This window comes from Pedococcus sp. P2_F6, assembly GCF_056403675.1.
In genome coordinates this window covers 1-56,293 of the sequence record NZ_JBFUEZ010000009.1, presented here as the reverse complement: position 1 = coordinate 56,293, position 56,293 = coordinate 1, and the positions used below count along the sequence as shown (strand labels likewise).

General features: G+C 69.5%; 53 protein-coding genes, 1 tRNA gene and 1 pseudogene (1 of these 55 cut by a window edge). 34 read left to right on the top strand and 21 right to left on the bottom strand.

Features of this window, described 5'->3' with window-relative positions; genetic code table 11:
• From AC1DWP_RS18970 to AC1DWP_RS18930, 9 genes are all read left to right on the top strand, one after another.
• On the top strand, positions 1-690 hold the 3' portion of the coding sequence (locus AC1DWP_RS18970; protein ID WP_477616050.1) for an NAD(P)/FAD-dependent oxidoreductase. 534 nt of this gene lie to the left of the window's left edge; only the last 690 of its 1,224 coding nucleotides appear in the window; its start codon lies beyond the left edge, outside the window; the stop codon is at positions 688-690.
• 35 nt (positions 691-725) lie between these two features.
• The gene (locus AC1DWP_RS18965; RefSeq protein ID WP_477616049.1) at positions 726-3,863 is read left to right on the top strand and encodes an ATP-binding protein; all 3,138 of its coding nucleotides are present in this window, start codon (positions 726-728) and stop codon (positions 3,861-3,863) included.
• Positions 3,864-4,122: 259 nt separating this feature from the next.
• Positions 4,123-4,881, top strand: a complete 759-nt coding sequence (locus AC1DWP_RS18960; RefSeq protein WP_477616048.1) for a matrixin family metalloprotease — start codon at positions 4,123-4,125, stop codon at positions 4,879-4,881.
• Positions 4,882-5,287: 406 nt separating this feature from the next.
• The gene (locus tag AC1DWP_RS18955; RefSeq protein WP_477616047.1) at positions 5,288-5,767 is read left to right on the top strand and encodes a hypothetical protein; all 480 of its coding nucleotides are present in this window, start codon (positions 5,288-5,290) and stop codon (positions 5,765-5,767) included.
• A gap of 123 nt (positions 5,768-5,890) precedes the next feature.
• Complete coding sequence (locus tag AC1DWP_RS18950; RefSeq protein ID WP_477616046.1) at positions 5,891-6,424, top strand: hypothetical protein; 534 nt, start codon at positions 5,891-5,893, stop codon at positions 6,422-6,424.
• The gene (locus tag AC1DWP_RS18945) at positions 6,421-6,885 is read left to right on the top strand and encodes a hypothetical protein (protein WP_477616045.1); all 465 of its coding nucleotides are present in this window, start codon (positions 6,421-6,423) and stop codon (positions 6,883-6,885) included. The genes AC1DWP_RS18950 and AC1DWP_RS18945 overlap by 4 nt, the downstream gene beginning before the upstream one ends.
• Before the next feature lie 26 nt (positions 6,886-6,911).
• The gene (locus AC1DWP_RS18940) at positions 6,912-7,967 is read left to right on the top strand and encodes a hypothetical protein (RefSeq protein ID WP_477616044.1); all 1,056 of its coding nucleotides are present in this window, start codon (positions 6,912-6,914) and stop codon (positions 7,965-7,967) included.
• Between the two features lie 90 nt (positions 7,968-8,057).
• Complete coding sequence (locus AC1DWP_RS18935; RefSeq protein WP_477616043.1) at positions 8,058-9,377, top strand: MFS transporter; 1,320 nt, start codon at positions 8,058-8,060, stop codon at positions 9,375-9,377.
• Between the two features lie 87 nt (positions 9,378-9,464).
• Positions 9,465-13,844 carry an AAA domain-containing protein gene (locus AC1DWP_RS18930; RefSeq protein ID WP_477616042.1) on the top strand — a complete coding sequence of 1,460 codons (4,380 nt, stop codon included), beginning with the start codon at positions 9,465-9,467 and terminating at the stop codon, positions 13,842-13,844.
• A 109-nt stretch (positions 13,845-13,953) separates the two neighbouring features.
• Here the strand turns inward: AC1DWP_RS18930 and mscL are convergent, their stop codons facing one another.
• The 3 genes from mscL to AC1DWP_RS18915 form a co-directional block, all read right to left on the bottom strand.
• Positions 13,954-14,316 carry a large conductance mechanosensitive channel protein MscL gene (gene mscL, locus AC1DWP_RS18925; RefSeq protein WP_477616041.1) on the bottom strand — a complete coding sequence of 121 codons (363 nt, stop codon included), beginning with the start codon at positions 14,314-14,316 and terminating at the stop codon, positions 13,954-13,956.
• An 88-nt stretch (positions 14,317-14,404) separates the two neighbouring features.
• Positions 14,405-15,037, bottom strand: a complete 633-nt coding sequence (locus AC1DWP_RS18920; protein WP_477616040.1) for an SAF domain-containing protein — start codon at positions 15,035-15,037, stop codon at positions 14,405-14,407.
• An 86-nt stretch (positions 15,038-15,123) separates the two neighbouring features.
• Positions 15,124-15,960 (bottom strand): S-methyl-5'-thioadenosine phosphorylase, encoded by an 837-nt coding sequence (locus AC1DWP_RS18915; protein WP_477616039.1) that lies wholly within the window; start codon positions 15,958-15,960, stop codon positions 15,124-15,126.
• Here AC1DWP_RS18915 and AC1DWP_RS18910 point away from each other — a divergent pair.
• The gene (locus tag AC1DWP_RS18910) at positions 15,959-16,303 is read left to right on the top strand and encodes a hypothetical protein (RefSeq protein WP_477616057.1); all 345 of its coding nucleotides are present in this window, start codon (positions 15,959-15,961) and stop codon (positions 16,301-16,303) included. The genes AC1DWP_RS18915 and AC1DWP_RS18910 overlap by 2 nt on opposite strands.
• 14 nt (positions 16,304-16,317) lie before the next feature.
• On the opposite strand, the pseudogene AC1DWP_RS18905 reads toward AC1DWP_RS18910, so the two are convergent.
• Both AC1DWP_RS18905 and AC1DWP_RS18900 read right to left on the bottom strand, forming a co-directional pair.
• Positions 16,318-16,518, bottom strand: a pseudogene (locus tag AC1DWP_RS18905) (FmdB family zinc ribbon protein); the annotation flags it as partial.
• An 88-nt stretch (positions 16,519-16,606) separates the two neighbouring features.
• Entirely contained in the window at positions 16,607-18,181 is a 1,575-nt protein-coding gene (locus tag AC1DWP_RS18900; protein ID WP_477616038.1) for a potassium/proton antiporter, read from the bottom strand.
• Between the two features lie 47 nt (positions 18,182-18,228).
• Between AC1DWP_RS18900 and AC1DWP_RS18895 the strand changes: the two genes are divergently transcribed.
• Complete coding sequence (locus tag AC1DWP_RS18895) at positions 18,229-20,853, top strand: penicillin acylase family protein (protein WP_477616037.1); 2,625 nt, start codon at positions 18,229-18,231, stop codon at positions 20,851-20,853.
• A 2-nt stretch (positions 20,854-20,855) separates the two neighbouring features.
• On the opposite strand, the gene AC1DWP_RS18890 is transcribed toward AC1DWP_RS18895, so the two are convergent.
• Positions 20,856-21,482, bottom strand: coding sequence for a 5-formyltetrahydrofolate cyclo-ligase (locus AC1DWP_RS18890; protein WP_477616036.1), 627 nt, complete (start codon positions 21,480-21,482; stop codon positions 20,856-20,858).
• A 29-nt stretch (positions 21,483-21,511) separates the two neighbouring features.
• Here AC1DWP_RS18890 and AC1DWP_RS18885 point away from each other — a divergent pair, with 29 nt between their 5' ends.
• Genes AC1DWP_RS18885 through AC1DWP_RS18860 form a run of 6 tightly spaced genes read left to right on the top strand, consistent with a single transcriptional unit; the run spans position 21,512 to position 26,728 of the window.
• Positions 21,512-22,939 carry a UTP--glucose-1-phosphate uridylyltransferase gene (locus tag AC1DWP_RS18885; protein ID WP_477616035.1) on the top strand — a complete coding sequence of 476 codons (1,428 nt, stop codon included), beginning with the start codon at positions 21,512-21,514 and terminating at the stop codon, positions 22,937-22,939.
• Positions 22,936-24,156: a molybdotransferase-like divisome protein Glp gene (glp, locus tag AC1DWP_RS18880; RefSeq protein ID WP_477616034.1), complete on the top strand. Its 1,221-nt coding sequence runs from the start codon at positions 22,936-22,938 to the stop codon at positions 24,154-24,156. The genes AC1DWP_RS18885 and glp overlap by 4 nt, the downstream gene beginning before the upstream one ends.
• Positions 24,153-24,656: a cyclic pyranopterin monophosphate synthase MoaC gene (gene moaC / locus AC1DWP_RS18875; RefSeq protein ID WP_477616033.1), complete on the top strand. Its 504-nt coding sequence runs from the start codon at positions 24,153-24,155 to the stop codon at positions 24,654-24,656. The genes glp and moaC overlap by 4 nt, the downstream gene beginning before the upstream one ends.
• Positions 24,653-25,126 carry a MogA/MoaB family molybdenum cofactor biosynthesis protein gene (locus AC1DWP_RS18870; RefSeq protein ID WP_477616032.1) on the top strand — a complete coding sequence of 158 codons (474 nt, stop codon included), beginning with the start codon at positions 24,653-24,655 and terminating at the stop codon, positions 25,124-25,126. Before moaC ends, AC1DWP_RS18870 begins: the two co-directional genes overlap by 4 nt.
• The gene (locus AC1DWP_RS18865; protein WP_477616031.1) at positions 25,126-25,788 is read left to right on the top strand and encodes a GNAT family N-acetyltransferase; all 663 of its coding nucleotides are present in this window, start codon (positions 25,126-25,128) and stop codon (positions 25,786-25,788) included. The genes AC1DWP_RS18870 and AC1DWP_RS18865 overlap by 1 nt, the downstream gene beginning before the upstream one ends.
• Before the next feature lie 10 nt (positions 25,789-25,798).
• Positions 25,799-26,728, top strand: coding sequence for a hypothetical protein (locus tag AC1DWP_RS18860; RefSeq protein ID WP_477616030.1), 930 nt, complete (start codon positions 25,799-25,801; stop codon positions 26,726-26,728).
• 73 nt (positions 26,729-26,801) lie between these two features.
• On the opposite strand, the gene AC1DWP_RS18855 is transcribed toward AC1DWP_RS18860, so the two are convergent.
• Positions 26,802-27,239: a DUF2231 domain-containing protein gene (locus AC1DWP_RS18855; protein ID WP_477616029.1), complete on the bottom strand. Its 438-nt coding sequence runs from the start codon at positions 27,237-27,239 to the stop codon at positions 26,802-26,804.
• A 130-nt stretch (positions 27,240-27,369) separates the two neighbouring features.
• Between AC1DWP_RS18855 and AC1DWP_RS18850 the strand changes: the two genes are divergently transcribed.
• The 3 genes from AC1DWP_RS18850 (at position 27,370) to AC1DWP_RS18840 (ending at position 28,884) form a co-directional block, all read left to right on the top strand.
• On the top strand, positions 27,370-27,882 hold the full coding sequence (locus tag AC1DWP_RS18850) for a sigma-70 family RNA polymerase sigma factor (RefSeq protein ID WP_477616028.1): 513 nt from the start codon (positions 27,370-27,372) through the stop codon (positions 27,880-27,882).
• Positions 27,879-28,748, top strand: a complete 870-nt coding sequence (locus tag AC1DWP_RS18845) for an anti-sigma factor family protein (RefSeq protein WP_477616027.1) — start codon at positions 27,879-27,881, stop codon at positions 28,746-28,748. The genes AC1DWP_RS18850 and AC1DWP_RS18845 overlap by 4 nt, the downstream gene beginning before the upstream one ends.
• A gap of 60 nt (positions 28,749-28,808) precedes the next feature.
• Positions 28,809-28,884: transfer RNA gene (locus AC1DWP_RS18840), tRNA-Ala, on the top strand.
• A 112-nt stretch (positions 28,885-28,996) separates the two neighbouring features.
• On the opposite strand, the gene AC1DWP_RS18835 is transcribed toward AC1DWP_RS18840, so the two are convergent.
• Entirely contained in the window at positions 28,997-29,167 is a 171-nt protein-coding gene (locus AC1DWP_RS18835) for a hypothetical protein (RefSeq protein ID WP_477616026.1), read from the bottom strand.
• Positions 29,168-29,306: 139 nt separating this feature from the next.
• Between AC1DWP_RS18835 and AC1DWP_RS18830 the strand changes: the two genes are divergently transcribed.
• Complete coding sequence (locus tag AC1DWP_RS18830) at positions 29,307-31,283, top strand: amino acid transporter (RefSeq protein WP_477616025.1); 1,977 nt, start codon at positions 29,307-29,309, stop codon at positions 31,281-31,283.
• Between the two features lie 150 nt (positions 31,284-31,433).
• Here AC1DWP_RS18830 and AC1DWP_RS18825 read toward each other — a convergent pair whose 3' ends face one another.
• Positions 31,434-32,030 carry a TetR/AcrR family transcriptional regulator gene (locus AC1DWP_RS18825; protein ID WP_477616024.1) on the bottom strand — a complete coding sequence of 199 codons (597 nt, stop codon included), beginning with the start codon at positions 32,028-32,030 and terminating at the stop codon, positions 31,434-31,436.
• A gap of 128 nt (positions 32,031-32,158) precedes the next feature.
• Here AC1DWP_RS18825 and AC1DWP_RS18820 point away from each other — a divergent pair, with 128 nt between their 5' ends.
• Positions 32,159-32,836 carry an NADPH-dependent F420 reductase gene (locus AC1DWP_RS18820; RefSeq protein ID WP_477616023.1) on the top strand — a complete coding sequence of 226 codons (678 nt, stop codon included), beginning with the start codon at positions 32,159-32,161 and terminating at the stop codon, positions 32,834-32,836.
• 230 nt (positions 32,837-33,066) lie between these two features.
• Here the strand turns inward: AC1DWP_RS18820 and AC1DWP_RS18815 are convergent, their stop codons facing one another.
• On the bottom strand, positions 33,067-34,158 hold the full coding sequence (locus AC1DWP_RS18815; protein ID WP_477616022.1) for a LacI family DNA-binding transcriptional regulator: 1,092 nt from the start codon (positions 34,156-34,158) through the stop codon (positions 33,067-33,069).
• 289 nt (positions 34,159-34,447) lie between these two features.
• Here AC1DWP_RS18815 and AC1DWP_RS18810 point away from each other — a divergent pair, with 289 nt between their 5' ends.
• The 7 genes from AC1DWP_RS18810 to AC1DWP_RS18780 all read left to right on the top strand — a co-directional run bounded on the left by AC1DWP_RS18810 (position 34,448) and on the right by AC1DWP_RS18780 (position 41,379).
• Positions 34,448-35,446, top strand: coding sequence for an SIS domain-containing protein (locus AC1DWP_RS18810; protein ID WP_477616021.1), 999 nt, complete (start codon positions 34,448-34,450; stop codon positions 35,444-35,446).
• Between the two features lie 2 nt (positions 35,447-35,448).
• Positions 35,449-36,474, top strand: coding sequence for an SIS domain-containing protein (locus AC1DWP_RS18805; RefSeq protein ID WP_477616020.1), 1,026 nt, complete (start codon positions 35,449-35,451; stop codon positions 36,472-36,474).
• Positions 36,475-36,485: 11 nt separating this feature from the next.
• Entirely contained in the window at positions 36,486-37,340 is an 855-nt protein-coding gene (locus AC1DWP_RS18800) for a PfkB family carbohydrate kinase (RefSeq protein ID WP_477616019.1), read from the top strand.
• Complete coding sequence (locus AC1DWP_RS18795) at positions 37,337-38,692, top strand: ABC transporter substrate-binding protein (RefSeq protein WP_477616018.1); 1,356 nt, start codon at positions 37,337-37,339, stop codon at positions 38,690-38,692. The genes AC1DWP_RS18800 and AC1DWP_RS18795 overlap by 4 nt, the downstream gene beginning before the upstream one ends.
• Positions 38,693-38,819: 127 nt before the next feature.
• Positions 38,820-39,707 carry a carbohydrate ABC transporter permease gene (locus tag AC1DWP_RS18790; RefSeq protein ID WP_477616017.1) on the top strand — a complete coding sequence of 296 codons (888 nt, stop codon included), beginning with the start codon at positions 38,820-38,822 and terminating at the stop codon, positions 39,705-39,707.
• Positions 39,707-40,663, top strand: a complete 957-nt coding sequence (locus AC1DWP_RS18785) for a carbohydrate ABC transporter permease (RefSeq protein ID WP_477616016.1) — start codon at positions 39,707-39,709, stop codon at positions 40,661-40,663. Before AC1DWP_RS18790 ends, AC1DWP_RS18785 begins: the two co-directional genes overlap by 1 nt.
• 35 nt (positions 40,664-40,698) lie before the next feature.
• A complete protein-coding gene (locus AC1DWP_RS18780) occupies positions 40,699-41,379 on the top strand; it encodes an HAD family hydrolase (protein WP_477616015.1) in 681 nt (226 codons plus the stop codon).
• A 337-nt stretch (positions 41,380-41,716) separates the two neighbouring features.
• On the opposite strand, the gene AC1DWP_RS18775 is transcribed toward AC1DWP_RS18780, so the two are convergent.
• Positions 41,717-42,001: a TraR/DksA family transcriptional regulator gene (locus tag AC1DWP_RS18775; RefSeq protein ID WP_477616014.1), complete on the bottom strand. Its 285-nt coding sequence runs from the start codon at positions 41,999-42,001 to the stop codon at positions 41,717-41,719.
• Between the two features lie 238 nt (positions 42,002-42,239).
• Complete coding sequence (locus tag AC1DWP_RS18770) at positions 42,240-43,994, bottom strand: hypothetical protein (protein WP_477616013.1); 1,755 nt, start codon at positions 43,992-43,994, stop codon at positions 42,240-42,242.
• Between the two features lie 624 nt (positions 43,995-44,618).
• Between AC1DWP_RS18770 and AC1DWP_RS18765 the strand changes: the two genes are divergently transcribed.
• Positions 44,619-45,176, top strand: coding sequence for an NYN domain-containing protein (locus AC1DWP_RS18765; protein ID WP_477616012.1), 558 nt, complete (start codon positions 44,619-44,621; stop codon positions 45,174-45,176).
• Here AC1DWP_RS18765 and AC1DWP_RS18760 read toward each other — a convergent pair.
• Positions 45,136-46,119: an acyl-ACP desaturase gene (locus AC1DWP_RS18760; RefSeq protein ID WP_477616011.1), complete on the bottom strand. Its 984-nt coding sequence runs from the start codon at positions 46,117-46,119 to the stop codon at positions 45,136-45,138. The two genes, AC1DWP_RS18765 and AC1DWP_RS18760, sit on opposite strands and share 41 nt — an antisense overlap.
• Positions 46,120-46,491: 372 nt before the next feature.
• On the opposite strand from AC1DWP_RS18760, the gene AC1DWP_RS18755 reads away from it, so the two are divergent.
• Positions 46,492-47,019 (top strand): cupin domain-containing protein, encoded by a 528-nt coding sequence (locus AC1DWP_RS18755; protein WP_477616010.1) that lies wholly within the window; start codon positions 46,492-46,494, stop codon positions 47,017-47,019.
• A gap of 176 nt (positions 47,020-47,195) precedes the next feature.
• On the opposite strand, the gene AC1DWP_RS18750 is transcribed toward AC1DWP_RS18755, so the two are convergent.
• Positions 47,196-47,762, bottom strand: a complete 567-nt coding sequence (locus AC1DWP_RS18750; RefSeq protein WP_477616009.1) for a GNAT family N-acetyltransferase — start codon at positions 47,760-47,762, stop codon at positions 47,196-47,198.
• A gap of 1,131 nt (positions 47,763-48,893) precedes the next feature.
• Between AC1DWP_RS18750 and AC1DWP_RS18745 the strand changes: the two genes are divergently transcribed.
• Positions 48,894-49,106: a hypothetical protein gene (locus tag AC1DWP_RS18745; protein WP_477616008.1), complete on the top strand. Its 213-nt coding sequence runs from the start codon at positions 48,894-48,896 to the stop codon at positions 49,104-49,106.
• A gap of 80 nt (positions 49,107-49,186) precedes the next feature.
• Here AC1DWP_RS18745 and AC1DWP_RS18740 read toward each other — a convergent pair whose 3' ends face one another.
• Positions 49,187-50,683 (bottom strand): glycosyltransferase family 39 protein, encoded by a 1,497-nt coding sequence (locus tag AC1DWP_RS18740; protein ID WP_477616007.1) that lies wholly within the window; start codon positions 50,681-50,683, stop codon positions 49,187-49,189.
• Positions 50,684-50,867: 184 nt separating this feature from the next.
• Positions 50,868-51,419 carry a carboxypeptidase-like regulatory domain-containing protein gene (locus tag AC1DWP_RS18735; protein WP_477616006.1) on the bottom strand — a complete coding sequence of 184 codons (552 nt, stop codon included), beginning with the start codon at positions 51,417-51,419 and terminating at the stop codon, positions 50,868-50,870.
• Positions 51,420-51,494: 75 nt separating this feature from the next.
• Here AC1DWP_RS18735 and AC1DWP_RS18730 point away from each other — a divergent pair, with 75 nt between their 5' ends.
• Positions 51,495-52,217 (top strand): DUF72 domain-containing protein, encoded by a 723-nt coding sequence (locus AC1DWP_RS18730; RefSeq protein WP_477616005.1) that lies wholly within the window; start codon positions 51,495-51,497, stop codon positions 52,215-52,217.
• A gap of 30 nt (positions 52,218-52,247) precedes the next feature.
• On the opposite strand, the gene AC1DWP_RS18725 is transcribed toward AC1DWP_RS18730, so the two are convergent.
• The 4 genes from AC1DWP_RS18725 to AC1DWP_RS18710 form a co-directional block, all read right to left on the bottom strand.
• The gene (locus AC1DWP_RS18725; RefSeq protein ID WP_477616004.1) at positions 52,248-53,246 is read right to left on the bottom strand and encodes a molybdopterin-dependent oxidoreductase; all 999 of its coding nucleotides are present in this window, start codon (positions 53,244-53,246) and stop codon (positions 52,248-52,250) included.
• Entirely contained in the window at positions 53,243-53,515 is a 273-nt protein-coding gene (locus AC1DWP_RS18720; RefSeq protein WP_477616003.1) for a Smr/MutS family protein, read from the bottom strand. Before AC1DWP_RS18720 ends, AC1DWP_RS18725 begins: the two co-directional genes overlap by 4 nt.
• A 113-nt stretch (positions 53,516-53,628) precedes the next feature.
• Positions 53,629-54,417 (bottom strand): hypothetical protein, encoded by a 789-nt coding sequence (locus tag AC1DWP_RS18715; protein WP_477616002.1) that lies wholly within the window; start codon positions 54,415-54,417, stop codon positions 53,629-53,631.
• Positions 54,414-54,941 carry a SigE family RNA polymerase sigma factor gene (locus AC1DWP_RS18710; protein WP_477616001.1) on the bottom strand — a complete coding sequence of 176 codons (528 nt, stop codon included), beginning with the start codon at positions 54,939-54,941 and terminating at the stop codon, positions 54,414-54,416. The genes AC1DWP_RS18715 and AC1DWP_RS18710 overlap by 4 nt, the downstream gene beginning before the upstream one ends.
• 389 nt (positions 54,942-55,330) lie before the next feature.
• On the opposite strand from AC1DWP_RS18710, the gene AC1DWP_RS18705 reads away from it, so the two are divergent.
• Entirely contained in the window at positions 55,331-55,870 is a 540-nt protein-coding gene (locus AC1DWP_RS18705) for a P-loop nucleotide/nucleoside kinase family protein (RefSeq protein WP_477616000.1), read from the top strand.
• 129 nt (positions 55,871-55,999) lie between these two features.
• Here the strand turns inward: AC1DWP_RS18705 and AC1DWP_RS18700 are convergent.
• Positions 56,000-56,293 (bottom strand): acyl-ACP desaturase (locus tag AC1DWP_RS18700; protein ID WP_477615999.1); only part of this gene is annotated, 294 nt, incomplete at its 5' end.

Here is a 56,293-nt window from a genome sequence, read left to right as displayed (position 1 = left end):
CGCTCGCGGGCGCGCGGAGCGGTGCTCTACGGCTACTTCGACTCAATGCCCACTGAGGGTTACGAATGGGCCTATGGCTCGGGGACCGCGGCGGGGCTCATCCCGACCAACGACGGGCAGACCAACGTTTTTGTCGGGACGTCCCCGGAGCGGCTGCGGCAGGTGCGCCGAAACGGTCCGGAGGCAGCCTTCACCGAGCTCTTCGGCACGGCGGCGCCACGACTGCGGCGCCGCCTGCGGGCCGCGACGCTGGACGGGCGGCTGCACGGCTGGAGCGGTCAGCACGGCCACATCCGCCGGTCGCACGGCGCGGGCTGGGCCCTGGTCGGTGACGCCGGCTACTTCCGGGACCCCATCACCACCCACGGGATGACCGACGCCCTGCGTGACGCGGAGCTGCTCGCCGACGCCCTGCTCTCGACGTGGGCGGGGGACCAGCCCGAGGCGATCGCCCTCGCGGGCTACCAGGCGAGGCGCGACGCGTTGTCCCTGCAGCTCTTCGAGGTGAGCGACCGCATCGCCGGTTACGACTGGGGTGCCAGCGAGATCCAACAGCTGCTGCGCGAGGTCAGCTCGGCCATGAGCGACGAGGTCAGCCTGCTCCAGAGCCTGCCCCCGCGTCCGGCTCGCCCGGTTGCCACCGGTTTGGGCGCACTTGTGTTGGCTGACATGCCCGGCACCGGTCGCTAGCGTTGAAGGCCATCTCGTTGAGATCGGCACCGGCCATGGACGCGCGCATCAGCCTCCTCGGGGGGTTCTCGGTATCCGTCGGCGGCTCCGCGGTCACGGACCAGCAGTGGAGCCGCCGCAATGCCAGCGCGCTCGTCAAGCTGCTTGCCCTGGCCAAGGGACGGCGGCTGCACCGCGAACAGGTGATGGACGCCCTGTGGCCCGACCTGTCGGCGGACCTTGCCGGGCCCCGTCTCCACCAAGCCGCGCACTACGCGCGGCGGGCGCTGGAGGCCGCGGGGAGGGGCATCGTCCTGAGCCATGACTTCGTCGAGCTCCTGCCGGACGACGAGGTCAGCATCGACGCCGTCGACTTCCGGGGCGCTGCCGAGGCCGCGCTCGCCGGACGTAGCACGAAGGCTGCCGCAGCCGCCCTCGACCTGCACACCGGGGTGCTGCTCCCCGACGACGTGTACGAGCCGTGGGCAGAGGAGCACCGCGAGTCACTCGAGCAGCTCCGCCGCGAGCTGCTGCGCCTGACCGGCAGGTGGGAGGAGCTGCTCGAGGTCGACCCCGCCGACGAGCAGGCCCACCTCGCGCTGGCGCGGTCCCATGCCGACCGGGGCGACGTCAGGGCCGCCATGCGTCAGCTCGAGCGACTGGAGCTGACTCTCCGTCGAGAGCTCGGCACCGCCCCGGGCGCGGAGGCCGAGTCGCTGCGCGCCGAGCTGGCCGCGCCGGCGACGCCACCCGGCGCTACGGCTGCGGGCAGCGAGCAGCGTCGACTGGTCGGACGGCGCGCGGTGGGTGACCTCCTGCGCGAACGGCTGGCGACTGCCCATGGCGGCCACGGCGGTGCGGTCCTGGTCACCGGACCACCCGGCGTGGGCAAGTCCAGCGTGCTCGACCTCTCCGAGGCGCTGGCCCGGAGGGCGGGCTGGCGGGTCGCCCGCGGCACGGCCTCGGCAGTCGAGGGGCCGTGGCCTTACGCCTCGGTGCTCGAGGCGTTAGGAGACCTGTGCCGCAGGCACCCCGCCCTGTTGGACGGGCTCGACGACCGGTACCGCGAGGAGCTCGACCGGGCGCTCTCGGAAAGTCAGGTGACGTGGTCCGGCGAGAGCGCTCACCAGCGACTCTTCGTGGCGGCGGCCGAGCTGCTGCGACTCGGAGCCGCGGGGCGCGGGCTGCTCCTCGTCGTCGACGACATCCACGAGGCCGACGAGGCGTCGCTGCGGCTCCTGCACTACCTCGCCCGGTGCGCCGTGACCGACCAGGTCTTGCTGGTGCTGGCGCACCGCACCGCCCACAACGCGGCCCTCGAGGAGGTCCACGCCAGCCTGGTCGCGCGGGGCATCGGCTCGCGGATCGAGGTCGCGCCCCTCCCCGAGGCGGCCACCCTGCGCCTGCTCCAGGAACGCTTCCCCGACCTCGAGGAGGCCACCCAGCAACAGATCTGGGCCGTCAGCGGCGGCCTTCCCTTCACCGCCCTCGAGCTCGGCGCGGCCGCGGCCACCGGTCGCGAACCGGCGGCCATCGCGAGCCTGCCGCCTGACGCCCTCCGGGCCCTGCAGCGGGCCGCGCTGCTCGGGTTGTCCTTCACCACCGACGAGTTCCTGGCGGTGGCCGGCGCCGACGAGGCGCAGGCCTACCAGCACCTCGAGACCGCCCAGTCCAGCCTCGTGATCGAGTGGTCGGAGACCGGCTACCAGTTCCGCCACGCCCTGGTGCGGGAGGCGGTGCTGGACGCCATGGCGCCAGCGGTCCAGAGCGCAGCCCGGGTCGAGGTGGCCCGGGAGCTGGCCCGGCTGGGCGCCCCGCCCGCCCGGATCGCGCACCAGTACCTCGCGGCCGGCCAGCCGCGACAGGCGATCTCCTACGTCCTCCCCGCCGTCGAAACCGCGGGGGCGCTGGGCGCCTACCGAGACGGGCTCAACCTCGTCGACGCCGTCCGCGAGTACGCGACCGGCGAGATGCTCGGGCACCTGATGGCTCGGCGCGGCGACCTGCTCACGGCCCTCGGGGACCCGGCCTCGGTCGCCAGCTATCGCGCCGCGGTGCCGCTGACCACCGGGGTCGAGCACCGGCTGGTGCGCGCGCGGCTGGCCCGCGCGGCGTGCTTCGCCAGCGACTTCGACACCGCCCGCTCCGCGCTGGCCGGGCTGGAGCTGCTGGGCGACGACGCGGACGGACCCATCCTGCTGGCCCGGGGCAACATGGCCTACTTCAGCGGCGACATCGACGGAGCGTGGGACCTGGCCGTCGAGGCACGAGAGTCCCTGCTCACCCCCAAGGACCCGTGGCGCTACGTCGACCTCGTGGCGTTGCAGGGACTCATCGCCCACCAGCGCGGCGAGTGGTTCGAGCGCTTCCGCATCGAGCTGCGGCGCACCCTGTCCGACGCCGGTCTGACCACCGCCCTCTTCGACGCGCACCTCTGCGTCGCCGAGTACCTCCTCTACGGAGGGATTCCCTACGCCGAGGTCATCGAGCTGGCCCGGGGTCTCCAGCGCCGGTCGCAGCAGTTCGGCGCCCTGCGCGGGGTGGCCTTCTCCACCGCCCTGATCGGGGAGGCGGCGCTGTTGATGGGCGACCTCGACCTCGCTGAACGCGAGCTGCAGGAGGCTGTCGACCTCCACCGCGACGCCGATGCACCCGCGGGAGAGGCGCACGCGCTCCAGCGACTGGCCGAGGTGCGACTGGCCCAGGGCAACCGGCCTGAGGCCACCAGGTTGCTCAGCCAGGCCCTGCCGCTGGCGCGGTGGTCGGTGATCGGTTCGCACCTGTTGCAGCGCATCCACGGCGCGATGGTGCTCGCCGCCCCCGACCCCGTCGCCGCACGCATCGCGGTCGAGCGGGCCGAGGACAGCATGGGCGACTCCGACTTCTGTCCCTTCTGCACCGTGACCTTCGAGATCCCGGCCACCATCGCCTGCGCGGACGCGGGCGACCTCCCCGCCGCCGAGCGTCACCTCGCGGCAGCCGAGCTGTCCGCCGCGAAGTGGGAGGGCGCCGCCTGGCCGGCCGCCGTGAGCGAGGCCAAGGCCCACCTGGCCGCGGCCCGTGGCGACACCGGCGAGGCCCTCAGGCTGCTCGCCGAAGCGGCTGAGCTCTTCCGAAGCGCTGGTCAGGTGCTGGACGCAGCCCGGTGCTCCTCCGGTGCCAGCCTCCCGCTGACGCCGACGCCCATCCGCTGACACTGACACCGACACCCGTCCGCTGACACCGACACCCGTCCGCTGACCACGACGCCCGTCCGCTGACGCCCGACCGTTGACGCAGGTGACACCGATCCCGTGACGTCGGCGACACCTCGAGGTCGAACGTCACCGCCATCTGGCTAGGTCAGCCTCAGCCAAATGGATGAGGTCGCACCGTTTCCACCTCCTCCACAGGACGTGCGCTCCTAGGTTCATGCCCGCAGCGTCGCGTCCGTGGCGCTCGTACGGAGGTTTCATGCGCAAGCCCATCGCCGTCCTCGGGGCCGTCCTCGCCCCGGCGGCCCTGGCAACCGCTGTGGTCGCCGCGGCGCCGCAGACCGCGGATGGCGCGATCGCGACCTACAAGCTGACGTACGCGTCGCTGCCGGACGGGTCGAAGCGGGTCGTCCGCTGGAACGGCTGCCAGAAGGCGATCACCTACAAGGTGAACCTGGCGGCAGTGCCGAGCTCGTTGCGCTCCACGGTCCTGGCCGACACCAAGGTGGCGGTGGCGAAGATTGCCGCGAACACCTCCTTCGTCTTCAGCTACAAGGGGACCACGACGGAGGTCCCCCGCGTCGGGTCGATGGCCTCGCAGTCCGCCGAGCTCGTCATCGCCTTCACCACACCGTCCAGGACGAACTACTCGCTCGCCGGCTCCACGCTCGGCCAGGGCGGCCTGTACTACGGCTACGTCTCCCGCACGGTCAGCGGCCGGACCACCTACACGGTGGCGGCGCAGCGCGGGTTCGTCGTCATCGACACCCCCCAGATGCTCCAGCAGACCAAGGGCGGCACCGGCACCGGACTCCGGCGCAGCAACCTGCTCGCCCACGAGCTCGGCCACGCCGTCGGGCTCCAGCACGTCACCGACACCCACCAGCAGATGTACCCCTCGATCCGGACGGGCTCGCCCACGCTCTTCTACGCCGGCGACCGCACTGGCCTCGCCAAGGTGGGCAGGGCCTCGGGCTGCATCAACACGGCATACATGCCGTTGAGGGACCTCAGCTAGCCACGACACCAGCGCGGCACCCACGGTGCCCACCACAGACTGCCCGGCGTCACGACCGCCTGGCACACAGACTGCCCGTTCGCCCACCAGCGAGCGGGCAGTCGTTTGTGTATGCCGCGTGCTTGCCGCGGCGGGGCGCCGGGACGAGCCCTCGTGTGCCCGGGGTTTGTTCGCGCACGCCAACCAAGGCCCTTGCGTGCGTGTTGCGCTTATACACCACGAATGGCAACTACAGAGGGTTCTTTACCAAATGCAGACCCAACCGGGGGATTTCCAGTAGAACCAATGACCCTTTCGGGGGTTCATATTGCTCGATGTCCCGTCATGAGCCTGTTCGACGCGATCGAATCATCCTCACAGGGGCCACGCACCAGGCCGGCCACCGTCCACGAACAGAGGAACCCCGATGCAGTTCAACCGCAAGCGCGCCGCCGCCGTCGCGACGGGCGCCGCCCTCACGTTCATCGTCGGCGGGGTCGCCTTCGCCTACTGGAGCACCAGTGGCGCGGGCACCGGTTCTGCCTCCACCGGCAGCGTGGTCGCCGTCAAGATCAACGCCACCAGCGCAGCCGTGACCGGCCTCTACCCGGGTGGCCCCGCGCACGACGTCTCCGGCGACTTCGACAACACGAACGCCGGCTCCGTCTACATCAACCAGGTCACCGTTGCCGTGGCCCCGGGCTGGTCCAAGCAGGCCAACGCCCTCAAGCCCGCCTGCACCGCGAGTGACTTCACCATCGTGCCGGCGGCCGCGACGGCCCACGAGATCGCATCCGGCTCCGGCGTCGACGCCTGGGGTCCGGCCACCATCGCGATGAACAACCTGTCCACCAACCAGGACAACTGCAAGAACGTCACCGTCGACCTGGTCTTCTCCAGCAACTGATCGTGATGTCGCGCCCCTGAACACCGTCCGGTGGCATCAACCCCCCCGATGCCACCGGGCGGCCGGGCCCCCTCGACTACCAGCAGGACCACCCCGCTCATCACCGCCTCGGGAGAAAACCTCATGACCACCACCCCGCGTCAGCGCCGCATCCTCGCGGTCGCGATCGGCGTGGTGGTGCTCCTCGGCCTCCTCGCCGCCTGCGGGCCCTGGCGCACCAAGGCCGAGCCCGCCCGCCAGCCGGGCGCGCTGCGCGTCGTGGCGAGCAGCGGTGCGGGTCTGGCCCAGAGCCCGCCCGGGCACGCTCCGTTCGCGGCCGTCGGCAACGTCAGCCAGCTGCGCCCCGGCCAGATGCAGACGCTGCAGGTGAAGGTCACCAACCCGGACGCCGTGGACTACAAGGTCCTCGAGCTCACGGCCACGCCCCAGGACGCGAACGGCTCCTGCTCCGGTTCCACCAACCTCGTCGTCAGCAGCTACCAGGCGACCAAGCCCGGCGCGCGCACCTATCTCGTGCCGCGCAAGTCGAGCATCATGATCCCCCTCACGATCATGATGCTCAACACCGCCACGTCGCAGGACGGCTGCAAGAACGTCTCGTTCCCGCTCGCCTTCGGTGGTCTGGCCACCCAGGGTCAGGGCACCGGCAACTCGTGACCACGCACCATCGCTGGCTGCGTCGTCTCGCCGCTGCGTGCAGCGGCACCACGGCCCTCCTCATGGCCGGCGGCATTGCGTATGCCGCGTGGTCGGCTCTCGGGACCGGCACCGCCACCGCTGCGAGCGGCATACCCAAGGCTCTGGGTGTCTCGGCGACGGTAGCCGGCCTGCTGCACCCTGGGGGCGCCGCGGACGTCCTCGTCACCGTCAGCAACCCGAACCCCGCCGCCGTCAGCGTCACCTCCCTCGCGCTCGCCGGGTCGGTCACCGCCAGCGCCGGGTGCACCACGCCGGGCGTCTCGGTCTCGCTGCCCGGCTCCACGTCCCTGGTCGTGCCGGCCGGTGGCACCGCCTCGCTCAGCCTCGCCAACGCCGTGAGCATGACGACCGCGTCGTCGTCGGACTGCCAGGGCGCCACCTTCACCATCCCGATGCAGGCCGACGGACGGCTGCCGTGAACCCGGCCCAGCGACCCACCCGCCGCGTGACCCCTCGTCGCCCGGTGCGCGTGCTGCTCGCCGCCGCCGTCTGCCTCGCCCTCGGCGCCATCCCGGCGTATGCCGTGTGGTCGGTCATCGGCACCGGCAGCACCACCGCGACAGCCGCCTCCCTCGTGACCCCGGCCGCGCCCAGCGTGGGCTCCCCGGCCGCGACCTCCCTCGTGGTCAGCGGCACCCTGCCCAGCGGCCAGCTCCCCTCGACCGCCTATGCGGTGCATCGCGGGGCGGCCACGATCTGTGCCCCGGTCGCCTCTCCCTGGTCGTGCACCGACACCGGTCTGGCTTCGGCCACCACGTACAGCTACTCAGTCGTGGCATCGATCGGCTCGTGGACCGCATCGTCGTCGTCGACGTCCGGCACCACTGGCTGCACGGGCCCCGACACCTACACGGTCTCCGCAGCTGCTGCGACCGCAGGCACCGCCCTCAACGTCACGCTCATTGCGAAGAAGTGCGACGGCACCGTCGACTCCACCTACACGGGGAGCAAGGCACTCACCTGGGCCGCGGTCGCCGCCAGCCCCTCGGGCAAGGCCGCCGTCCTGCCTGCGAGTGCGACCTTCTCCGGCGGCGCCGCCACCGTCTCGGTCACCCTCCAGGCCGCCGGGAGCGCCACCCTGACACCGAGCACGGGCACCGTCACCGGCTCCGCGACCACCACTGTCGTTGCCGGGGTCGCCAAGAACTTCGTCCTCAGCGCCGTGACCAGCAAGCTGATCGCCGTCACCGTCACCTGTCAGGCCCTCAGCGAGCCGCCGGCGGCCCGGACCTGCACCGCGAGCAACCCGGCCGTGAACGGCAAGCGTGACTGGGTGGCCACAGCCAACCTGCTCGACACCTGGGGCAACCCGGCGACCACGCCGACCGCCCTCGTCGTCACCGCCACGAGGTCCGGTGCGACGAGCACGGCCACGATCGCCGCGGGCACCGGCGCGACCGCGACCCAGTTGACCATCTCCATCGCCAACAACGAGGCGCCCGTCAGCATCGCCTTCACGGCCACCGGCATCGCGACCCTGACCGTCACGAACGCCACCTGAGGAGTCCGCCCGGTCAGGGGGCCGGGCGGACTCCTCAGGTGGGCGTGGCGGGGGAGGCGTGGTGTCGGGAGCGGGCGGCATACTGGCGCGGTGCCCACGCCCGACGCGAACGCCCCCGACAGGTCGGTCCAACGGCGCACCATCAGCACCCTGATCGGCACCCAGGTCCTGGTCGGCGTGGGGGTGTCCGCCGGGGCGGGCGTCGGTGCCCTGCTCGCCGAGGACGTCGGCGGATCGGCCGACCTCGCGGGGCTCGGGGGCACGTTCCAGGTCCTGGGTGGCGCGCTCATCGCGATCCCCATGGCCCACGTCATGGCCGCGCGCGGGCGCCGCTCGGGCCTGCTCGTCGGCTACGCCCTCGGCATCATCGGCGCGCTGACGATGATCATGGCGGGCGCGATCCGCAACTTCCCACTGCTCCTGGCCGGGGCCGCCCTGTTCGGCGGGTCCAACGCCGCCAACAGCCAGGCGCGCTATGCCGCGGCAGACCTCGCCGACGAAGCCCACCGCGGGCGCGACCTGTCCACCGTCGTCTGGGCCACGACGATCGGCGCCGTGTTCGGGCCCAACCTGGCCGGCCCGGGCGAGCCGGTCGCGAGGTTCCTCGGGATCCCGGCCCTGACCGGTCCCTATGTCTTCTCCCTCGGTGGCCTGGTGCTCGGCGCCGTCCTGCTGTTCACCCGGCTGCGTCCTGACCCCTTGCTGCTCGCCAGAGAGCGCGCCGCTGCCATCGCCACCGAGCCGCTCGAGCGCCAGCACGGTTCCATCGTCCGCGGTTGGCGCACCCTGCTGGCCCACCCCGGCGCCCTGCTCGGCCTCGTGACCATGGCCCTCGGGCACACCGTCATGGTCAGCGTCATGGTGATGACGCCCCTGCACATGCACCACGGCGGCGCCAGCCTGCGCATCATCGGCCTCGTGATCAGCCTGCACGTGTTGGGCATGTTCGCGTTCTCGCCGCTCACCGGCCTGGCCGTGGACCGGTTCGGTGGCCGGTCGTGTGGTCTCGCGGGTGCTGTCATCCTCGTGGTCGCGGGGCTGCTGTCCGCCCAGGCCCCCACGGGGTGGTCGGCAGGGCTGGCTACCGGGCTGTTCCTGCTGGGCCTCGGCTGGTCGTTCACCCTCGTCGCGGGCTCCACGCTGGTCGTGAAGTCGGTGCCACTCGCCGAGCGCGCCGGAGCCCAAGGCGCAGCCGACCTGGTCATGGGGCTGGCGGCCGGTGGCGGCGGTGCGCTCGCGGGCGTCGTCGTCGGCCACCTCGGGTATGCCGTGCTGGGCGCCTGCGCGGCCGGCCTCGCCGCCGTCGTCGCCCTGGTGTCGCTGCTCATCCGCGTGAACGGCACGGACTCGGGGCACGCCACGTCGATGTCACCTGACCCGGTTCTGCCCGAGACCGTCCTGCCCGAGTGACCCCTGGCTGAGGCGCGGCGTGAGGCTTTCCCGTCCCACCCCGTGTTGCCCGACCGTGGGCACGAGCAGGTTGGTTAGCCTGCTTGGGTGACCCCGCCGACCGACGAGACCCGAGCAGCGCCGCAGCCCAGCGGCGACGAGCTCCCGACCACCCGGCATACCGAGCAGGAGGGTGCACCCACGGTTGACGCCGACCCGCGCGGCACCCGCGTGGCGGAGGCGGTCAAGGTCTGGCAGCGGCACCTCGTCGACCTCGGCGGTCGCAACACGTTGCTGTGGTACCGCGACCTGCCCAGCGGCACCCTCGACCTGACCACCGCGCACCCCGGCGGGCTGGCCATGCTGCTCGCGGGCCGCCCGACCCGGCTCTCCGACCTGGTCCGGGAGGCTGCCGCGCTCGACGAGGCCCGTCGTCGTGCCCGCATCATCCGTGCCAAGACCCTCGAGCTGTCGGAGGAGCGTGGCATCGCGGCCGGGTTCATCGCCATCGGGATGGCGAGCTGGACCGTGCGTGGCGCCTCGCGCGCCCCCGCCGCGCCGGTGCTGCTGCGGTCCTGCGTCCTCAAGCCGACCGGCGCCGCCCGCGAGGACTTCGACCTCGACCTGGGCAACGACGTCGAGTTCAACCCGGTCCTCGAGCACTACCTGCGCTCCGAGCAGGGGCTGGAGCTCGACACCGGAGCCCTCGAGGAGATGGCCAACGCGAGTGGCGCCTTCGACCCCCACCCCGTCTATGCCGCGTTGACGGAGCTGTGCGCCTCGGTGCCGGACTTCTCCGTCTCGCCGCGCCTCGTGGTCGGGACGTTCTCCTACGCCAAGCTCCCGATGGTGGCTGACCTTGCGGCACAAGGAGATTCGCTGGCCGACCACGACGTCGTGGCGGCACTGGCGGGCGATCCAGGAGCGCTTCGCGCGGTCAGGACGTCGGTGCCGGACTCGCCTGCGGACTCGGACCCGTCCCACGAGCTGCTCATCCTCGACGCCGACTCCACCCAGCAGGCAGCGATCGACGCGGTCCGCTCCGGAGCCCACCTCGTCATCAAGGGCCCGCCCGGCACCGGCAAGTCGCAGACCATAGCCAACCTCATCGCCAGCCTCGCCGGCGAGGGCAAGCGGGTGCTGTTCGTCGCCGAGAAGCGCGCGGCGATCGACGCGGTGCTCTCGCGCCTCGACGGGGTGGGCCTGGGTGACCTCGTCCTCGACGCCTACGACGGCGCGAGCAACAAGCGGCGCCTGGCCCAGGAGTTCGGGGCCGCCCTCGACCGCGGCACCCAGGTGCAGGACCCCGACACGAGCGAGATCGAGCACGCCCTCGTCGACCGGCGAGCGACCCTCGTCGCGCACGCTGCCGCCCTGCACGAGGTGCGTCAGCCGTGGGGGGTCTCGGCCCACCAGGCGCAGGAGGCCATCTCGAGGCTGGGCAGCCTCGCCCACCCGCCCACCTCACGCGTGCGGGTCAGAGGCGAACAGCTCGCCGGCCTCGACCGACAGAGGGTGCAGGAGCTCGGCCGCCAGCTGACCGAGGCTGCCTCGCTGGGTGCCTGGTCCACGCAGGAGGGGGCCGACCCTTGGTTCGGGGCGCGGATCGCGACGTCGGAGGAGGCGGTGCGCGCCCGCGACATCACCAGCAGGCTCAGTCAGGGCGGTCTGCAGGACCTCGAGCAGACGATGCACGACGTCTTCTCGGAGGTCAGCCTGCCGCAGGCCGACCGCGTGGGCGACTGGGGTCATGTGCTCGACTCGGTGGGGCGGGTGCGCGACACCCTCGAGGTGTTCCGGCCCGAGATCTTCGACATCCCTCTCGGCGACCTCGTTGCGGCCACCGGTGGCAAGGCCTACCGCGACACGAATGGCGTTGCCCTGGGCTGGTACTCGCGGTGGCGGCTGCGCCGTCAGGCTCGCTCGCTGCTGCGCCCCGGCCCGCCCCCGGCCGACCTGCACGCTGCCCTGCTCGACGCCCAGGTCCAGCGAAACGCCTGGGCGCAGATGGCCGGAGCCGGCGGCCGGCCCGAGATCCCGGTCGACCTCGACCGGGCGCGCACGGCATACGCATCGGTCGCCTCGGACCTCACCTGGTTGGAGGGCAGGCTCACGGCGACCCACCGGGGTGGTGACCTCTTCGGCGCGCCGCTGGTCGAGCTGCGGGAGCGGCTGGCTGAGCTCGACAGCCGCCCCGACCGCCTGACGGTCGTGCCCCAGGTGCTCGGCACACTCGACGCCCTGCGCGAAGCGGGCATGGGAGCCTTTCTCGACGACGTGGCCCGCCGCGGTGTGGAGCCCGACGACGTCGCTGCCGAGCTCGAGTTCGTCTGGTGGACCTCCCTGTCCGAGGACCTCATCGTGCGCGACCCCAGCTACGGCGCGCACGACGGAGCCCAGCTGCAGCGGGTCGCTCGCGAGTACGTCGCCGCCGACCACGCCCACCTGCGCGCCAGCGCCGACCGGGTGCGCGCCGGGGCCGGGCGGCGGCTCCGCGAGGTGCTGGCCGACCACCCCGACCAGGAGGCGCTGGTGCGCGCAGAGGCGGGCAAGTCCCGCCGGCACCGCCCGTTGCGCGACCTGCTGCCGAAGGCCGCCGAGACGCTGACGGCCGCCAAGCCCGCGTGGGCGATGTCGCCGCTCGTGGTCGCGTCGGTGCTGCCACCCGGGCGCTGGTTCGATGTCGTGATCTTCGACGAGGCCTCGCAGATCCCGCCTGCCCAGGCGGTCTCGGCGATCTCGCGGGCGCACCAGGTGGTGGTGGCCGGCGACGAACGCCAGCTGCCGCCGACCAGCTTCTTCACCGCCGCCGTCGACGAGGAGGGAGCGCCGGAGACGGACGCGCTGACCGAGGGTTTCGAGTCCGTCCTCGACGTGCTGACCGCTGCACTGCCGACCCGCCGGCTCTCGTGGCACTACCGCTCGCTCGACGAACGCCTGGTCGCGTTCGCCAACCGCGAGATGTACGACGGGTCGCTGGTGACCTTCCCGGGCACCGGCACCGACGCCGTGGTGACCCTCGAGTCGGTCGAGGGGTCGGGCATCGTCCAGGCCGGTGAGGAGGCCATCGAGTCGACCGAGGCGGAAGTCGCACGGGTCGTCGAGCTCGTGCTCGAGCACGCCCGAACCCGCCCCCACGAGTCGCTAGGCGTGATCGCGCTCGGCATCCGGCACGCCACCCGGCTCGACGACGCCCTCCGACGCGCCCTGGCCTCCGACGCGGCCGACGGCGTCGGCGACTTCTTCGACGAGGACCGGCCCGAGCGGTTCTTCGTCAAGAACCTCGAACGCGTCCAGGGCGACGAGCGCGACGCCATCATCCTGTCCGTCGGCTACGGCAAGACCCCCCACGGGCGAGTGCTGCACCGCTTCGGTCCGCTCAACCTCGAGGGCGGCGAACGACGCCTCAACGTCGCCATCACCCGCTCCCGCCGTCGGATGACCGTGGTCTCGTCGCTGCTCGCCAGTGACCTCGACCCCGCGCGGCTCAAGTCCCGCGGTTCGGTCATGCTCCGTGACTTCCTCGCGTATGCCGCGGACGGCACCTTCCCCGCGCCCGTCACCGACGATGGGGTCGCCCGAGAGGGTGGCACATCGACCACTCCCGCGGCTGAAGGGTCGATTTCCCGCCCCGTCGACGCCGGGGTCGACCCGCTGCGGGCCGAGTTCGCCCGCCGACTGCGTGACTCCGGACTGGTGGTGCACGAGGCCTACGGTTCGGCAGGCCAGCGCATCGACCTCGCGGTCGAGGACCCGGACCACCGCGGCCACGTGCTCGTCGCCGTCGAGACGGACGGGCCCGCGTATGCCGCGATGCGCAGCAGTCGCGACCGTGACCGGCTGCGCGGCGAACAGCTCGGCAGGCTCGGGTGGATGCACGTCCGGGTCTGGACGACCGACCTGTTCCGCGATCCCGCCCGCGACGTCGCCCGGGTGAACGCTGCCGTCCAGCAAGCCGTCGCGAACCGCCCGACACAGGAGCCGATCGTGGCGTCGACTGTGAGGCCCGCGGCCCCATCGGCCGCAGCGGACAGCGCGGCTCCCGTGCCTCCAGCGGCCCCGGCTCGCGGCCACAGTGGGCAGCAGATGCTGCCCATGGGGGACGACGACTTGGCCCCGTCGGACGCCGGCACGACCCAGGACGAGTTCAGCCCGACCACCGACGAGGGTGCCCGTCAGCGCCGCGCCCGTGGCCGCAGGGCCAAGCGCGGCGCAGGGCCGACGAGCGGCCAGCTGACCGAGCCTGAGCCGGCCGAGCCCGAGCCGACCGAGCCCGAGCCGACCGAGCCTGAACCGACCGAGTCCGAGCCCGCCGAGCCCGAGCCGACCGAGCCCGAACCCGAGAAGGTCAGGCCCCAGAAGGCCGAACGCCCGAAGCCCGAGCAGACCAAGGACGACACCGATGTCGGCTGGGGCGAGCAGCACGAGGAGCTGGCCTACGACCGCTGGTTGCGCGAACAACGCCCACCCCACTGGGGTTCCGACTGACCCGCCTTCCCGATGGACGGTGGTGTCACACGACGAAGGCGCCGGTCCCCTCAGGGCCGGCGCCTTCGCGCTGTGTCAACGGGTGAAGCTCAGGGTCAACGGGTGAAGCTCAGGCGCGGCCCTTGAGGGCGTCGCGGATCTCACGCAGCAGGATGATGCTCTCGTCCGGAGCAGCGTCCTCCTCGACCCGGGCATACCGGGCCTTGGCCATCTCGTACGGCTTGACGACGAAGAAGTAGACGACGAAGGCCATGATCAGGAACGCCACCAGGGCGGTGAGGAAGGGCCCCACGGAGACCAGGTCGCCCGGGTGCCACTTGTCGAAGTTCGGTGCGCCGCCGGCTTTGGCGAGCAGCTCGATGATGACCTTGGTGAAGGCGGTGATGACGGCTGCGAAGGCCGCGCCGATGATGAAGGCGACGGCAAGCTCCACGAGGTTGCCCCGCATGACGAAGTCCTTGAAACCCTTCATGGGTGTCGCGACCTTTCCCTAGAAGTTGGTCCTACGGCCGACACGCTAGCGACCTCCGCAGTCGCTGTGCGGGGGCCAGAACGCGGATTCAGCCGGTTTCGGGCCAGTCATGGGTGAGCACGAGCTCGAGCTGGGGTCGGCCGAGGGCGTCCTCCGGAACGGCGAGGATGCGTCGCGCCTCTTCCTGACCTGCGGAAACGACCACGCCACCCCCATCGAGCGCGTAGCCGCTGGACGACCCCTGACCCTGGATCACCGACCCGAAGTCGGTGGTCACGGATTGGTCCACACTGAGCACGACGACCGCGCGCGCCACCGGCCCGTCGGAGCTCCACAGGTCGATCCTGTCGCCTGCCGAAACCATCGACACGGCACCGTGATCGGGCACCGTGACATGCACTGCGACCCTGTCGACCGGCTGGCCGGCGAGCAGGGAGCTGCGGTTGACGCGAGCCCTGGTCACCGGTTCGCCAGGAGAGAGGGGCGCCGTCATCGGTCGCCCCACCACCTCGGCAAGCGTGTGGATGCTCGTCTGCGGAGCCAGCTCGGCGGGCCACCAGACCTCGCGCAGCGAACCGGGGGAGGCCACCTCGCCGACAGCCATGGGCCGGGCTGCCACCACGATGCGCACCAACGGACGAGAGTCGGCGGAACGGGCCACCGCGAGCACGCCGAGGGCGGCCCCCATCGCGCACAGGATGGCGAGCAGACGCCGGACCACGCGACGCCGCCACTGCCGTCGCCGGCCCGGACCGTACAGCCACCCCACCGCGCCAGCCACCCGCCCTGCGCCTGCCATCTCGCGGCCTAGCCCGGTAGCGCAATGGGCAGGGTGATCCCGTCGAGCGCGCGCCGGCACCCACAGGTCGCGTCGGCATCGGACTCCTCGGCGGGCATGGCGGCCAGAGCCGAACGCAGCACCTGCTTGAGCCCGTCGACGTTCTGGGCGAAGACTGCCAGGACCTCCTCGTGCGTGACTGCCTCTCCACCGTCGACCCCGGCGTCGTGGTCGGTCACCAGGGCGATGGTCGTGAAGCACATCGCGAGCTCGCGGGCGATGGACGCCTCCGGCATGCCCGTCATCCCGACCACGGTCCAGCCAGCCTGCTGATGCCAGGTCGACTCGGCCTTGGACGAGAAGCGCGGCCCGTTGATGACCACCAAGGTCCCGGAGTCGGCCACGGACTTGCCTGCGGCAGTGGCGGACTCGACGGCGACGGCCCGCCCACGTGGGCAGTAGGGATCGGCGAAGCCCACGTGCACGACTGGCCCCTCCGCGGCATACACGGTGTGCTCGCGGCCCCAGGTGCGGTCGACCACCTGGTCGGGTACGACGATCGTGCCCGGTCCCAGCTCGGGGCGCAGCGAACCCACCGCGCACGGCGCGAGCACCTGGCGCACCCCGACCGAGCGCAGCGCCCACAGGTTGGCGCGGTAGTTCACCCGGTGCGGGGGGAACCGGTGTCCCTGGCCGTGCCGGGCGATGAACGCGACGCGCCGCCCGTCGACCTCCCCCATCACGAGATCGTCGCTCGGCTCGCCGAACGGCGTGCTCACGCTCACCCGCTCCGCGGCGTCGAAGAACTCGTAGAAGCCGGAGCCTCCGATCAGTCCGAGGTCGGCGCGGGGAGTCGTCGAAGTCATGTCAGCAGACTACGCAGCGCCGGGCCGCCCGCGCCCGTGCGTCACCGGCGGCTGTGGACGGCGACGCAACGACGCCCGCCCCTGTGGACAGGGACGGGCGATGTCGGCGTATGCCGCGTGGTCGCCGCGGCACCAAGGGTTGGGTCAGGCGGCCGAACCGTCAGCGGACTTCGACGCGGACGCGGCGGACGACGTGCTCTTCGACCCGGACCCGCTCGAGGTGCTCTTCGACTCGCTGGAGGAACTGCTCGACGACTCGCTGGAGGAGCTGCTCGACGAAGCCGACGCACCCGACGGGGCCGGGACCGAGGCGGACGAGCTGCTGCGGGAGTCGGTGCGGTAGAAGCCGCCACCCTTGAAGACGACGCCGACGGCGTTGAAGACCTTGCGGAGCCGGCCGTCGCACTCGGGGCAGACGGTCAGGGAGTCGTCGGTGAACGACTGCACCGCGTCGAAGCGGTGGTCGCACTCGGTGCAGGCGTAGGAGTACGTCGGCACGGGTTCCTCCAAAGGGGCGTTCTGGCTGGCGGTCGCGGGCCGCGACGCTGGCACTGTCATGGCTTGACTGCCAACTATAAGGCCGCGCGAGGCCTGCTTCTTCCCGCTGAACCCGTGAGGAGCCCCCGCCACGGGCCGGCCGGGGCGGCTACTTCTTCCCGCCGCCGTCCTTCCACCCGGCCAGCCGGCCGTGCTGGCTGACCGAGCGGACCCGCTTCTCGGCCCGGCTCCTGGCCTCGGCGGTCGAGACGATCAGCAGCTGGTCGCCGCGGCGGATCACCGTGTTGTTCTCCGGCACGAAGCCCTTGCCCGCGCGCACCACGAGCGTCACGTTGGCGCCTTCGGGCAGCCGCAGCTCGAACACCTCGACCCCGTGCAGCCGGGACGCCGGTCCCACGGTCACCTGCATGAGCTCGGCCTGGAGCTCCTCGAGGGGTGTGGCCTCGACGGCGAGGTCGAGGGTGGCGTAGTCCTCGACGATGCCCAGCCTCTGGGCGACCCACGGCAGCGTTGGCGCCTGGACGAGGGTGAAGATGACCACGAGCACGAAGACGAGCTCGTAGATCCAGGGGACGTTCTTCGCGCCCACGGTGAGCGGCACGGTCGCGAGGACGACGGGAACGGCACCGCGCAGGCCGGCCCACGACAGGAAGACCTGGTCGGGCCACCGGAGCCGAAAGGGCGAGACCGACACCAGCACGGACAGCGGTCGCGCGACGAGCAGCAGCACGAGGCCGATGACGATGGCCGGGACGATCTGGTCACCCATCTCGCCCGGCGACGCCAGCAGTCCGAGCAGCACGAACAGCCCGATCTGGGCGAGCCAGCCCAGGGCGGTCGAGAGCCCGAGGACCGCCGGCCCGTGGGGGAGCCGCAGGTTGCCCAGCACCAGGGCCGCGAGGTAGCAGGCGATGAAGCCGCTGGCGTGCACACTCGCCGCCGCGGCATACGCAAGAACGGTGAGGGCGACCACGCCGATGCTGAACAGGCCCGAGGAACCAGAGGCGGCTCGCCGCATGAACTGGCCGCCCGCCCACCCCACGGCGAGGCCGATCGCGGCACCGGCGCCGAGCTCGGCGACCGCCTTGAGCGCCAGGGTGACCCAGCTCTCGGCGTCCGCGGGGTCGGCCGACCGGGCGGCGAGGGCGGTCACGAGGATGACCACCGGGGCGTCGTTGAAGCCGGACTCGGCCTCGAGCATCCCGGTGATCCGCCGGGGGAGTGGCACGCGGCGCAACACCGAGAACACCGCCGCGGCGTCGGTCGAGGACAGGATGGCGCCGATGAGCAGGGCGGTGTTCCAGTCGAGGTGCAGGACGAACCGCGCAGCCAGCGCGACCACGCCCACCGACACGATGACCCCGACGGTCGACAGCACGGCCGCAGGCCCGATCGAGCGGCGGATGCCCTCCCACCTGGTGCTCAGGCCGCCCTCGCTCAGGATGAGGATGAGGGCGGCGTAGCCCAGCACCTGGGTGAGCTCGTTGGAGTCGAACCGGATCTGGATGAATGGCCCGGCCTCACCGATGGCCAGGCCGATGCCGAGGTAGATCAGCAGGGAGGGCAGTCCGGACTTGAGGGAGAGCCGCACCGCGGCCACCGAGACGAGCAGGACGACCGAGCCGATGAGCAGCGCCGGGGTGAGGTCGTGCAGCGTGAACGAGCCCGACGCGTCGGACGCGATGGACCACGGCAGCCCACTCGGGGGGATCGCAGCGCGCACGGCCCGTCACGTCCTTTCCCTCGGTGTGGTGCGGATAGTCTCGCAGGGTGTCTCGCGCCCTTCTTGCCCGCCGCATTGCCGTGGCTGTGGCAGCCCTGCTCGTCGTCGTCATCGGAATTGTCGCGGTACTCGCGGTCACCTGGGTGCGTCGTCCGTTCCCCACGACCGAGGGGGAGATCAAGGTCCCTGGGCTGACCGGCAAGGTGAGCGTCCTGCGGGACGACCGCGGCATCCCGCAGATCTACGCCGACAGCGCCGATGACCTGTTCAAGGCACAGGGATTCGTCCACGCGCAGGACCGGTTCTTCGAGATGGACCTGCGCCGCCACATCACCGCCGGACGGCTCTCCGAGCTCGTCGGCCAGGCCGGTCTCAAGACCGACCTCGTGATCCGCACCCTCGGCTGGCGGCGGGTCGCCGAGGCCGAGCTGCCGACCCTCAAGCCCGAGACGCGCCGCTACCTGCAGGCCTACGCCGACGGGGTGAACGCCTACATCCACCGGCAGGGCAGCCCGTCGAACATGTCGCTCGAGTACGTCGTCCTCGGCCAGAAGGTCAACGACTACCGGGTCGAGGACTGGACACCGGCCGACTCCCTCGCGTGGCTCAAGGCGATGGCCTGGGACCTGCGCGGTGACTACAACGCGGAGCTGATGCGGGCGCGCCTCGCGGGCTCGATGTCCACGGCCCAGATCAACGAGCTGTTCCCGCCCTATCCCTACGACACCAACAAGCCGATCCTCTCCCCCCAGGACTGGTCACCCAGCAGCACCTCCACGTCGGCGAGCTCGGCCGTCCCGGGCGGCGACCTCGCCAAGGAGACCGGCAAGGACGCACAGCGCGCGTATGCCGTGGTGCAGCGTGCGCTCGCGGCGGTCCCGGAGACCATGGGTCGCGGTGACGGGATCGGGTCCAACTCGTGGGTCGTCGGCGGGAGTCGCACGAGCACGGGGAAACCGTTGCTGGCCAACGATCCCCACCTCGGCGTCTCGATCCCCGGCATCTGGTACCAGGTCGGTCTGCACTGCCGGTCGGTCAGCAGCAGCTGTCCCTTCGACGTGGCCGGCTACTCGTTCTCCGGTCTGCCCGGTGTGGTCATCGGCCACAACCAGTCGATCGCGTGGGGCTTCACCAACCTCGGACCCGACGTCAGCGACTTCTTCCTCGAGCAGGTGCGGGGCAACACCTACCTGCGCGACGGCAAGCAGGTCCCGCTCACCATGCGCACCGAGACGATCAAGATCGGTGGCGGCGGTGAGCAGACCATCACGGTCCGCAGCACCGTCCACGGCCCGATCCTCTCCGACGCCCTCGAGAGCGTCGCGAGCGCCGGTGAGAGTCCACCCGTCAACGGGCGCCCGAGCCCGGGGTCCTACGAGGTCGCGCTGCAGTGGACCGGCATCGAGGTGAGCCAGACCGCCGATGCGATCTTCGGGCTCAACACCGCCCAGAACTTCGACCAGTTCCGCACTGCCGCAGAGCAGTTCGCCGTTCCCGCGCAGAACCTCCTCTACGCCGACACCGCCGGCAACATCGGCTACCAGGCGCCGGGGCGAATCCCGATCCGCAGCCGCTACATGGAGGCCGCCCCGGGTTACTGGATCAGGCCGGGCTGGGTGTCGTCGTGGGACTGGCAGGGCTACGTGCCATTCGACGCGATGCCCCACACCTACAACCCGTCCGAGGGTTTCATCGTCGCGGCCAACCAGGCCGTGACCGAGAGCGGAAACCCCTTCCTCACGACCGAGTGGGACTACGGCTTCCGGAGCCAGCGCATCCGCTCACTCCTGGAGAAGAACACCAAGGTCACCCCCGCCACCATGTCGTCGATCCAGGGCGACACCCGGAGCCAGTTCGCACCCACCCTGGTCAAGGCGCTGCTCAAGGTCGACCTGGGGCGCGACGACTTCACCAAGCAGGCACAGGAGCTGCTTCGTGGCTGGGACTACACGAACCCGGTGGGCAAGAGCGAGTCCGGCGCGGCTGCGGCCTACTACAACGCGGTCTGGTCGAGCCTGCTGGACCTGACGTTCGACGACGAGCTCCCGAAGGACCTGCGCGCCGATGGTGGCGACCAGTGGATGCAGGCGGTCTCGGTGCTGCTGAGCAAGCCGCGCTCCGCCTGGTGGGACGACAAGCGCACCCCCGGGGTCGCCGAGGGCCAGTCGGAGATCCTGCGCAAGGCGATGGTCAAGGCACGGCTCGACCTGACGATGGAGCTGGGCAAGGAGCCCGGGGAGTGGCAGTGGGGCCAGCTGCACCAGCTCACCCTGACGCACCAGGTGCTCGGCGGCGAGGACGTGCCCGGCATCGTGGCCAAGCTCTTCAACCGTGGACCCATGAACATGCCGGGGGGTTCGGCCATCGTGGACGCCAACGGCTGGAACGCCGCCTGCACCACGACCGAGCCACCCGAGGACTGCACGAAGGGCCAGGGCTACGGCGTCGACTGGGCGCCGTCGATGCGGATGGTGGTGGACCTGTCGAACCTGGACAAGTCGCGCTGGGTCAACCAGACCGGCAACAGCGGTCACGCCTTCGCCGACCACTACAACGACCAGACCGACGCCTGGGCCAAGAACGAGCTCTTCGACTGGCCGTTCAGCGAGAAGGCCGTCCGGGACGCCGGTGGCGACGAGCTGAGCCTGGTCCCCAGCGGCTCGTCGAGCTGAGCTCAGTCGCCCGACTGAGCCGGCAGCGTGGGCAGGGCGCTCGAGGTCCCCGGCCCGACTTCGACGACCCCCGTCTCGGCCGTCATGACCGCGTGCACGCGGCGGTCGTGCGGCTCGCTCGGCAGGTCTTCGTCCAGCAGCTCCCACGGGTGGACCACGGCCACCAGGTGCGCGCTGGTCCGGGGAATCACCCGGTCGTAGCATCCCTTGCCCCGCCCGATCCGGGTCCCGAACCGGTCAACACCCTGGGCCGGCAGGAACACCACGGCGGCCCGGCCGATGGCCTCCTTGCCGAGCGGCTGCTCCGCGCCCCGAGCTTCCTCCGCGCCCCCTGCCTCCTCGTTGCCCACCTGGCGCCAGTCCAGGTCCCAGTCCTCGAGGGTCACGGGCACCATCACCCGTATGCCGCGCGCGGACAGCGCCTCGATCATCGCCTCCGTGGGCGGCTCCAGCGGGGTGGCCTCGTAGGCGGCGACCCAGTCGCCGCGAACCAGCCCACCGGCATACACGAGCTCGAGGGCGGACAGGGCAAGCTCCTCCGCGTCGCGGGCGCGGTCGCGCCCGGGCACGCGTTCGCGGCGCAAGGCGCTCAGGCGCTGTCGCACGGCGGTCTTGGTGGACAGGGGCACCTCCAGATCGTCCCACTAGGCTGCCCGTCATGAGCAAGGAAGGGTTGGCGCAGGCGGTCGCACGCATGACCGAGCGGGGGGTCGACCCGATGGCGATCCACGTGTTCGAGGAGGCCTACGCCCAGCTCGAGGCGGGCCGGACCGGCCTGATCGCCGAGGACGACATCGAGCCCCTGCGCGACGTGACGACGCTCGAGAGCATCACCGTCGACGACGCCGACCCCGCCGACCCTGCCAACGGCGACGAGGTGGCCGAGGCGCTGTCCCGCACGGCCGTCATCAAGCTCAACGGTGGCCTGGGCACCAGCATGGGGCTGTCGGGTCCGAAGTCGGTGCTCGAGGTCCGCGATGGGCTGACCTTCCTCGACGTCGTGGCCCGGCAGGTGCTGGCTCTGCGCGAGCGGCACGGGGTCAAGGTCCCGCTGGTGCTGATGAACTCCTTCCGCACCCGGGACGAGTCCCTCGCGGCCCTGGCGGGCTACCCCGACCTCGCCATCGACGGGCTGCCGCTCGACTTCCTGCAGAATGCCGAGCCCAAGCTGCGGGTCGACGACCTCGCGCCGGTGTCGTGGCCCGACGACCCGGACCTCGAGTGGTGCCCTCCGGGGCACGGAGACGTCTATGTGGCCCTGGTGGCGAGCGGTGTGCTCGCAGCGTTGCGGGACAAGGGATTTCGCTACGCGTTCCTGTCCAACTCCGACAACCTCGGGGCCACGTGTGACCCCGCGATCCCGGCCTGGATGGCACGGGAGTCCATCCCCTACGTGTCCGAGGTGTGCGAGCGCACTGCCAACGACCGCAAGGGTGGCCACCTGGCCCTGCGTCGCAGCGACGGCAGGGTGGTGCTGCGCGAGAGCGCCATGGTGGCACCGGAGGACCAGGAGCACTTCCAGGACACCCAGAGGCACTCGCTCTTCCACGCCAACAACCTGTGGGTGGACCTCGACGCCCTCGACGCCCAGATGTCGGCCAGGGACGGCGTCCTCGGCCTGCCCACCATCGTCAACCGCAAGACTGTCGACCCGGGTCGCAAGGACTCGACCCCGGTGATCCAGGTCGAGTCGGCCATGGGGACCGCGATCGAGGTGTTCGAGGGGTCGCGCGCCCTGCACGTGCCCAGGCGCCGGTTCCGACCGGTGAAGACGACCAACGAGCTGCTCATGCTGCGCTCGGACCTCTACGGCTTCGGTGACGGGTTCGACGTGGTGGCCCAGTCGCCGCGACCCGACCCGCGGGTCGACCTCGACGACCACTACACGCTGATCCACGAGTTCGACTCCCGCTTCCCCGGCGGCGCCCCCTCCCTGATCGAGTGCACGTCCCTCACGGTGCGCGGTGACGTGACCTTCGGCGCGAAGATCCGGTGCGTGGGCGACGTGGTGGTCGAGGCGGACGAGCCGCGCACCATTCCCGACGGCAGCACCCTCCCTCAGGCAGAAGGAGCGACCACCCCGTGATCAGCGTCGAAGAGCACTTGGACCGAATCCTGAGCACCGTCAAGGTGATCCGGCCGTTCGACCTCGGGGTTCTGGACGCCCAGGGCTGCATCCTCGCGGCCGACGTCGAGGCCCGTGGGTCGCTGCCGGGCTTCACCAACTCCGCGATGGACGGGTATGCCGTGCACGCCGCGGACATCGCGACCGCCAGTGCCGAGTCCCCGGTGGTCCTGCCTGTCGTCAACGACATCGCGGCGGGCAACACCAAGGCGTGGTCGCTGGCCACCGGCCAGACCATGCGGATCATGACCGGCGCTCCGATGCCCCACGGCGCAGACGCCGTGGTGCCGGTCGAGGCGACCGACGGTGGGGTGGTGCGGGTGGAGATCCGGGAGCGCCGCGCCGTGGGTTCGCACGTGCGCGAGGTCGGTGAGGACGTCGAGGCCGGCAACGTCGTTCTGCGCCGTGGCACCCTGCTCGGTCCCGGACAGATCGCCCTGCTGGCGGCGGCCGGGACGGCGCGCGTGCGGGTCGTCCCGCGGCCGAGGGTCGTCGTCATCTCGACCGGTGACGAGCTCGTCGAGGTGGGTCGGACTCCGGGTTTCGGCCAGATCGTCGACTCCAACTCGGTCATGCTGACCGCCGCCGTGACCGCTGTGGGCGCCACTCCGTTCCGGGTCGGTGGGGTCCCGGACGACGCCCGCACACTGATGGAGACTCTCGAGGGCCAGCTCGTCCGCGCCGACGTCATCATCACAACCGGCGGCGTCTCGATGGGAGCCTTCGACACCGTCAAGGAGGTCCTGTCGCGCGTCGGCACGATGCAGTTCGACAAGGTGGCGATGCGCCCCGGCATGCCCCAGGGCTTCGGGGTGCTCGGCGAGGAACAGGTCCCCGTCTTCACCCTGCCCGGCAACCCCGTGAGCGCACTGGTGTCCTTCCACGTGTTCGTCGCACCGGCGCTCCGGGCCATGGCCGGCCGCCCCGAACCGTCCTACCCGCCGGGCTACGTCCCCGCCGTGGCCGCCGAGCCGTTCGGCTCGGTCAAGGGCAAGATGGAGTTCGTGCGGGTGATCCTCGACGACGACCGGGCCCGACTCGCCGGTGGCCAGGGTTCGCACATGCTCGGTGCGCTCGCAGCGGCCGACGCGCTGGCCGTCATCCCCGAAGACGTCGTGGACGTCGCAGCGGGCGACGAGCTGATGTGCCTGCCACTGCTGGGCCGGGAGGGGATGTGAGCCTCGACCCCGCTGAGCGTCCGCAGCCTCCGGGGCTGACGCACGTGCGACCGGACGGGTCGGCGCACATGGTCGACGTCTCCGCCAAGGACGTGACTGCCCGACAGGCCTCGGCAGCGGGTCGGGTCCTGCTGTCGCCCGAGGCGGTCGCAGCGCTCCGCGGCGGGAACGTGCCCAAGGGTGACGCGCTCGCGGTCGCGCGGATCGCCGGCATCCAGGCCGTCAAGCGCACCCCTGAGCTGATCCCGCTCGCCCACCCGATCGCCGTCCACGCGGTCGAGGTCGACCTGGCGGTGGCCGACGACGGCGTCGACATCGGCGCCACCGTCCGCACCGCCGACCGGACGGGCATCGAGATGGAGGCCCTGACCGCCGTCGCGGTCGCGGCCCTCGCCCTCGTCGACATGGTCAAGGCGGTCGACAAGCACGCCCGGATCACCGACATCCGTGTCACCGCCAAGTCCGGCGGCCGTTCCGGTGACTGGGTGGAACAGCCGTGAACACGGCGGTCGTCATCACGTGCTCGACCCGCGCCGCTGGTGGCGTCTATCCCGACCGCGGCGGCCCCCTCATCGTCGAGGCGTTGCGGCAGTGGGGATTCGAGGTGGGCGACGCCGTGGTCGTGCCTGACGGCCCAGCGGTCGGTGAGGCGCTCGCGGAGGCCCTGGCCGGCATACCTGGGGTGATCGTCACCACGGGTGGCACGGGGCTGTCGCCCACGGACCGCACCCCCGAAGCGACGCGGGCCGTGCTCGACCGCGAGGTGCCCGGGTTGGCCGAAGCCATCCGCGGCGCCGGGCTCGCGGGCGGCGTGCCGACGGCGGCCCTGTCGCGCGGCCTGGCGGGAGTCGCGGGCAGCACCCTGGTGGTCAACCTGCCCGGGTCGACCGGAGGGGTCCGCGACGGGCTGGGGGTGCTCGAAGCCGTGCTGCCGCACGCACTCTCGCAGATTCGCGGCGGCGACCACTGATGGCCGTCTGGCCCGTCGAGCTCCGGGGAAGGACCCCGGGCGGGGAGCAGCTGCTGCTCGACCCGCTGCGTCGTCGGGACCGGGCCGAGTGGACTGAGGTGCGCAGCCGGAACCGCGAGTGGTTGGGGCCCTGGGATGCGACCTCGCCCAGCCAGGAAGCGCACTACGTCTCGTTCGCCGGGCTGGTGCGGCACTACCGCACGGAGGCGCGGGCCGGGCGGATGCTGCCGCTCACGATCCGGCTCGAGGGTCGCATCGTGGGTCAGATGGTGTTGTTCGGCATCTCCTACGGGTCACTGCTGTCGCTCTCGGCGGGGTACTGGGTGGACGAGTCGGTTGCCGGCCGCGGCGTCGCCCCGGTGGCCCTGGCCTTGGCCGGCGACCACGCGCTGGGCGCCATGAAGCTGCACCGAATCGAGGTCAACATCCGCCCCGAGAACGCCAACAGCTTGGCCGTCGTGCGCAAGCTGGGCTTTCGCGACGAGGGCGTGCGGGCGGCATACCTGCACATCGACGGGGCGTGGCGCGACCACCGCACTTTCGCCCTGACGACCGAGGACCTGGGCGGACAATCCCTGCTCGAGCGATTGCACACCAACCACACCAGTCACATTGGCGACACACCGCCCCACGTCCCCGGTGCGCCCGCGCAAGAGACCTAGCCTCGTATCCGTGCAGCCCAGCAGTCTTGTCTTCCTCGTCATCATCGCGGTTTGGGCTGCCTATTTCGTGCAGTACTGGGTCCGTCGTCGCGAGCACCTCGCCACCGCGCGCTCGGTCGACCAGTTCTCCGAGTCGATGCGCGTCCTCGAGCGCCGCAGCCCGCTGCCCGCGACCAACCTCTCGACGCCGCAACCGCGTTCGTATGCCGTGACTCCCGCGCGCGCCGCGCGTCCCCAGGTGCTCGTGAAGCGTGCCGAGACCGCCCACGTCGAGGTGCCGACGCCACCGCAGGCCGAGCGGCCGGCTCCCAGGACCAGCCCCGCAGTGGCCCGGCGCAACCGGGCCCTGATCATGCTGGGCGCCCTGTCGACGGTCGTCGTGGCCGTGCCGCTCGTGGCGCTATCGCTGCTCCCGCTGCTCACCCTGCTGGTGCCGCTGGTCTCCGTCGGCGGCGCCGTGGCCTGGGCCCGCTCCGCGGCGCAGGCCGAACGTCGCTCCCGTGTCGCGTCCCGCCCCGCCCGTTCGGAGCGCTCTGAGCAGGTGCAGCGTCCGGTCCAGTCGCGACCGATGGCTTCCCACGCGGTCGACGCCGTCGAGGTCGACGTTGCCGACCGCGTCGAGGTCGAGGCGGTCGTCGACGCCGAGCCCGTCGCCGCGCAGCCGGCCAAGCCGGAGCTGTTCGACTTCCAGGCAGGCACTGTGGAGGTGGCCGCGCCCGCCGCGGTCACGCCCGAAGCCGGGCGCGTCCCGGCCCGCATGCTCGTGGACGAGGACGACATCCCGCTGACCTGGGATCCCGTGCCCGTGCCGCGTCCGACCTACACGATGAAGTCCCGCGTGACCCGTCCCGCCCCCACGTCCGCGGACCTGGTCGGCGACGCGGACACCGAGTACGCGGCATACGAGGACCTCCCCGAGCGCCGGGTCGCCGGCGCCTGACCCGCGCGCCGCCAGACCCTCGCGTTGGTCGACCCTCGCGTCGCCAGCGGCGGCGCGGTGGGGGACGGGTGGACTACCTGTTGCCCCACACCGCCTGCGCGCCCGAGTCACCGGTGAGGACCACCATCGTCCCGGTGCCCACGGCGCTGGCGACCACGAGGATCCCCAGCAGGGCGCGCGGCACCGTGGCCGTGCCACGACGCAGGTAGAGCCACTGGGCGAGCGTCGTCACCGCGAGGGCCGCGGCCCAGGGGAGCACCTTGTCGCCGTAGTTCTCGTGCTCCTTGAGGAAGGGCGGGTTGCCGAGCTTGGCGGCGAGGTCGTTGCCGGCCCGGGTCGTGACGGGCACGGCGAGCGCGCCGATGACGGCGCCGAGTGGGACCAGGAAGGTCAGCTTGCGCTGGGCGGCAGGCCAGGCGCTCACGAGCACCGCGGCGGCGGAGGTCAGCGGCAGGAGCACGACGACGAGGTGCACGAGCAGGACGTGGGCCGGAAGTCCGTTGATCTCCATGACCGAGGAACGTAGCCGAGCCCCCGGGGGTTCACGCGCTGAACCACGCGCCTCGCTGTCTCGTCCTTTACGGCGAGTCCCCGGTGCGGGGAGGATCGGTGGTGTCGACTGGGCGGGAGGAATGCCGGACGTGGCGACGAGTCAGCGGGAAGTGGCTCTGCAGGGCCTGCACGATCGCCATGCGTCGGAGCTCTGGCGTTTCGCGCTGCGGCTGACCCGGGACCCACAGGTCGCCGAGGACGTCGTGCAGGAGTCGTTGCTGCGTGCCTGGCGCGACCCCGGGCTCGGCACCCGCTCGGAACAACAGGCGCGAGCCTGGCTGTTCACGGTGGTCCGCAACCTGGTGGTGGACCGCTGGCGCAGTGCCGCGTCACGGCACGAGGTCGCGGGAATCGACTTCGTCGAGCCGGGCGTCGGCGACCGGTCCGGTGAGGTCCTGGACCGCTGGCTGCTGACCGATGCGCTCTCCTCCGTCTCGCGCGAGCACCGGCAGGTCATCGCTGCCGCCTACTACGAAGGGAGAACCGTGGCCGAGATCGCGGCCGAGCTGAAGGTGCCGGAGGGGACCGTGAAGTCGCGGCTCCACTACGGGTTGCGCAGCCTGCGACTGGTCCTGCAGGAGAAAGGGGTGACCGGACGATGAGCGCCCCCGACGAGTACACCGACTGGGATGCCGCCTACGTGCTGGGCGCCCTGGCCGTGGCGGAGCGCCGCGAGTACGAAGAGCACCTCGCGGGGTGTCCCGCCTGCCGCGCCGCGGTGGCCGAGCTGGCCGGGCTGCCGGGCCTGCTCGCTCAGCTGCCACCCGGCGAGGTCCTCGCCATCGACCTTGGCGGCACGGGCGGTTCGGGAGGTGCCGCCGGCGTGGATGCCGATCGCGACGTCCTCAACCTCGAGCCCCCGGCCTCGTTGATGCCCGCCCTCCCGACCCGTCCCACCGGACTCGGTCGCAGCACCTGGTTGGCTCCCGTGGCCGCCGCAGCGGCCGCCCTCCTCATCGGAGGCGTCGGCGGGTATGCCGCCTCGAACGCCTGGCGGGACGGCCCACCTTCCGGCGGCACCGGCTCGACGACCGGGCCGACCCTGCCCGGAGGCGTGGTGGCGGGGCGGTTGGCGTTCACCGCGGTAGAACCGTCCCTGATGACGGCCGTCGTCGACGTCGTGCCCATCGCGAATGGCACCGAGCTGCGTGTCGAGTGCCAGTACGCCCGCCAGACGGGCAGTGCAGGGAGCACGACCGGAACCGGCAGCCCGAGCGGCACCCGGACCTCCAGCAGCTCCGGTGGTTCAGGAGGCGCTGCTGGTTCCGGTGGTGACTACCGGATCAACTACGCGATCTGGGTCGTGGACCGGGCCGGGCGAGCCACCGAGCTGCGGGACTGGACCGCACGGCCTGACCGCATCATGCACCCGGTCGGGGTGTCCACCCTTCCGGTGGCGCAGATCGCGGCCGTGGAGATCCGCCAGGTCGACACCGGTCACACGGTGATGCGAGCGAGCCTGACCTGACCTGCGGCACGACTGTTTTCCGTCGCGCGCCGTGCGGGTGTTATTGTTTCGTCCGCATCAGGGGCTGTGGCGCAGTTGGTAGCGCGTCTCGTTCGCAATGAGAAGGCCAGGGGTTCGAATCCCCTCAGCTCCACCAAGAGGTGACGACACAAGGTGTCGTTTTCACCGACAGAAGGCCCGGCCCGGTTCACCCCGGCTGGGTCTTCTGCGTTCCCCCGGCGGCAACGCGGGCTCGGGCTCAACGCCGTCTACACGGACAGGGCGACGGTGATGTACACGGCGAGCAGCGCCACGCCGACGCCGACGGTCATCGGCACCGACATCCGCTGGTTGTCCTCCCGGGCCGAGGCTGCCCTGCCGATGGCGAGCGTTCCGAGAGCTGCCGCGACGGCCAGAACCAGACGGACTGCCGTGCTCATGCTTGCTCAGCCCTTCGCCTCATGCCGCGAACGTAGCAGCGCTGCCGTGGCGCAGTGCGGGCACCGTGGCGGGCGGCACTGGCCACAGCCCCGTCGCCCGTAAGGTGGCCCCGCCCCACCTTCACAGCTGAGAGACGACATGAACGCTTCAGACCCGCTGGTCATGCCCGCCCGCGTGCCAAGTCCCGCCAAGCCCGCGGCCTCAACCAGGCCGGGAGCCAAGTGGCTGCTCGAGCACCGGGTGCAGCCGGTCGGGCCGGAGTCGGGCGAGGAGCACGCGAAGCCGCACGCGTGGTGGAAGGTGATGACCCTGACCGGGGTCGACTACTTCTCCACCTTGGCGTACCTGCCCGGCATCGCCGCACTGGCCGCCGGGGCTCTCTCGCCCTTGGCGACGCTGCTCATCGTCCTGCTGACCCTCCTCGGGATGCTGCCGATGTACTCCCGCGTCGCCAAGGAGAGCCCGCACGGCCAGGGGTCCGTGGCAATGCTGGAGGACCTGTTGCCGTTCTGGCGCGGCAAGGTCTTCGTGCTGGTCCTGCTCGGTTTCGTGGCCACGTCCTGGATCATCACCATCACCCTGTCCGCCGCGGACGCGTCGGTGCACGTCCTGGAGTCCCCGTTCTTCCCCGACGCCCTGCACGGGCACGCCGTGGCCATCACTGTGTTCCTCCTGCTGGTCCTGGGTGGGGTGTTCCTGCTCGGCTTCAGCGAGGCTGTCAGCGTTGCCATCCCGCTCGTGGCCGTGTTCCTGGCCCTGAACGCTGTGGTCGTCGTCAAGGGCATCGTCGAGGTCTTCACCACCGACGGCGCCCTGTCCGCCTGGACGTCCGCCCTGTCAGACAGCGGCGGCCTGAGCGGGGCGATCGGGCCCGCCGTCATCGCGTTCCCGCTGCTGGTGCTTGGCCTGTCCGGGTTCGAGACGGGGGTGTCGATGATGCCGCTCGTCGCTGCCGACGGCGAGAACGCCAAGGAGAAGCTGGCCTCTCGGATTCGCAACACCCGCAAGCTCCTCGCAGGTGCCGCGCTCATCATGTCCGTCTACCTGCTGTCGACCAGCTTCGTCACGACGGTGCTCATCCCGGCGGAGGCGTTCAAGACGGGCGGGGAGGCCAACGGGCGCGCCTTGGCGTACCTGGCGCATGAGTTGTTCGGTGACGGGTTCGGCACCGTGTACGACATCAGCACCATCCTCATCCTGTGGTTCGCCGGCGCGTCCGCCATGGCGGGGCTGATCAACATCGTGCCCCGCTACCTGCCGGCCTACGGCATGGCGCCGGAGTGGGGCCGGGCCGTGCGCCCGGTGGTGCTTGTCTACACGGTCATCTGCATCGTCATCACCTTCGCGTTCGGCGCCGACGTCAACGCCCAAGCGGGCGCCTACGCCACCGGAATCCTGGCCATGATGGTCTCCGGCGCCGTCGCCGTGACCATCTCCGCCTACCGGCACGCCCAGAAGGTCGCGGGAGCGGGGTTCGCGGTCCTGACTCTCATCCTGCTGTACGCGCTGGTGGAGAACATCCGCGAGAAGCCGGACGGCATCGCCATCTCCGGGTTGTTCATCCTGGGCATCGTGGTGGTGTCGCTGGTGTCGCGAATCAGCCGGACCACGGAGCTGCGGGTCGATCACATCGAGTTCGACGAGGACGCGCGCCGATTCATCGAGGAGTCCGTCGCCCATGACGGTTTGCTGAACATCATCGCGAACAAGCGCCAGGCCGGCGACGAGGCCGAGTACGTCGCCAAGGAGGCCGAGCAGCGGTCCATGAACCCGGTTCCGGGCCGTTCGGACGTGCTGTTCCTGGAGGTCGACATCGACGACCCGTCCGACTTCGCTGACGTGCTGCGGGTGCAGGGCGTCGAGGTGGCCGGCTACCGGATCCTGCGGGTGGCGAGCCCGGCGGCGCCGAACGCCATCGCCGCCGTGCTGCTGGCCTTGCGTGACGCGACCGGGTTGCACCCGCACTGTCACTTCGAGTGGTCCGAAGGGTCCCCAGTCGTACACCTGCTGCGCTACCTGCTTCTGGGACGGGGTGACACCCCACCTGTGGTCCGCGAGATCATCCGCAAGGTTGAACCCGACCCGACCCAACGGCCCAGCATCCACGTCAGCTGACCGCTACCCGGGGCACGCGGCCACCCGCTCTGCCCACACCACGGACACGACCGTGGCCGACACCTTCGGCATGGTCACCAGGAACACCAACTGGCAGCTGGCCAGCAAGCTGAAGCTGAACTTCCCCACACACCTTCTGACGGTTGGCGGTCAGTCGGCGCGGCCTGGCACAACCGCAGCATCGACCAGTGCTTGTGCCGAAGCCTTCGCTGCCTCAGGCGCGTCAGGGCTGGCGTCGAGGGCGCCGCTGGCCAGCCCGCCGTCGAGCAGCAGGGTGAGAGAGCGAGCCAGGCTGTCGGGGTCGCGCGCCCCGGCCTGCTCGGCCAGCCCTCGCACCCACGAGAGGACGGCCGCCTTGTGGGCCACGGTCCGGTCGTGGACCGGGGTGCCCGGTTGCGACTCGGCCGCGGCGTTGATGAACGCGCAGCCGCGGTAGCCCTCCCGGCGGCACGCGCTGCCCAAGGCGTCGAACAGGCCGACGAGCTGATCGGCAGGGTCGGGGCCGGCTGCTGCGGCTGCGTCGTGGAGCTGCCCGGACCACACGTCGTCGACCTTGCCCAGGTAGGCGACCACGAGGTCGTCCTTGGCTGGGAAGTGCTTGTAGAAGGTCGCCTTGGCCACCCCCGACTCGGCGATGATCAGGTCAACCCCCACGGCCCGGATGCCGCGGGCGTAGAACAGCGCGAAGGCGGAGTCCAGGATGCGCTCGCGAGCAGCGCTGGGGCGCGTCGGGGTGGCGATGGACATCGGGCTCCTCGTGCGGCGGTAGGGGCGTGTCACAGCATACCTTGCAAGTAGACAGATCTGTCTGTTAGGTTCCGTGGCGAGGTAGACAGATCTGTCTATGAAGCACGCAACCGCTTCCAGGAGTCATCATGAACATCGCAGTCCTCGGTACCGGCATGGTCGGACAGGCCCTCGCAGGCCGCCTCCTCGAGCTCGGCCACGACGTCGTCGTCGGCACCCGCGACCCCGAGGCCACGCGCCTCCGCGACGAGGCCGACGGCATGGGCAACCCGCCGTTCAGCACCTGGCTCGCAGCACACCCTTCGGCCGGACTGGCCACGTTCGCCGACGCCGCCGGCGCGGCAGAGCTCGTCGTCAACGCGACCAGCGGCTTTGGCGCCCTCCCCGCCCTCGAGGCCGCGGGTGCCGACAACCTGGCGGGTAAGCCGATCCTCGACATCTCGAACCCGCTCGACTTCTCGGCCGGCTTCCCTCCCACCCTGTGGGTCAAGGACACCGACTCGCTCGGCGAGCAGATCCAGCGCGCCTTCCCGCAGGCGCATGTCGTCAAGACCCTGAACACGCTCACCGCCGCGCTGATGGTCAACCCCAAGGACCTCGGCCAAGAGTCGTCGGTCTTCGTCTCGGGTAACGACGAGGCGGCCAAGGCGACGGTCACCGAGCTGCTCAAGAGCTTCGGCCACACCGACGTCATCGACCTCGGCGACATCACCACCGCGCGCGGCACCGAGATGCTGCTGCCCGTCTGGCTGCGGCTCATGGGCGCCCTTGGCACTGCCACCTTCAACTTCAGAATCGTCCGCTGAAGTTGTAACCGCCGCACGGCCGGGGTTCGACGATGGAGCACACGGCCGCAGAACCTGGAGCGAACAGCTCGCGCGGCAGCCCAACGAGCGCTCCTGACATCACACGTAGGACCGCACACGAATGACGAAGCGTCCCCTGCCCGACAATGCGGGCAGGGGATGCTGTGGTGCAACCGTCTTGCCATGTGACCGCTAGGCGGTGTGTCCCCATCGCACCCCGAGCTCGCCCCTCAGGACGAGGGCCAGGGGCCTACCGAGCCGCGTTCGATGAGCTCGGTCGGCAGCCGTCGATGCGCCACCGCGCCCCCTGCTCCCTCGATGCGTGACAGCAGCAGGCGGCACGCCGCCACCCCGATCTCGTAGGTCGGCTGGGCGACGACAGTCAACGCCGGGCTGACCAGGTCAGCCCACTCGGTGTCGTCGAAGCCGAGCAGGGACACGTCCTCCGGGCAACGAATCCCCGCGCGCGCTATGGCGTGGAACGCCCCGAGCGACTGCATGGCGTCGAAGGCGAGGATCGCCGTGGGCCGGTCCTCCAGCGCCAGCAGCCTGGCCGTCTCAGCCTCCCCGTCCTCGCGTCGGTAGCCACCGGAGGAGATCAGCTCCGGTCGGATCGGGACACCTGCCGCCGTCATCGCGTCGCGGAACCCGGCCGCGCGGGCGCCGACAGTCGTTGCCGACGCCCGCTCGACGCCCTTCATGTCGGGACGCAGCATGCGTTCCAGCATCGCGTGCGTCCCACCGGTGAGGATCGCGATGTCGCGGTGGCCATGGGCCAGCAGGTGCTCGGTGGCAGTCCGCGCGGCCTTGCGGTTGTCGATGCCGACGGTGTCGGCCTGCAGGCCGGCCACGCTCCGGTCCAGCAGGACCACCGGTATGCCGGCCGCAATCACTTCGCTGAGATGTGACCTGTCGCCGCCGTCCGCCGGGCACACCACCAAGCCGTCAACTCGTCGCTCCGTCATCACCCTGACAGCGGTCTCCTCCTTGTCGAGCTCCTCGTCGGTGTTGGCCAGCAGCACCTCGAAACCCTGAGCCCGCGCCGTGTCGGCGATGCCGCGCAGTGAACGACGGAAGAAGGGGTTCTCGATGTCTGACATCACGACGCCGAGGGTGCGCGTCGACCCGGTGATCATGCTGCGCGCGAGGCTGTTGGCTCGATAACCAAGCTGTTCCGCGGCGGCCAACACGCGTTCCCGGGTGCTCTCGCGCACCGAGCCGTAGCCGCCGAGCGCCCTGGCGGCGGTGGCAGTGGAGACCCCCGCTTCACGCGCGACATCTGGCACCGTGGCGATGCCGCGCGGTTCCACGCTCCTGCTCACAGCGCTCCTTCGAATGCGTGTCATACCAACGGTTTTGGCGGTCTGTCGAGTCATCCGGTATGCCGGTCGGTCGCCGCGAGCGCGCGGGTCCGGGTGACCCGTCCGCGGCTCACCACCGCCGACTTCCTGGCCTGACCTTAGCCGGTGTCGGACTGCCTTGGCGCAGGGGATCTGACCAATTTCCGGGAAACCTCTTGACAGGAGCCGAGCGGATTGAGAACGTTCTCACCCATCAGGTTGAGAACGTTATCAAAAGCGAGCCACTCGCGGATTGGAACCAGGAGCACCGATGACCGAAACCCTTCCCCTCAAGCCGATCGACGCCGACATCGTCGACAAGCTGACGGCCACCGTCGCGGAGCGCGAGGCGATCGCGACCGTGGTCCGCGACGTCGTGGAGCGCGGGCTGCGCAACGTCTACTTCGTCGGCGCCGGCGGCTCCATCATCTGCAGCTACCCGGCCCACTACCTGCTCCAGCAGAAGGCGTCGTTCCCGGCCTTCCAGGTCCAGAGCGACGAGCTGAACACCGCCGTCCCCGCACTCATGGGTCCCGGCTCACTGGTCGTGCTGGCGTCCTACACCGGCACGACCAAGGAGACGGTCGCCGCCGCCAAGACCGCCAAGGCCACCGGCGCGACGGTCATCGCCGCCGCCAAGCCCGGCAGCCCCCTCGCCGAGGCGGCTGACAAGGCGTTCACCGGCAAGAGCGACCTGTTCGAGCTGGTCGTCGCCTTCGAGCTGCTCGCCGCCACCGGCGCCGAGCTGGACACCGACGCCGTCGACCAGGCCCTTGCTGCACTGCCAGGCGCCGTCCGGCACGCGGTCGAGCAGGCCGAGCCGGAGCTCGCCGACATCGCCGACGCGTTCAAGGACGAGCCGATCACGTACGTCCTGGGGTCCGGCCCCAGCTACGGCTGGGCCTACGGCCTGGCGATGTGCTTCCTTCAGGAGATGCAGTGGAAGCACGCCGCGGCGTTCAACTCCGGTGAGTTCTTCCAGGGCGCTTTCGAGATGGTCGACGACGACACCGCCGTCCTGCTGTGGGTCGGCGACGACGCCTCGCGGCCCATGGGGGAGCGGGCCAAGAGCTTCCTCGACCAGTACTGCAAGAAGGCGCAGTACGTCGACGTGCGCGACCTCGAGCTGCCCGGCATCCCCGAGTCCGTCCGAGGCGACGTCTCGCCGATCGTCGTGGGTGCGCTGGCCAACCGCCTCGCCCAGCACTACGAGTCGGTCCGCGGTCACGACCTCGAGACGCGTCGCTACATGTTCAAGGTCGAGTACTGAGCATGACCGCTGACCTGCTCAACTTCGACCCGGCCCGCTACCTGCGCATCCAGACGGGTGCCGTGGGCCTTGCCGAGCAGATCGACGCCGTGGTGGCTGACGCCCTCGGCTCCGGCGTGACCAACGTGGTCTTCGCCGGAGCCGGCGGCGCGGGCATCCTCATGCAGCCCGCCGCCGCGCTGCTCCGCGACCGTTCGACCTTCCGCGCAGACGTCGTGCTGCCGGCCGAGCTCGTCCTGACCGGCTCGGCCACGGTGGGTCGTGACACCTTGGTGGTCATCCCGTCCCTGTCCGGAACCACCGCCGAGAGCATCGCGGCCCTCGAGTTCGTCAAGGCTGCCGGCGCACGGGTGCTGGTCCTCACCGGCCACCCCGACACCCCGCTGGGCATCAAGGCCGATGTCAGCCTCGTGAACTTCGCGGAGGACGACACGTCCTGCGAGTCGTTCTACCTCCAGTCGCTCCTGCTGTCGCTTTCGATCCTGACGCGCACGGGCGTGCTCGAGGACCACGCAGCCGTCGTCGCCGAGCTGACACGTCTGCCCGAGCTCCTCCTCGACGCCAAGGGCGCCTTCGAGCAGCGAGCGTCCGCGTTCGCCGAGGCGATCGCGGCCGACCCGTGGCACATCGTCACCGGGTCGGGCACCACGTGGCCCGAGGCCTTCTACTACGGCATGTGCATCCTGGAGGAGATGCAGTGGATCCGGACGCGCCCCGTGCACGCCTCGGACTTCTTCCACGGCACCCTCGAGCTCGTCGAGGCTGAGGTGAGCGTCATCCTCCTCAAGGGTGAGGACGCCACCCGGCCCCTGGCAGACCGGGTGGAGCGCTTCGTGTCGGGCCTCACCGAGAAGCTGCTCGTCCTCGACACGGCTGACGTGGAGCTGCCCGGGATCTCGCAGACCACGCGGGCCCTCGTGTCGCCGGTCATCCTGGCTGCCCTGCTCGAGCGGGTCAGCGCCCACCTCGAGGTGCTCCGTGACCACCCGCTGACGACCCGCCGCTACTACCGCCGCATGGCGTACTGAAGGACGGCCTCATGAACGTCACCCTGCTCACCCTCGGCGACAACGTCGTCGACCGGTACCTCGAACGGGGGGTGCTCTACCCCGGAGGAAACGCGGTCAACGTGGCCGTGCACGGGCGTCGGTGCGGCGCCGGCGCGGCATACATCGGTGCGGTTGGCACCGACCTCGCCGGGCGCGCCGTCCTCGACGCCCTGGTGGCCGAGGGGGTGGACACCTCGATGCTGAGGATCGTGGAGGGCCCGAACGCCTCGGCGGACGTGCGGGTCGTCGACGGGAACCGCGTCTTCGACCACGGGGACCCCGGTGTGTCGAGGTTCCTGCTGACGTCGGCGGACTTCGCTGCCGTCGCAGCGGCGACCATCGTGCACACCGGGGAGTGCTCCATGGTCGAGGGCCAGCTGGTCGACATCTCCGCCGCGGCGCCACGGCTCTCGTTCGACTTCTCCGAGCGCCCGCAGGACTACATCGTGGAGTACGCACCGCTCGTCGACATCGCCATCCGCTCACTGCCTTTCGCCACTGTCGCCGAGGCGGTCGACGAGGCCCGGCGCATCCGGGACCTCGGTCCGAGCCTCGTGGCGGTCACGATGGGCGCCGGCGGTGCGGTGGCACTCCAGGGCGAACAGGTGGTGCACGCCCAAGCACCGGCCACTCCCGTCGTCGACACCCTCGGAGCCGGGGACGCCTTCATCGGCCGGCTCCTCACCGGCCTCATCGCCGACACCCCGCTCCCGACGCTCCTGAGCGCCGCGACGGCATACGCCTCAAGCACCTGCGCCACCTTCGGCGCCTTCGGGTACGAGACCTCACTCGAGGGACTCACTGCACCGCTCAACCCCATCCACAAAGGAGTGGACCTCACATGAAGCACACCACGCGCAGCGCATCCTTCGCCGTGCTCGCCGCCGCGACCGCGGTGGCCCTGGCCGCCTGCGGCGCGCCCGGGACGGCCAACCCTGGTGCGGGAGGAGCCAGCAGCCAGAGCCTCACCGCACCAGCCGAGAAGTCGGGCACCATCACCATGGTCACCAAGTTCGCCGACCCCAAGTACGCCCCGTACTTCGAGAGCGTGACCAAGGCCTACGAACAGGCCAACCCCAAGGTCACCATCAAGCTCGAGCAGGTCGGCGACCAGCCCTACAAGGACAAGATCCGGGTGCTCTCGGCGTCCAAGCAGCTGCCCGACATCTACTTCTCGTGGGCCGGTGACTTCGCCAACAAGTTCGTCCGTGCCGGTCTGGCCGCCGACCTGACGTCGGTCATCGGGCCCGACACCGAGTGGGGCAAGACCTTCTCGCCGGCCGCCCTCAAGGCGTTCGAGACCAAGGGCAAGAACTTCGGTGTGCCGATCGACCTCGACGCGAAGTACCTGGCCTACAACAAGGCAGCCTTCACCAAGGCCGGGATCAGCGGCGCCCCCGCCTCCCTCGAGGAGCTCATCGTGGCCTGCGACAAGCTGAGGACGGCGGGCTACACGCCCATCGCCTTCGGCAACCAGTACGGTTGGCCCGCGATCCACTACATCACCCAGCTCAACGCGTACAACGTCGCACCAGCAACCCTCGCCAAGGACTACGACCCGGCCACGGGTGCGTTCACGGATCCCGGCTACGCCAAGGCGGTCGACCAGTTCAAGGACATCGTCACGCACTGCTCCAGCAAGGACGCCAACGGCGTCTCGCACGAGGCCGGACAGGCGAACTTCCTCAACGGCAAGGCCGCCATGCACTACCTGGAGTCGGTCGAGTTCCAGGTGCTGACCGCCAAGGGCGGTGCCCCGAAGGAGCTGGCCGACAACTGGGACTTCATGCGGCTGCCCGCACCCCAGGGGGCGGCCGGTGACGTCGGAGCCCTGACGGGCGCACCGGACGGGTTCATGGTCAACGCCCAGAGCAAGAACGCGGCGCTCGCCGTCGACGTCCTCAAGTTCATGACCACCCAGCAGAATGCCGCGAAGCTCACGGCTGACATCGGCTGGCTGAGTCCCGTCCAGGGGTCGGCGACCTCGGCGAACTCGTTCCCGCAGCTCCAGTCAGCACTCGCCGACATCAGCAAGGCCAACCAGTTCGCGATCTGGCTCGACACGGTGACCAACGCGGAGGTGGCCAACGCCTACCTCTCCGGCATCGAGGGCGTCATCTCCGGCTCGAAGACGAGCAAGGACGTCATGACCGGCGTCCAGGAGGCCGCTGCCAAGGCCAAGAAGCAGGCTGGCTGACCTCACCCCCAGGTGGGGCGGGCGGATCATGGGACCTGCCCGCCCCACTGACCGAGGACCACCCGGTCCGACCTCGACACGGTCGGTCAGCGTCGACCGACCAACGCCCACCCGAGGAGGGCATGACATGAGCACCACGTTGATGCGATGGCGGTCGCTGGCCTGGGTCCTGCCCGCGCTGGTCCTGCTGCTGGTCTTCGTCTACTACCCGATCGTCGACAACCTGCGGCTGAGCCTGTTCTCCTGGAACGCGTTCTCGGTCGCGCCGACCTTCGTCGGGCTCGACAACTACCGCACGGCGTTCCACGACCCGATCTTCTGGACGGCACTGCGGAACAACACGGTGTTCGCGATCGTGTCACTGGTCTTCCAGGTCGGGTTCTCGCTCGTCCTGGCGGCCCTGCTCGAGGAGTTCGTGCACGAACGACTGCGGGGCATCCTCCGCACGATCTACTTCATCCCCGCTGTCATCTCGATCACCGTCGCGGGCATTCTCTTCTCGTTCCTCTACAACCCCGAGATCGGGCTCGTGAACCGCCTGCTCGGAGCAGTGGGGCTCGAGAGCTGGCAGCACTCGTGGCTCGGGGAGCCCGCCACCGCCATGGGCAGCATCATCGCGATGAGCCAGTGGCAGTCCATCGGCTACACCGCGATCTTGTTCGTTGTCGGGATCCAGCGGATTCCCAAGGAGTTCCACGAGGCTGCGAAGGTCGATGGCGCTGGCCCGATCCGGAGGTTCTTCTCGGTGACCGTGCCCATGGTCCGCGAGATGACGACGCTCATCATCATCCTCACCGTCTCCGGCGCCTTCCTCGTGTTCAACGAGGTGATGGTCATGACCGCAGGTGGGCCCTCGAACTCCAGCCAAGTGCTCGGCACCTGGCTCTACCGCAACGCCTTCCTCAACGACGACATGGGATATGCGTCCGCCATCGCCACGGTCATCTTCGTGATCACGCTCGCGATCGGCGCCGTCCAGATCGTCGTCAGCCGCCGACGGAGGATCCAATGGTGATGTCCGCCTCCAGCCCGACCCCGACCCCGAGCCCGACCCCCACCCCCACCCCCACCCGCCGGAAGGCGGCGAGTTCGACCCCGGCCACGTCGGCGGACACCCCGGCAGTGCGGAGGTCGACGCGGGCAGCTCGTCGCGTCGGAGCCCGCGCAACGCGCCTGGCCGTGTGGCTCGGGCTCGCACTGCTCGTCGTCGCGGTCTTCTATCCCTTGCTGTGGATGGTCTTCAGCAGCTTCAAGAGCAACCAAGAGGTCTTCGCGAGCCCATGGGGCCTGCCGGGCGAGCTGCGCTGGGGCAACTTCGGCAGGGCCGGCAGCGCCGGGGTCGTGCGCTACTTCGTCAACAGCGTCCTGGTGACGTCCGCCTCGATCCTCACCACGGTCCTCCTCAGCGCCTGGGCTGCCTATGGGCTGGTGCGTCTGCGTGTCCCCTTTGGGGGGACGATCCTCGGGCTCCTGCTCGGCGGGCTCATGCTCGCACCGACCGTGGCGCTCATCCCCCTCTTCGGCCTGCTGCAGCGGCTGCACATCTACGACAGCTACTGGGCACTCATCGTGCTCTACACCGCCTTTCGCATTCCCTTCACCACCTTCCTCATCCGGGCCTACATGATCGACATCCCCTCCGAGGTCGACGAGGCGGCCACGTTGGACGGATGCTCGCCCACCCAGGCGTTCTGGCAGGTCATCCTGCCGATGTGTCGACCGATCCTCGTCTCCGCGGCACTGTTGCAGGCGCTCTTCGCGTGGAACGAGTTCGTCTTCGCCCTGGTCTTCATCAGCACCGGAGACCTCAAGACGCTGCCGGTGGGGCTGATGGACATGCAGAGCAGGCTGCTCACAGACTGGCCGGTGCAGTTCGCCGGGCTGACCATGGCCGCGCTGCCCATGATCGTGCTGTTCCTCATCGGCCAGCGACAGTTCCTGCGCGGGCTGACCGACGGCATCGGCAAGTAGCGCCCCGTACACCCCTCCGAGACTGAAAGGGCCGCGTGGCTGTGGACCTGGTCATCTTCGACTGTGACGGCGTGCTGGTCGACTCCGAGCCGATCGGGGCGAGGATAGGTGCCACGGTTCTGACGAGCCTCGGGTGGGAGCTCAGCGCCGACCAGGTGATGGAGCGGTTCCTGGGATGCTCGGAGGCGTACTTCCAGGCGGAGGTCGAGCGGGAGCTTGGTCGACCGCTCCCTGTCGGCTGGGACGACGAGTTCGAGCACCTCTACGACGCCGCCTACGCCACCGAGCTCGAACCGGTCGAGGGCATCGTCCCGCTGCTCGACGAGCTGACCGAGCGGGGCATCGCCACCTGTGTGGCCTCCAACGGCAGCCACGACAAGATGCGGCGCACGCTGGGCGCGACGGGACTGCACGAACGCTTCCAGGGACGGATCTTCAGCGCAGAGGACGTGCCACGCGGTAAGCCCGCACCGGACCTCTACCTCCACGCGGCCCGCACCATGGGAGTGGGGCCGAGCGAGTGCGTGGTGGTCGAGGACAGCCCGCCCGGTGTCGCAGCGGCGCGGGCAGCAGGCATGCACTGCATCGGGTATGCCGCCTTCACGCCGGCCGAGCGCCTGGCCGGTCCGGGGGTCACGGTGTGCTCGACGATGGCGCAGGTAGGGGACGAACTGCAGCTCGCAGCCCGCCTCGGCAGCCGCTCAAGTGGGGCCTAGCGGGAAACTGGCATGAACTCCGCGATGCTGCCGTAAGCACGCATCGCACGGATTCGTTCACCGACAAGGTCATAGGCGACGCAGTAAGGGATTCGGCCATCTCCAGTGGCAGCCGCGCCGCTGCCTTCGATGTAGGCGGCTCGCTCAGCGAGCACGAGTTGGGACGTCTGCAAGTCCTGGAGTCGAGCGTGGAGGACGTTGATCGCGTCCTGAACTGCCTCGGGTCAGCAGTCACTGCTCTCTCCATCGCTCCTGAAGATCGTCGGATTCTCCTGCCAAGTCTGTCCCTGGTCTCGAGATCGGCGGCCACCAAAGGGCCCAGCTACCAGCGTCTCCCTCAACCTCTGATGGGCGTGGCGTGCTGGATGCAGGTTCGTGCGGTTGGTCTGGCGTCCAGCCGCGCGGCGGGAATGGGTTGGTGGCACACCTCACAGATCCCGTAGCTACCCTGCTTGAGTAGGAGCATGGCGGCCTCGATGCTGGCGAGATGGTCCCGCGCCCCCTCAATGAGCGCCGCCAATTGTGAGCGTTCGTAGGCGATGGTTTGACCCTCGGGGTCGTGCTCGTCATCGGCATTCGAGTCCGCGGATGCGGCGAAGAGGGATTCGAGATCCGTTGTCATGCTTGCAAGTCGGGCGCAGACTTCGTCCCGCTCCCCGCGCAATCGCTCAGCAGCGGCCCCAAGCTCAACCTCCGGCCTGGTGCCATCGGGGGCGCGTTCGACTGAGGAATCGTCAGGTGGGCGGCCCATCTCCACAGCCTCCCCCAACGAGTCATCCGACGCCATCGCCATCAGCGGGTGGGTTGGAGCACCGCCCGAGTGGTGCAGTCGGATGTTGTGCCGCAGGGGCGCCCGGGTGTCAACAGCCGGGCAGCTTGAAGCTGGCGATCCGAGTCGTCCATCCGTTTCCGTTGGGTGCCGACGCCGCGCTGGCCGCGGTGTAGTACTCGTTGACGTACCAGAACGTGCAGTCGTCGACGGGGTCCACGGTCAGGTCGGAGTAGTCGCCCCAGCGCGAGTTGGCTGTGGTCTGGGCTGCGGTCCCGTTGACGATGGTGCCTTCGCCCAGTGGCATCTGGCCGAGCGGGTCAGCCGCCATCCGCCCTGTGTACCGAATGCCCGGAAACACATTGGTGCCGTTGACCACGCTGTAGCCGAGCCCGAAGTTTCCGTTCTTGTCGGCCGCGATGCTCCCCATCCACCGGTGGACGCCGTCGGCGGGCGCGTAAGTGCCCTGCTGGCGCACGCTGTAGATGCCGTTGGTGCGCCGGATCTCATACCAGCGCACGCCGGCAACCCCCGGCATGGCCTCGACCGACTGGTTCGTCAGCAGTGACTCAGAGGTTCCGAGGTTGCGGTAGGCCAGCCGGAAGGTCGGCCGCTGTCGGTAGGACAGGATGTCGAGGTACTGCGCCGTGTTGGTGATGCCCGGCTGGGGGAGGCAGTCCCTGGAGCCGAAGCCACCGATACACGGGAAGTCCGAGTCGAACGAGGCGACAGGCAGCTGCGTCTTGAGGACCATCGACGCCGTCGGGGTCGAGCGCCACTTGACGTCGAACTCCCAGATGTTGAGCGCGTCGAAGGTCGCCCCATAGGGAGCGTTGTCGTCCTGGGTTCCTACGATCGGCGCGGGGGCATCGTTCTTGGGCTTGGCCTTTCCGTCCACGTCCGGTGGCAGCAGCCCGTCGCCGATCAGGTTGAGCGGCACGGCGCTGTCGGTCATCAGGAAGCTCACCGCACGCGCGCCTGGATCGCCCAGGATCATCTTGTTGCGCTCGAGCCCGTAGACGCCGATGCCGTAGATGCTCGGATCGAGAATGCCGAACTCGCGGGTGGTGATGATGTACGAGTCCTTCCACACGCCGTACTTGGGGTAGTCGGGGAAGTTGAACCCGGTGGTAAACGCGTAGCGGTAGTACGAGCCGGTCGGGTCAGGACTCGTCGAGACGGCAACGCAGTTGTAGAACTGGTTGAGCGGCTCGTCCGGGTAGTCGATCCCGCGCGTGGTGAACTGGGTGAGGATCCAGCGGTCGGCCACCTGGTCGTACATGACCACCGGGTCACCGGACGGCTCCGTGCACTCGTCGATCGGGAAGTTGTTCCACAACGTGCCGGTGTCCACGGGTCCCAGCAGCCGCGTGCCGTTCTTGGAGTAGACCGCGAAGACGAGGTTGACGATCTCCACGTAGTGGTTCGGGCCGACCTCACCGTTGGGATCGGGTGGGTTGACCCTGCCGCCGAAGACGTTGAAGTTGTCCTGGTTGCTCAGACCTTCGAAGTTTGCCTGGGTGCCCGGGATGGCGAGGGCGCTGGGCGAGGCGTCGGACTGCAGCGCCCCGTCGGCCGCGCTGCCACGGGTGATAGCCGACCTCAGGTTCGGGTCTCGGCCCACCACGTCGGGCCGCGCTGCGCCGTGCTTGGCGGCCTTTGCCAGTTCACGAAGTGACGGCGACACGTCGAACGCCGCTGCGTTCGTGAACTTCGGCTTCAGCTTCTCGGGCGCCTTCGCCGAGGCGGCCTGTGTCGCGGCCCCGGGCAATACCAGGGCTGCGACGAGCGCAGCCGGGACGAACAGCCATAGCGGCCGACGGACGAAGTGCGGAGCGGCGTTCATCGACGATCCTCCCGATCCAGCCTGCCAGCGCATCCTCCCGCGAAGGGATGACCCGCACCTCCAGCAAACTGCGTAGCTCTGGCCCACACTCGCGCTCACCGGTCTCGATGACAGTTCAATCGATCGCTGAACCGTGCATCCGTCAGACGCCCAGCCGACCACACCTTTGACTCGAGGGGTGGATCCTCGACCAGCGCCTCGCCGCAGCCAAAGCCGACCTGGCACTTCGAGGCTCACTTCCGAGCCACGTAGGGCTTACCCACACCGACTGGCGCGTCGCCAACGGCTCGCCGACGTAACCCGGATTCCACTCACTTTCGACTGTTCGATGAGTTCTTCCGTCTCGCCCGCGAAGGTCGGGTCAACGCCAGGGGGATGCCCTCGCTCCCGATCACCGCTCGACTGGGTCCCGCTCACGACATGTACCTGGCGGGTCCGCCCGTGCCTCTGCATCGCACTGTCTTTCGGGTGCTAGCAACGACGGACAGACTGCTTCACCGTTCTGGCTCCTGAGCGGCCAGAACGCGGGGGTATGACGCGGCGTGCAGGACTCGTCCAGCTGTCTTATCAATGAATCATCGGATTCCCAAGCGCTAAGCCAACGGGCACCCGTAGCCTCGATCCATGCCCGAGGAACCTCGCCCGACGTACGTCCTCGTCGACGGGGAGAACATCGACGCCACCTTGGGCTCCATGTTGGGACGGCGTCCCCGCCCTGAGGAACGTCCTCGGTGGGAGCGTCTTCTGGAGTTCGCGCGGGAGCGATGGGGACATCCCGCGAACGGTTTGTTCTTCCTTGCCGCGAACGGCGAGCTTCCGATGGCCTTCGTGCAAGCCTTGCTTGCGATGGGTTATCGACCAATTGCGCTTTCCGGCGACAGTGCCGTGAAGGTTGTAGATGTCGCCATCCAGCGCACCCTTCGAGAACTTCGCAGTCGAGACGCGGATGTGCTCTTGGTCAGCAATGACGGGGATTTCGTCGAGCAAGTGCACGACCTGCTCGACGGCAGACGGGTGGGCGTCGTCGGCTTCGTCGAGTTCCGAAGTCTCGCATTCTCGGAACTGCGCGAGAAAGGGCTCGAAACCTTCGACCTGGAGTACGACGTACGGGCCTTCAACGAACGGATGCCACGCGTCCGCATCATCCCCATCGAAGAGTTCGACCCGACTCAATTCCTGTAGATCCCAGAGGAGCCGGTCTGCGATGCCAGTAGGCATCAGGGATCTCGCGGCGGGCGACGAACCGGCCGGCCTCCTCATCGAGGGAGGCGACGGCGGCCGCGAGCTCCTCCCGGGCCTGCTCACCCGCGGCGTCCAGGCCCTCAAGGTCCCAGACGCCCCACTGACGCAGCATCGGGGCCACGATGTCGTCGTGGTGGATGCGCAGGTCGTAGATGCCAGCCATGGCCATCTGCACGGCTTTGCGTCCGAACCCGGGGATTATCGAGCCGGGCATCTGGAACGTCACGACCTCGTCGGTGATCGCCCGCATGGTTTGGCTCGGCGTCAGCTCCAGCGCCGCTTGGACGAGGTTCCGGTAGAAAATCATGTGGAGGTTCTCGTCCTTGGCGACCCGCGTGAGCAGCTTCTCGGCGATGGGCTCTTCCGTGTAGCGGCCCGTGTTCCTATGCGAGACACGGGTGGCCAGCTCCTGGAACGAGACGTAGGCGCAGAGGTTCAGCAGCTGCTTGTCGCCCGAGTCGTAACCGGTCTCCATCGTGTCCATCCGGGCCCGCTCGAGCTCGTTGGGGTCGACGCCTCGGGTGACGAGCAGGTAGTCACGGATGCAGAACGCGTGTCGCCCTTCYTCGGCGGTCCATCGGTTGACCCAGGTCCCCCACGCGCTGTCGCGGCCGAAGGCCTGGTCGATCACCCGGTGGTAGCTGGGCAGGTTGTCCTCGGTGAGGAGGTTGACCTCCAGCGCCGTCCGGGCGATCGGCGAGAGCTGCGACTGGTCCGGCGACCACGGGTCGCCGCCAAGCTCGGCGAAGTCGCGGCCGCGCGACCACGGGACGTACTCGTGCGGCATCCAGTCCTGAGCGGCTTCGAGGTGACGGTTGAGGTTCTCCTCGACGGTCGGCTCGAGGGCGGCGAGCAACTGGGCGCTGTCGAGTGCGGCGGCCACGGGGTCCTCCTCGTTGACGAGCGCGCAGGTCGCGCCCACCCCTGCTTACACCCTCCGAGCTCGCCGATACACAGTTGTGAGCAGGCCGTGATGGCCGAACGCCCAAATTCGTCAGTCGGTGGACGGCGGGACGAGCGCCTGGCAGCTTTAGATCGATGCGGGCGAAGTCGTCGGACGTCGCGTTGAGCGCTTCCACGGGCATGCCAGCTGCACACGCCAACGTCGCCTCGGCAGGGAAGGACGCACGCGGCGGTTAGACGCACGTCGTCGTCGTGCAGCCTTGGGGCTTGGAACGCTTCCTGAAGTGCCGTACCCATGGGGCAGCGCCGCTTCCGCCGAGCGGGTACGACCGGCCTCTGTTACGTTCCGATGATGGTCAATGTCGTTGATGTGATTGAGAACCCGGTCACCGGGGAACGGATCACGTTCGTGCGGACGAGCGAACAGACCGGTGGTGCGCTCGCGGAGCTGGACCTCGAGTTGAGCCCCACGGCCTTCTTGGCAGCGGAGCACATCCATCGTTCGCAGGAAGAGAAGTTTCACGTCCTTGAGGGCCGCATCCTGCTGCGGTGTCGCGGTGAAGAGTCGCTGAGCGGCCCAGGGGACACCGTGGTCGTGCCTGCGGGCGCCCCGCACGCGTGGGCGCCGCACGGCGGCGCGGCGGCCAGAGTGCGCATCACCTTCACTCCAGGGGCCGGCATCGAGCAGTTCTTCGATGAGTTCTTCCGTCTCGCCCGCGAAGGTCGGGTCAACGCCAGGGGGATGCCCTCGCTCCCGATCACCGCTCGACTGGGTCTCGCTCACGACATGTACCTGGCCGGTCCGCCCGTGCCCCTTCAACGCACTGTCTTTCGGGTGCTAGCAACGACGGACAGGCTGCTTCACCGTTCTGGCTCCTGAGCGGCCAGAACGCGGCGGAAAGGCGCAACCCCTGGATCGCAGCAAAAGGGTGCCTTGCGTTGAACACCTTCAGGAAGTCGGGTAGACGATCGACGGAAGGTGACTGCGCGTTGCCAACGCGGCAGCATCCTGCTTGAAGGCGCTGGATCGGCCGCGCAGGTTCAGGTCCGGCAACATCATCGCCGTGCCCACTGCTCTCTCGTAATCTCGAACCGGAAGCCACCACGCTCCGCGCCCTCGACGCCCTGCATGTCGTCGGGCGTGGGGATCGACTCGACGACCGACATGCCGACCTTCTCCATCACTCGCTGTGAGGAGACGTTCAGCGCCATGGTCTCGCCCCAGATGGTGCTGACATCCAGCTCCGAGAAGCCTTTGTCCACAAGGGCATTCGAGCCCTCGGTCGCGTACCCCTTCCCCCATGCGTCCCGGCGGAGCCTGTAGCCGAGCTCGACCTCGTCCAGCGGACCGGTGCGCTGCGGGCGCAGGCAGAACCAACCGATGAAGGCGCCGGTCTCCTTCTCGTAGGCCGCGAACAGGCCGAACCGACCGTTCCACCGCTCATACGCGGCGAGGAGGCTAGGGATGACCTCGTCACGAACGACGTCGTCCGACAGCGACGGCTCGCCACCGGTGAGGTACCGCATCACTGCCGGGTCACTGTCCAGCTCGATCAGCAGGTCCGCGTCCTGCGCTGTGAACTGGCGCAGCACCAGGCGCTCGCTCTCGAGGTAGTCGCTCATGCTGGAAGCATGCCCAGGGCGATCCGCATCGCCAAACGAGTTTCGGTCGGGCCGGCCCTTCCCCGGTCCCTCGCAGGTAATGGCTGGAGCTATCGGGCACTGGTTCGCGGCGGAATGACGCATCCCACCGGTGGAGGCTTCTCCGCATTTCTCCTGTTCGCCTTCGGCTACCGGTTCTTTGACGGACTAGGGAACCGCGTCGCGCTGGGGTGAGGGATAGCGGTCGCCTGCTGCGTCATCAACTGACTCGAGCCAGGAAAAGGGTCACTCCTGGGGTCGTGAGCGTGCATCCCCTGGGGCAGTATCTGCGCACCTCGGCGGCCACGATGCCGTGCTCTACGACATGCAGGTTCGTGCCGCACTCGGGGCACGGCGTCACAGTGACTCGCACATGGTTGGGCATGTGCACGAAGCTACTTCGTAGGCGGGACAGAAGCCCCCCATAGATGCAGTAGCCCGTCCCCACACCATCTGACATAGACCGTGCCCACGACGACTAGGCAGACACGTAGGCCCGGGGACCGAAGCTCTCTGTGATGGAAAGTCGCAAGGAACTGCCCGACACAGCTGTGAAGCCGGCTCAAACAGCCCGAGAAGGTTCCACCGTTCGGATGAGTCCGTGTCAGCTAGATAGACGATGAGCTATCACCCGAACGGCCTGTATATTTGGGGCAATCGGGACAGTGAGGGATCTGGCTTTACCAAGCCTTTACGCGATGATGACTGCTTCTTGACCAGGCACTAGTGTTCGAGATGTGCCCGCAGGACGATCTTGGGGAAGGTCGCCTCGGGGCCAAACAGGGGGTAGGGCTTTGGCTGGTCTGGTCGCTGCAGGGGGATCGCGACCAGACCAGCCAAAACCCGAAATGGGGAAGATCCGCAGCCGCTGAAGGTCTGGCGAGGGACATGCGAGTCCATGTCACCTCCCCGCCAAGTGGGCTTGGGCACCGGATCGCGGAATGCTAGGACGGTGACTTCAAAGTCGTCCACGGACGCCTCGGCGCCGCTCCAGTCTGGCGCGCAACCATCCGTGTGGCTGAAGCACAGTTTCGCCTTGGCAGGCCTGGCGTAAACTGAACCGGCGGACATGCGCGGGCCGCGGTCGAGCTGGCTGGATCGTGGGGAGGGCCGATGGCGGACAACTTGTTTGAGGGATTCTTCATCGTCGCGTTCGCGGTCGGAGTCGTGTCGTTTCTGTGGTTGGCGATTGCCGGAGTGGTGTCGCGCCACCGCGATCACCGGACGGCAGAGGAGCGGTGGGCTGACGATCACGGGGACGAAGACCCCGACAAGGTGAAGCTGTATGGCGGGCCGAGCTGGACTGGTCCTGGTCCAGGCTTCTGATCTCTGACGGCAACCAGGCCTCTGGCAGGTTTCTGGGTGAAGCCATGTCGGTGATGAGGCCGCCGTCGGGGGTGGGTCGCTCAGTCGTAGTGCTGCAGGGTCGGCCACAGGGCGGCCCACCCGGTGGAAGGGACTCGGCATAGGGCGACCACGCTGCCCTGCTCCTCGTTGTCGACCCCGACACCGTTGTCCATGGTGCCCATCCACTGACAGTCGTCGAAATGCCTGTTCAGGTCCGCGAAGTCCTCGGTCCAGGCGAGCACGACGTCACGGTTGTGGGGCGGCGGCCCTTCGAAGTACAACTCGTTCTGACCGCTGAAGACAGGGGGCAGGTCGCGCCCGTATCGCGCGACGGCTCCTGCCTCACCGTAGTTGCCGGTGAAGACCACCACTCTGGGGCGCTGCCCGGTCGGGATCCGCTGATAGGCGGCACGCAACGTGTCGACGTATGCCGGCCAGCCGACTTGGTCGCCGATCGTCGGGTTCAGTGCGGCTTGGACGCTGACGTGTGACAAGGGTAGGAGCGGCAGCGCGATGAACGCGTTCACGGTGCCGTTGAGGGCGACCGCAGCGACGAGCAGCCAGGTGGGGCCTCGGTCAGTCGCCCAGCCGGCGGCCAGGACGAACGCAAGCAGCCCGAAGGCGTAGTAGATCTGCCCCCCGGCCAAGAAGGTGACGGCCAGCGCGACCAAGGTAGCCAGCGCTAGGCCACGCAGCGGCCTCCAGGCGGAACGGCGCAGCAAGGAAACGAAGCCGAGGACTACGACCCCGAACAGGGGTGGCCCGATCAGCAGAACCTGGTAGGGGATCAGCTGTGCTCGGACGTCGCTGGCGTTGTTGTGGTTCAGCGCGCGAGCCATGGTCAGCTGCGGGAAGTGATGGGTCGCCTGGTAGAGCAGTGTGGGCGCGGCCAGCACAAGGGCGATGACCACTCCGGCGAGGAGATGGTGTGAGCTGAGGACCGACCGTGGTCCCAGACCCAGGATTCCGGCCGCCAGGGATAGCAGCAGGATCGCGACGAGCAGCTTGTTGTCGGCTGCGACGCCGAGGACGGCTCCCGCAGCGAGCCACCACCGGGAGTCGCGCAGCAGCGCGCGAGTCACCGCCAGCAGTGCGGCCGCCCAGAGGGTGAGGTCGATGGTGCCGGTGACGAAGTAGTGGCCGCCCAACAACGGCAGCGCAGTGGAGGCGTAGCCCCAGGCGGCCAGCCCCTGAGCGCGGCGACTTCCGCCGAGCTCACGCGCGGTCAGGGCCGCCAGCACGACACCTACGGCGGTGACAAGTGGCGCCAGTGCCCGCAACCCGAAGACCGTGTCACCAAACAGGCGGATCGACACTTTCGCCAACAGCGGAGTGAGGAACGGCTGGTCTACGTAGCCCCATCGCGGGGGCAGCATCCGGAAGTACAGCTCGTCGCGGTGGTAGCCGTATCGCGACAGGGTGGCGTAGAGCAGGGCGCAGACAACGGCTACCGCCGCCGCGATCCAGCGCCATGGTGGGGGCGTCAGGTCGGTGACGATCGCATCACCGCCGCCGTCTGCCGACCGTGCCCCACCCGACCAGGACGTCATAGCCATACTCGCCTCGCCGCCTAACGGGTTTCCGGCGCAGAGCCTAACCGGCACAACCGAGTCCTGCGTCGTCCGGACGCGCCGAGCTCACGCTCCCCACGGCGATAGCTCGCCGACGGGCGGCCAGGGCCGCCGGATACCCCTCCTCCACCAAGCCGTCCCGGCGCTCAAGCTGATGCTCACCCGACGGTCAGCGAATGCCTGTGTCGCAGGAAATGTCGACCTTCGAATACGCACCGGCCCCGACTCGCGCGTCCTTCCGCTCGCAGGACATGCCGGCGTCGGCTGTGACGACGTACTTCCCCGGTGCCACGGCGACGCGGTAGTTGCCGTCCGCGTCGGTCGTGGTGCGCGCCACCACTTCGCCACCGGCATACGAGTCGCCGGGCCGCTGCTTGGCAACGGTGACCTTCGAGCCTGCGGCCGGCTTGTCTTCGCATGGGTCACCCTCGGTCTCGACGGGGCACTGAGGCCCCAGGTGGACGCGGCCAATAACGCCCGACTGGTCGAGAGTCGTCCCAGAGCTATGGTCGCCGCAGCCGGCGAGAAGCAACCCGGTTAGGGCAACGGTGAGTACTCCACCTACGCGCACGTCGATGAGACGTTCAAGCGCGCACTGACGCTCCACGAACGAGGTCCGTGCCGGCGACAAACCGCGGGGCGCCTCAACAATGCAGGCGAGCGAATGCGGGCGGATTGACGCACCCCCGCCGGTGGCGACGACGTACCCAGTCGCGATCACGGATACTCGGACGTATGGCCCCCTGTAACCCTGTGCTCCGGCCGTTCACTCACCACGGCCAGGGCCGGTAGCAGAGTGGACGTTCGCGTCGGGCTGTGTGGGTGGACGGTCTCCCAGTCGTCGTATGCGCGTCGCTTCCCCGTGGTCGAGGTGCAGCACACGTTCTACGATCCGCCAGCGGACGCCGTGCTGACGCGCTGGCGGAGCGAGGTGCCGGCCAGTTCCGAGTTCACCATGAAGGCATGGCAGGTCGTGACCCACGAGTCCAACAGCCCCACCTACCGACGACTCAAGAAGCCTCTGCCGGACAGCGCACGCGATCAGGTCGGCGGCTTCCGGACCACGCCCCAGGTTCTCGCGGGCTGGCAGCGCACCCTCGAATGCGCCCGGATCCTGCGAGCCACTGCCGTGCTGCTGCAGTGCCCGAAGAGCTTTAACCCGACGACCGAGAACGTCGCCCGGTTGCGGACCTTCATGGGGCAGGTCGAGCGGCCAGCGGGGCGGCTGCTCTGGGAGCCGCGGGGTGAGTGGCCCACGAACTTGCTCATCGAGCTGTGCGCCGAGCTGGACCTGGTGCACGTCGTCGACCCCATGCAGAGCGAGACCGTGACGCCAGAGCAGACCTACTACCGGCTGCATGGGACCACGGGCTGGCGGCACGTGCATACCGATGACGAGCTGCGCCGGCTGCGCGACCTGGTCGAGGGCCGGCCCTCGCCGTACGTGATGTTCAACAACATCCCCCGCGCAGGCGACGCCGACCGGTTCATCAGCCTGCTTCGTCATCAGGGTGCGTGACCGCGGCAGGTTGGCCAGAGGCGGACCGCGTCAGTGCAGCGGCAGAGGCGGCTCGGCCCACCATGGGCGCTCGTCGTGGTTGATCCGAACGACCCACTTGACCCAGTGGAAGCCGCGGCGACCAGGGACCACCAGGCGGACCGGCGACCCGTGGGCTGGGGAGAGACTTTCGCCGCTGATGCCGGTTGCCAACAGGAGCTTGTCGGTCAACGGAAGCCGTCGCGAGTATCCCGTCGCGCTGGTCACCTCGACGGTTCCCTTGGCCTCCGGTGGCAGCAGTCGGCTCAGGCGCACACCCGACCACTCCTGCTCGGTCCACCACCCGCCCGTGCAGTCCAGGACCCCCACCTGCCGGTCGTCCCACTGGGCGAGCTCAGCCAGTGACCAGTCTCGCGACGAGCCGCCCGTCGCCACGGTCAACCGCCAGCGCGCTGCGTCGAGAGTGGGCACCTGGTCGAACAGCCACGACGTGGCAGGGATCGCGGTGACTGCGGACGAGGTGAGCTGGAACGACCCGGTCGGACGACGTATGCCGGGCTGCGCCGTGAGCGCGCCGGTCGCCTGGACGCTCGCCTCGAGCGCGGCTGCCACGGAGGTCAGCACGGTCAGTCGCACGAACGAGCGACGCGACAGGTCAGTCCGGCGCGGGCGGACCCGGCGCTGCCGCGCGTGAGCAACCGTGAGGACCCCGGCCAGGACGCCGGCACCCACATGCACCTGCATGGTCGTCAGGGGCGAGCTGGCGAACAACACGCCGGCCACGTGGGCGACTCCCGTGATCACGGCGAGCAGCACGCCGAACCACAGAACTATCGACGTGACCCGCCCACGCCGCCCCGGCCGCCGTAGCCCTCTTCGGACGACCATCGACTTCCATGGCACGAGCACTACCACCAGGAGCGCGACGACTCCGTGGATGATGGCGACCGGCCAAACCGGCCCACTGCCCAGCACGAACATCATGAACCCGGTCGCGACCGCCAACGGGACCGCGACGAGCAGGGTCAGGTTGGCCAGTCGACTGCTCATCGGCGTCGGGCCGGGCCCTTCCACTTGAAGTGGACGAAAATTCGGCCGTGGTTGTCCGCGTCCTTCTCGACCCGGTGATAGAGAGCGCGGATCTCCTTCTGGTCGAGGAAGCGCAGCACCCGCTTCTTCAGCGCCCCAGACCCCTTGCCCGGGATGATCTCCACCAGGGGAGCCTTCTTCGCCACGGCTTCGTCCATGACGGCACGCAAGGCGCGGTCGATGTCCGTGCCGCGGTTGTAGATGGCATGCAGGTCGAGCGAAAGCTTCACCCTGCCATCCTGCACCCGACCCTCGCGGTCGACACCATCCCCGGCTGCCCGACCCCTTCTGATGAGCGATCCGCAGATGCCCGCCTCGCGGCGGCAAGTCGCGCGTTGGTAACTCAGGGTCGCGACGGCGTGGTGTTGGGCCAGACGTCCATGGTCGACAGGAAGGACTCGAGGAGCTTGCGGGCGCCGCCGTACGGCCTGACGGAGTTGTCCCACTCGGGGCGCCACACCGCGACGATGGTCATCGCATCGGCGGGGTAGTTTCCGCCGCTGAAGAACGCCTGGACGTTGTCCTTGAAGGGGACCAGCAGTCCCGGGTGGCAGTCCCGCTTCTCGACGCACAGCTCGACGGCCCGGTCGGCGATCCCGTTGCAGGGCGAGTTGCCTGACTTCTTGCAGAAGTCCTCGGCAAACGCCACCAGGTAGGCAGTGGACTCCTCTTTGGTGTCGGGGTCGATCGGTGCGGCCCAGGCACTGACGCGGACGTCGCCCTCGGGTGAGTCCTGGGGAGCCAAGAGGTGGTCCTGCGCGGAGCCTTTCCAGTCCTTGACGTTGGCCTGCCAGGTCCACTTCCGGGTCGCCGCGTACGGGATCCATTCCGAGGGGTAGCGGATGGTCAGGTCGTACACGCTCGACCTGAACGTCAGCATGGACGGCATCGTGAGGGACGGCTGTGGGGCCGGTGTCGTGTTGGCCGGTTCGGGCGCGCTCGTGTCGCGTCCACCGACAAGGGCGGTCGCGGTCACGAGGACCAGGGCGGCTGCCGCGGTGGCGGCCACGGAGGCCACACGGATCCGGTGCGCGCGGGCAGTCGAGCGCACCGCCGCGACGTCGACCTGCGGCGCGACGACCTCGTTCGCGATGTGCTGCATCGCCTGGGTCAGACGCTGGTCCAAGGTCATGACATCGCCTCCTTCGCTGGTCGGGCTGACTGACGGGCGGGCTCGCCCAGCAAGGCAGCCAGCCGCCGGGCCGCAGCGTGACTGTGGCTCTTGACCGTGCCTGGGGCCATGGCCAGGGTCTCGGCGATGTCCGCCTCGCTCAGGTCCTCGTAGTACCGCAATACCGTCACGGCCCGCTGTCGCGGAGGCAGGCTCAGCACCGCCCGCCAGACCCATTCATGCTCCGCCACCTCGTCCACGCGGTCCCCCCACCACGGCTCATCTCGCGGCATCAGCGGCGCCTCGTGAGACGAGCGCATGCGCCACCACGAAATGGCCTGGTTCACAAGGATCTTCCGGGCGTAGGCGACCGGCCGTTCCATCGCATCGACCTTCGACCACCGCTGGTAGACCCGGACCAGGGTCGTCTGCAGGAGGTCCTCGGCGCGGTGGTAATCCCCGGTCATCAGATACGCGGTGCGGAACAACGTCGTGCTGTGAACACGCACGAAGTCGGCGAACCGGTCCTCTTCGCTATGCCGCATCACCCCTCCTCGAGGAAGGACCAGCTGAGTGGACCTTCTACCACCTCAACGCCGCGATGGAGCCGCCAGGTTCAGTCGTCAGAACCGCGAATTGATGCCGATGCCTCGCTCGGCGTCGCGGCGTCGTACGGGTACATCAGCCACAGCGCCTCATCCATGCATTTGGCGAGCGTAGCGACAAAAGCGCAGGTCACAGCCCAAGGCCGCATGCGGCGACCAGCGGTACGGGGAACGCTTTCAACCCCCCCATGCGCCCCCGGGCTGATCGCGGCCGTAAGCGGGCATTTCCGCCTACGAGCTCGGCGTCACCCGCGGCGTAAAGACGCACGTCCGCACTGCGGCATGAGCGGGTATCGGCGAGGCTGAGGCCAAACGCGATTGGGGAAGTGATGACGAGGAAACCAACTCTGTTCCTGACCGTGGGGCTACCAGGCACCGGGAAGACCACTGAGGCACGGCGCATCGAGCTCGAGGAGAAGGCTCTTCGTCTCACCAAAGACGAGTGGGTGAAGGCCCTCTACGGGCTCGCGAACCCGCCAGCGGCCTCTGACGTGATCGAAGGACGGCTCATCGGGATCGGGCTGCGCGCCCTCGGTCTCGGTACCAATGTCGTCATCGACTTCGGCCTCTGGGGTCGAGATGAGCGCTCTGCTCTACGTAAGGCGGCAGCCGACGTCGGTGCAGCGGTAGAGATGCGCTACTTCGAGCTCACGCCGGCCGAGCAGCGGCAACGACTTGACCGACGCCAAGACGAAGAGCCGCAAGAGACGTGGGACATGTCCGATCAGGAACTCGCCACATGGGCCACCATCATCAGCATCCCGACGCCCGGGGAACTAGACGGCAGCGAACCTGTTGACGACCCACCGGCAGGGTTTGCGACCTGGGACGAGTGGCGTAGGCATCGCTGGCCCCCGTCGATTCCCTAGCACCACATTCCAAGCTGCAGCCCATCGGCATGATCGATGCCGAGAAGGGGAAAGGACCCCACTCCGAGGGCCTGGKCGACATGCATGGACGCCATTGACCGTSGTTGCTCTGAGCACCCATCAGCGACACTAGGCCCCCTGGCGGGCCGCCAGCTTCGCCGCRCGCTCSTCGCGGCGGGCGACGAACCGGCCGGCCTCCTCATCGAGGGAGGCGACGGCGGCCGCGAGCTCCTCCCGGGCCTGCTCACCCGCGGCGTCCAGGCCCTCAAGGTCCCAGACGCCCCACTGACGCAGCATCGGGGCCACGATGTCGTCGTGGTGGATGCGCAGGTCGTAGATGCCAGCCATGGCCATCTGCACGGCTTTGCGTCCGAACCCGGGGATTATCGAGCCGGGCATCTGGAACGTCACGACCTCGCCTCG

What these genes read in the sequence shown, in the direction of transcription:
- AC1DWP_RS18965 (WP_477616049.1), top strand. Translation starts at nt 726, where the DNA reads ATGGACGCGCGCATCAGCCTCCTCGGGGGGTTCTCGGTATCCGTCGGC.
- AC1DWP_RS18960 (WP_477616048.1), top strand. Translation starts at nt 4,123, where the DNA reads ATGCGCAAGCCCATCGCCGTCCTCGGGGCCGTCCTCGCCCCGGCGGCC.
- AC1DWP_RS18955 (WP_477616047.1), top strand. Translation starts at nt 5,288, where the DNA reads ATGCAGTTCAACCGCAAGCGCGCCGCCGCCGTCGCGACGGGCGCCGCC.
- AC1DWP_RS18950 (WP_477616046.1), top strand. Translation starts at nt 5,891, where the DNA reads ATGACCACCACCCCGCGTCAGCGCCGCATCCTCGCGGTCGCGATCGGC.
- mscL (WP_477616041.1), bottom strand. Translation starts at nt 14,316, where the DNA reads ATGAAGGGTTTCAAGGACTTCGTCATGCGGGGCAACCTCGTGGAGCTT.
- AC1DWP_RS18910 (WP_477616057.1), top strand. Translation starts at nt 15,959, where the DNA reads ATGTCAGCAGACTACGCAGCGCCGGGCCGCCCGCGCCCGTGCGTCACC.
- AC1DWP_RS18915 (WP_477616039.1), bottom strand. Translation starts at nt 15,960, where the DNA reads ATGACTTCGACGACTCCCCGCGCCGACCTCGGACTGATCGGAGGCTCC.
- AC1DWP_RS18885 (WP_477616035.1), top strand. Translation starts at nt 21,512, where the DNA reads ATGAGCAAGGAAGGGTTGGCGCAGGCGGTCGCACGCATGACCGAGCGG.
- AC1DWP_RS18865 (WP_477616031.1), top strand. Translation starts at nt 25,126, where the DNA reads ATGGCCGTCTGGCCCGTCGAGCTCCGGGGAAGGACCCCGGGCGGGGAG.
- AC1DWP_RS18855 (WP_477616029.1), bottom strand. Translation starts at nt 27,239, where the DNA reads ATGGAGATCAACGGACTTCCGGCCCACGTCCTGCTCGTGCACCTCGTC.
- AC1DWP_RS18845 (WP_477616027.1), top strand. Translation starts at nt 27,879, where the DNA reads ATGAGCGCCCCCGACGAGTACACCGACTGGGATGCCGCCTACGTGCTG.
- AC1DWP_RS18835 (WP_477616026.1), bottom strand. Translation starts at nt 29,167, where the DNA reads ATGAGCACGGCAGTCCGTCTGGTTCTGGCCGTCGCGGCAGCTCTCGGA.
- AC1DWP_RS18830 (WP_477616025.1), top strand. Translation starts at nt 29,307, where the DNA reads ATGAACGCTTCAGACCCGCTGGTCATGCCCGCCCGCGTGCCAAGTCCC.
- AC1DWP_RS18825 (WP_477616024.1), bottom strand. Translation starts at nt 32,030, where the DNA reads ATGTCCATCGCCACCCCGACGCGCCCCAGCGCTGCTCGCGAGCGCATC.
- AC1DWP_RS18820 (WP_477616023.1), top strand. Translation starts at nt 32,159, where the DNA reads ATGAACATCGCAGTCCTCGGTACCGGCATGGTCGGACAGGCCCTCGCA.
- AC1DWP_RS18810 (WP_477616021.1), top strand. Translation starts at nt 34,448, where the DNA reads ATGACCGAAACCCTTCCCCTCAAGCCGATCGACGCCGACATCGTCGAC.
- AC1DWP_RS18805 (WP_477616020.1), top strand. Translation starts at nt 35,449, where the DNA reads ATGACCGCTGACCTGCTCAACTTCGACCCGGCCCGCTACCTGCGCATC.
- AC1DWP_RS18800 (WP_477616019.1), top strand. Translation starts at nt 36,486, where the DNA reads ATGAACGTCACCCTGCTCACCCTCGGCGACAACGTCGTCGACCGGTAC.
- AC1DWP_RS18795 (WP_477616018.1), top strand. Translation starts at nt 37,337, where the DNA reads ATGAAGCACACCACGCGCAGCGCATCCTTCGCCGTGCTCGCCGCCGCG.
- AC1DWP_RS18790 (WP_477616017.1), top strand. Translation starts at nt 38,820, where the DNA reads ATGAGCACCACGTTGATGCGATGGCGGTCGCTGGCCTGGGTCCTGCCC.
- AC1DWP_RS18785 (WP_477616016.1), top strand. Translation starts at nt 39,707, where the DNA reads ATGTCCGCCTCCAGCCCGACCCCGACCCCGAGCCCGACCCCCACCCCC.
- AC1DWP_RS18775 (WP_477616014.1), bottom strand. Translation starts at nt 42,001, where the DNA reads ATGACAACGGATCTCGAATCCCTCTTCGCCGCATCCGCGGACTCGAAT.
- AC1DWP_RS18770 (WP_477616013.1), bottom strand. Translation starts at nt 43,994, where the DNA reads ATGAACGCCGCTCCGCACTTCGTCCGTCGGCCGCTATGGCTGTTCGTC.
- AC1DWP_RS18765 (WP_477616012.1), top strand. Translation starts at nt 44,619, where the DNA reads ATGCCCGAGGAACCTCGCCCGACGTACGTCCTCGTCGACGGGGAGAAC.
- AC1DWP_RS18755 (WP_477616010.1), top strand. Translation starts at nt 46,492, where the DNA reads ATGGTCAATGTCGTTGATGTGATTGAGAACCCGGTCACCGGGGAACGG.
- AC1DWP_RS18750 (WP_477616009.1), bottom strand. Translation starts at nt 47,762, where the DNA reads ATGAGCGACTACCTCGAGAGCGAGCGCCTGGTGCTGCGCCAGTTCACA.
- AC1DWP_RS18745 (WP_477616008.1), top strand. Translation starts at nt 48,894, where the DNA reads ATGGCGGACAACTTGTTTGAGGGATTCTTCATCGTCGCGTTCGCGGTC.
- AC1DWP_RS18740 (WP_477616007.1), bottom strand. Translation starts at nt 50,683, where the DNA reads ATGGCTATGACGTCCTGGTCGGGTGGGGCACGGTCGGCAGACGGCGGC.
- AC1DWP_RS18725 (WP_477616004.1), bottom strand. Translation starts at nt 53,246, where the DNA reads ATGAGCAGTCGACTGGCCAACCTGACCCTGCTCGTCGCGGTCCCGTTG.
- AC1DWP_RS18715 (WP_477616002.1), bottom strand. Translation starts at nt 54,417, where the DNA reads ATGACCTTGGACCAGCGTCTGACCCAGGCGATGCAGCACATCGCGAAC.
- AC1DWP_RS18710 (WP_477616001.1), bottom strand. Translation starts at nt 54,941, where the DNA reads ATGCGGCATAGCGAAGAGGACCGGTTCGCCGACTTCGTGCGTGTTCAC.
- AC1DWP_RS18705 (WP_477616000.1), top strand. Translation starts at nt 55,331, where the DNA reads ATGACGAGGAAACCAACTCTGTTCCTGACCGTGGGGCTACCAGGCACC.